The 57,671-nt window shown below is 46.2% G+C and carries 55 protein-coding genes and 1 tRNA gene (1 of these 56 running past the window's edge); 38 read left to right on the forward strand and 18 right to left on the reverse strand.

The features are described 5' to 3' along the window. The first annotated feature begins 5 nt into the window (after positions 1–5). Positions 6–92: an IS3 family transposase gene (locus KOD92_RS27815; RefSeq protein WP_406566161.1), complete on the forward strand. Its 87-nt coding sequence runs from the start codon at positions 6–8 to the stop codon at positions 90–92. A 68-nt stretch (positions 93–160) separates the two neighbouring features. On the opposite strand, the gene KOD92_RS26305 is transcribed toward KOD92_RS27815, so the two are convergent. From KOD92_RS26305 to KOD92_RS26320, 4 genes are all read right to left on the reverse strand, one after another. Further along, positions 161–1,393, reverse strand: a complete 1,233-nt coding sequence (locus KOD92_RS26305; RefSeq protein ID WP_215236597.1) for a DEAD/DEAH box helicase — start codon at positions 1,391–1,393, stop codon at positions 161–163. An 81-nt stretch (positions 1,394–1,474) separates the two neighbouring features. Next, positions 1,475–1,774 (reverse strand): chaperone modulator CbpM, encoded by a 300-nt coding sequence (locus tag KOD92_RS26310; protein ID WP_215236598.1) that lies wholly within the window; start codon positions 1,772–1,774, stop codon positions 1,475–1,477. 12 nt (positions 1,775–1,786) lie between these two features. Then, entirely contained in the window at positions 1,787–2,665 is an 879-nt protein-coding gene (locus KOD92_RS26315; protein WP_215236599.1) for a DnaJ C-terminal domain-containing protein, read from the reverse strand. A gap of 54 nt (positions 2,666–2,719) precedes the next feature. Continuing rightward, positions 2,720–2,941 carry a VF530 family protein gene (locus tag KOD92_RS26320; protein WP_215236667.1) on the reverse strand — a complete coding sequence of 74 codons (222 nt, stop codon included), beginning with the start codon at positions 2,939–2,941 and terminating at the stop codon, positions 2,720–2,722. A 93-nt stretch (positions 2,942–3,034) separates the two neighbouring features. On the opposite strand from KOD92_RS26320, the gene KOD92_RS26325 reads away from it, so the two are divergent. After that, a complete protein-coding gene (locus KOD92_RS26325; RefSeq protein WP_215236600.1) occupies positions 3,035–4,018 on the forward strand; it encodes a Gfo/Idh/MocA family protein in 984 nt (327 codons plus the stop codon). Positions 4,019–4,235: 217 nt separating this feature from the next. Here the strand turns inward: KOD92_RS26325 and KOD92_RS26330 are convergent, their stop codons facing one another. After that, on the reverse strand, positions 4,236–4,568 hold the full coding sequence (locus tag KOD92_RS26330; RefSeq protein ID WP_229254887.1) for a hypothetical protein: 333 nt from the start codon (positions 4,566–4,568) through the stop codon (positions 4,236–4,238). A 73-nt stretch (positions 4,569–4,641) separates the two neighbouring features. Between KOD92_RS26330 and KOD92_RS26335 the strand changes: the two genes are divergently transcribed. The 6 genes from KOD92_RS26335 to KOD92_RS26360 all read left to right on the forward strand — a co-directional run bounded on the left by KOD92_RS26335 (position 4,642) and on the right by KOD92_RS26360 (position 10,283). Further along, positions 4,642–5,487, forward strand: a complete 846-nt coding sequence (locus KOD92_RS26335) for a methylated-DNA--[protein]-cysteine S-methyltransferase (protein WP_215236601.1) — start codon at positions 4,642–4,644, stop codon at positions 5,485–5,487. A 158-nt stretch (positions 5,488–5,645) separates the two neighbouring features. Continuing rightward, on the forward strand, positions 5,646–6,251 hold the full coding sequence (locus tag KOD92_RS26340; RefSeq protein WP_215236602.1) for an outer membrane beta-barrel protein: 606 nt from the start codon (positions 5,646–5,648) through the stop codon (positions 6,249–6,251). A 93-nt stretch (positions 6,252–6,344) separates the two neighbouring features. Next, positions 6,345–7,232, forward strand: a complete 888-nt coding sequence (locus KOD92_RS26345) for a hypothetical protein (protein WP_215236603.1) — start codon at positions 6,345–6,347, stop codon at positions 7,230–7,232. A gap of 17 nt (positions 7,233–7,249) precedes the next feature. Then, entirely contained in the window at positions 7,250–8,206 is a 957-nt protein-coding gene (miaA, locus tag KOD92_RS26350) for a tRNA (adenosine(37)-N6)-dimethylallyltransferase MiaA (RefSeq protein WP_215236604.1), read from the forward strand. Positions 8,207–8,233: 27 nt separating this feature from the next. Beyond that, positions 8,234–8,713 carry a hypothetical protein gene (locus KOD92_RS26355; RefSeq protein ID WP_229254888.1) on the forward strand — a complete coding sequence of 160 codons (480 nt, stop codon included), beginning with the start codon at positions 8,234–8,236 and terminating at the stop codon, positions 8,711–8,713. A 289-nt stretch (positions 8,714–9,002) separates the two neighbouring features. Continuing rightward, positions 9,003–10,283: a citrate synthase gene (locus KOD92_RS26360; RefSeq protein ID WP_215236605.1), complete on the forward strand. Its 1,281-nt coding sequence runs from the start codon at positions 9,003–9,005 to the stop codon at positions 10,281–10,283. A gap of 62 nt (positions 10,284–10,345) precedes the next feature. Here KOD92_RS26360 and pdxH read toward each other — a convergent pair whose 3' ends face one another. After that, positions 10,346–10,987: a pyridoxamine 5'-phosphate oxidase gene (gene pdxH, locus KOD92_RS26365; RefSeq protein ID WP_215236606.1), complete on the reverse strand. Its 642-nt coding sequence runs from the start codon at positions 10,985–10,987 to the stop codon at positions 10,346–10,348. Positions 10,988–11,091: 104 nt separating this feature from the next. Here pdxH and KOD92_RS26370 point away from each other — a divergent pair, with 104 nt between their 5' ends. The 9 genes from KOD92_RS26370 (at position 11,092) to KOD92_RS26410 (ending at position 18,236) form a co-directional block, all read left to right on the forward strand. Next, complete coding sequence (locus KOD92_RS26370; RefSeq protein ID WP_215236607.1) at positions 11,092–12,996, forward strand: DUF349 domain-containing protein; 1,905 nt, start codon at positions 11,092–11,094, stop codon at positions 12,994–12,996. Between the two features lie 112 nt (positions 12,997–13,108). Beyond that, positions 13,109–13,181, forward strand: a tRNA-Thr gene (locus KOD92_RS26375). Between the two features lie 110 nt (positions 13,182–13,291). Continuing rightward, a complete protein-coding gene (locus KOD92_RS26380; protein WP_215236608.1) occupies positions 13,292–13,684 on the forward strand; it encodes a response regulator in 393 nt (130 codons plus the stop codon). 134 nt (positions 13,685–13,818) lie between these two features. After that, positions 13,819–15,489, forward strand: coding sequence for a circadian clock protein KaiC (kaiC, locus tag KOD92_RS26385; RefSeq protein ID WP_229254896.1), 1,671 nt, complete (start codon positions 13,819–13,821; stop codon positions 15,487–15,489). 24 nt (positions 15,490–15,513) lie between these two features. Continuing rightward, complete coding sequence (locus tag KOD92_RS26390) at positions 15,514–15,819, forward strand: circadian clock KaiB family protein (RefSeq protein WP_215236610.1); 306 nt, start codon at positions 15,514–15,516, stop codon at positions 15,817–15,819. Then, positions 15,816–16,136, forward strand: coding sequence for a circadian clock KaiB family protein (locus KOD92_RS26395; RefSeq protein ID WP_215236611.1), 321 nt, complete (start codon positions 15,816–15,818; stop codon positions 16,134–16,136). The genes KOD92_RS26390 and KOD92_RS26395 overlap by 4 nt, the downstream gene beginning before the upstream one ends. A gap of 1 nt (position 16,137) precedes the next feature. Further along, entirely contained in the window at positions 16,138–17,439 is a 1,302-nt protein-coding gene (locus KOD92_RS26400; protein ID WP_215236612.1) for a sensor histidine kinase, read from the forward strand. Between the two features lie 101 nt (positions 17,440–17,540). Beyond that, positions 17,541–18,026 (forward strand): hypothetical protein, encoded by a 486-nt coding sequence (locus tag KOD92_RS26405; RefSeq protein ID WP_215236613.1) that lies wholly within the window; start codon positions 17,541–17,543, stop codon positions 18,024–18,026. A 9-nt stretch (positions 18,027–18,035) separates the two neighbouring features. Next, positions 18,036–18,236: a helix-turn-helix transcriptional regulator gene (locus KOD92_RS26410; protein ID WP_215236614.1), complete on the forward strand. Its 201-nt coding sequence runs from the start codon at positions 18,036–18,038 to the stop codon at positions 18,234–18,236. A gap of 37 nt (positions 18,237–18,273) precedes the next feature. Here the strand turns inward: KOD92_RS26410 and KOD92_RS26415 are convergent, their stop codons facing one another. Together KOD92_RS26415 and KOD92_RS26420 are read right to left on the reverse strand one after the other, a co-directional pair. Beyond that, positions 18,274–20,808 (reverse strand): glycoside hydrolase family 95 protein, encoded by a 2,535-nt coding sequence (locus tag KOD92_RS26415; protein WP_215236615.1) that lies wholly within the window; start codon positions 20,806–20,808, stop codon positions 18,274–18,276. A gap of 37 nt (positions 20,809–20,845) precedes the next feature. Then, complete coding sequence (locus tag KOD92_RS26420; protein ID WP_215236616.1) at positions 20,846–23,125, reverse strand: ATP-binding cassette domain-containing protein; 2,280 nt, start codon at positions 23,123–23,125, stop codon at positions 20,846–20,848. A gap of 205 nt (positions 23,126–23,330) precedes the next feature. Between KOD92_RS26420 and KOD92_RS26425 the strand changes: the two genes are divergently transcribed. From KOD92_RS26425 to KOD92_RS26455, 7 genes are all read left to right on the forward strand, one after another. Then, positions 23,331–24,416, forward strand: coding sequence for a calcium:proton antiporter (locus KOD92_RS26425; protein ID WP_215236617.1), 1,086 nt, complete (start codon positions 23,331–23,333; stop codon positions 24,414–24,416). Between the two features lie 146 nt (positions 24,417–24,562). Continuing rightward, positions 24,563–25,540 (forward strand): hypothetical protein, encoded by a 978-nt coding sequence (locus KOD92_RS26430; protein WP_215236618.1) that lies wholly within the window; start codon positions 24,563–24,565, stop codon positions 25,538–25,540. A gap of 62 nt (positions 25,541–25,602) precedes the next feature. After that, on the forward strand, positions 25,603–25,944 hold the full coding sequence (locus KOD92_RS26435) for a hypothetical protein (RefSeq protein ID WP_215236619.1): 342 nt from the start codon (positions 25,603–25,605) through the stop codon (positions 25,942–25,944). A gap of 82 nt (positions 25,945–26,026) precedes the next feature. Beyond that, positions 26,027–26,419, forward strand: a complete 393-nt coding sequence (locus KOD92_RS26440) for a GreA/GreB family elongation factor (protein ID WP_215236620.1) — start codon at positions 26,027–26,029, stop codon at positions 26,417–26,419. A gap of 176 nt (positions 26,420–26,595) precedes the next feature. After that, positions 26,596–27,249, forward strand: coding sequence for a VTT domain-containing protein (locus KOD92_RS26445; protein WP_215236621.1), 654 nt, complete (start codon positions 26,596–26,598; stop codon positions 27,247–27,249). Positions 27,250–27,374: 125 nt separating this feature from the next. Beyond that, positions 27,375–27,932, forward strand: coding sequence for a hypothetical protein (locus KOD92_RS26450; protein ID WP_215236622.1), 558 nt, complete (start codon positions 27,375–27,377; stop codon positions 27,930–27,932). Positions 27,933–27,948: 16 nt separating this feature from the next. Further along, the gene (locus tag KOD92_RS26455) at positions 27,949–30,117 is read left to right on the forward strand and encodes a cation:proton antiporter (protein ID WP_215236623.1); all 2,169 of its coding nucleotides are present in this window, start codon (positions 27,949–27,951) and stop codon (positions 30,115–30,117) included. Between the two features lie 23 nt (positions 30,118–30,140). Here the strand turns inward: KOD92_RS26455 and KOD92_RS26460 are convergent, their stop codons facing one another. Then, positions 30,141–30,782: a hypothetical protein gene (locus KOD92_RS26460; protein ID WP_215236624.1), complete on the reverse strand. Its 642-nt coding sequence runs from the start codon at positions 30,780–30,782 to the stop codon at positions 30,141–30,143. A 181-nt stretch (positions 30,783–30,963) separates the two neighbouring features. On the opposite strand from KOD92_RS26460, the gene KOD92_RS26465 reads away from it, so the two are divergent. The 6 genes from KOD92_RS26465 (at position 30,964) to KOD92_RS26490 (ending at position 35,064) form a co-directional block, all read left to right on the forward strand. Continuing rightward, complete coding sequence (locus KOD92_RS26465; protein WP_215236625.1) at positions 30,964–32,223, forward strand: hypothetical protein; 1,260 nt, start codon at positions 30,964–30,966, stop codon at positions 32,221–32,223. A gap of 225 nt (positions 32,224–32,448) precedes the next feature. Continuing rightward, positions 32,449–32,772: an ArsR/SmtB family transcription factor gene (locus KOD92_RS26470; protein WP_215236626.1), complete on the forward strand. Its 324-nt coding sequence runs from the start codon at positions 32,449–32,451 to the stop codon at positions 32,770–32,772. A 7-nt stretch (positions 32,773–32,779) separates the two neighbouring features. Beyond that, complete coding sequence (locus tag KOD92_RS26475) at positions 32,780–33,262, forward strand: SRPBCC domain-containing protein (RefSeq protein ID WP_215236627.1); 483 nt, start codon at positions 32,780–32,782, stop codon at positions 33,260–33,262. A gap of 6 nt (positions 33,263–33,268) precedes the next feature. Further along, a complete protein-coding gene (locus KOD92_RS26480) occupies positions 33,269–33,658 on the forward strand; it encodes a DoxX family protein (protein WP_215236628.1) in 390 nt (129 codons plus the stop codon). A gap of 112 nt (positions 33,659–33,770) precedes the next feature. Next, positions 33,771–34,334 carry a DUF4256 domain-containing protein gene (locus KOD92_RS26485; protein WP_215236629.1) on the forward strand — a complete coding sequence of 188 codons (564 nt, stop codon included), beginning with the start codon at positions 33,771–33,773 and terminating at the stop codon, positions 34,332–34,334. Between the two features lie 64 nt (positions 34,335–34,398). Further along, complete coding sequence (locus KOD92_RS26490) at positions 34,399–35,064, forward strand: DNA alkylation repair protein (protein WP_215236630.1); 666 nt, start codon at positions 34,399–34,401, stop codon at positions 35,062–35,064. A 15-nt stretch (positions 35,065–35,079) separates the two neighbouring features. Here the strand turns inward: KOD92_RS26490 and KOD92_RS26495 are convergent, their stop codons facing one another. Then, positions 35,080–35,643, reverse strand: a complete 564-nt coding sequence (locus KOD92_RS26495; protein ID WP_215236631.1) for a maltose acetyltransferase domain-containing protein — start codon at positions 35,641–35,643, stop codon at positions 35,080–35,082. 157 nt (positions 35,644–35,800) lie between these two features. On the opposite strand from KOD92_RS26495, the gene KOD92_RS26500 reads away from it, so the two are divergent. Next, positions 35,801–36,769, forward strand: a complete 969-nt coding sequence (locus tag KOD92_RS26500) for a ThuA domain-containing protein (protein WP_406566182.1) — start codon at positions 35,801–35,803, stop codon at positions 36,767–36,769. Between the two features lie 63 nt (positions 36,770–36,832). Here KOD92_RS26500 and KOD92_RS26505 read toward each other — a convergent pair whose 3' ends face one another. After that, a complete protein-coding gene (locus KOD92_RS26505; protein ID WP_215236633.1) occupies positions 36,833–38,965 on the reverse strand; it encodes an ATP-binding response regulator in 2,133 nt (710 codons plus the stop codon). Between the two features lie 223 nt (positions 38,966–39,188). Between KOD92_RS26505 and KOD92_RS26510 the strand changes: the two genes are divergently transcribed. Beyond that, a complete protein-coding gene (locus KOD92_RS26510; protein ID WP_215236634.1) occupies positions 39,189–39,749 on the forward strand; it encodes a DUF4142 domain-containing protein in 561 nt (186 codons plus the stop codon). Positions 39,750–39,860: 111 nt separating this feature from the next. On the opposite strand, the gene KOD92_RS26515 is transcribed toward KOD92_RS26510, so the two are convergent. Next, a complete protein-coding gene (locus tag KOD92_RS26515) occupies positions 39,861–41,339 on the reverse strand; it encodes a PQQ-dependent sugar dehydrogenase (RefSeq protein WP_215236635.1) in 1,479 nt (492 codons plus the stop codon). 488 nt (positions 41,340–41,827) lie between these two features. Between KOD92_RS26515 and KOD92_RS26520 the strand changes: the two genes are divergently transcribed. Next, positions 41,828–43,126 carry an alginate export family protein gene (locus KOD92_RS26520; protein ID WP_229254898.1) on the forward strand — a complete coding sequence of 433 codons (1,299 nt, stop codon included), beginning with the start codon at positions 41,828–41,830 and terminating at the stop codon, positions 43,124–43,126. 22 nt (positions 43,127–43,148) lie between these two features. On the opposite strand, the gene KOD92_RS26525 is transcribed toward KOD92_RS26520, so the two are convergent. Next, positions 43,149–44,171: an LLM class flavin-dependent oxidoreductase gene (locus KOD92_RS26525; RefSeq protein ID WP_215236636.1), complete on the reverse strand. Its 1,023-nt coding sequence runs from the start codon at positions 44,169–44,171 to the stop codon at positions 43,149–43,151. Positions 44,172–44,278: 107 nt separating this feature from the next. Then, entirely contained in the window at positions 44,279–44,662 is a 384-nt protein-coding gene (locus KOD92_RS26530; RefSeq protein WP_215236637.1) for a winged helix-turn-helix transcriptional regulator, read from the reverse strand. 98 nt (positions 44,663–44,760) lie between these two features. On the opposite strand from KOD92_RS26530, the gene KOD92_RS26535 reads away from it, so the two are divergent. Continuing rightward, a complete protein-coding gene (locus KOD92_RS26535; protein ID WP_215236638.1) occupies positions 44,761–45,501 on the forward strand; it encodes a 3-oxoacyl-ACP reductase family protein in 741 nt (246 codons plus the stop codon). A gap of 13 nt (positions 45,502–45,514) precedes the next feature. On the opposite strand, the gene KOD92_RS26540 is transcribed toward KOD92_RS26535, so the two are convergent. Then, entirely contained in the window at positions 45,515–47,644 is a 2,130-nt protein-coding gene (locus KOD92_RS26540; protein WP_215236639.1) for a type IA DNA topoisomerase, read from the reverse strand. A gap of 161 nt (positions 47,645–47,805) precedes the next feature. Here KOD92_RS26540 and KOD92_RS26545 point away from each other — a divergent pair, with 161 nt between their 5' ends. From KOD92_RS26545 to KOD92_RS26560, 4 genes are all read left to right on the forward strand, one after another. Further along, positions 47,806–48,351 carry a glycosyl-4,4'-diaponeurosporenoate acyltransferase CrtO family protein gene (locus KOD92_RS26545; RefSeq protein WP_215236640.1) on the forward strand — a complete coding sequence of 182 codons (546 nt, stop codon included), beginning with the start codon at positions 47,806–47,808 and terminating at the stop codon, positions 48,349–48,351. 158 nt (positions 48,352–48,509) lie between these two features. Then, the gene (locus KOD92_RS26550) at positions 48,510–48,893 is read left to right on the forward strand and encodes a hypothetical protein (protein WP_215236641.1); all 384 of its coding nucleotides are present in this window, start codon (positions 48,510–48,512) and stop codon (positions 48,891–48,893) included. A 73-nt stretch (positions 48,894–48,966) separates the two neighbouring features. After that, complete coding sequence (locus tag KOD92_RS26555; RefSeq protein ID WP_215236642.1) at positions 48,967–49,848, forward strand: cytochrome-c peroxidase; 882 nt, start codon at positions 48,967–48,969, stop codon at positions 49,846–49,848. Positions 49,849–50,066: 218 nt separating this feature from the next. After that, positions 50,067–52,475 carry an ABC transporter permease gene (locus tag KOD92_RS26560; protein ID WP_215236643.1) on the forward strand — a complete coding sequence of 803 codons (2,409 nt, stop codon included), beginning with the start codon at positions 50,067–50,069 and terminating at the stop codon, positions 52,473–52,475. Positions 52,476–52,660: 185 nt separating this feature from the next. Here the strand turns inward: KOD92_RS26560 and KOD92_RS26565 are convergent, their stop codons facing one another. The 3 genes from KOD92_RS26565 to KOD92_RS26575 all read right to left on the reverse strand — a co-directional run. Further along, positions 52,661–53,269, reverse strand: coding sequence for a dihydrofolate reductase family protein (locus tag KOD92_RS26565; protein WP_215236644.1), 609 nt, complete (start codon positions 53,267–53,269; stop codon positions 52,661–52,663). Between the two features lie 295 nt (positions 53,270–53,564). Continuing rightward, positions 53,565–56,870 carry a response regulator gene (locus KOD92_RS26570; RefSeq protein WP_215236645.1) on the reverse strand — a complete coding sequence of 1,102 codons (3,306 nt, stop codon included), beginning with the start codon at positions 56,868–56,870 and terminating at the stop codon, positions 53,565–53,567. Positions 56,871–57,291: 421 nt separating this feature from the next. Further along, a protein-coding gene (locus KOD92_RS26575; protein WP_215236646.1) for a metallophosphoesterase family protein crosses the window boundary here: on the reverse strand, positions 57,292–57,671 show its 3' end. The gene runs 397 nt beyond the window's last position; the window shows 380 of its 777 coding nt (coding positions 398–777); its start codon lies off the right edge, out of view — the gene reads right to left on this strand; the stop codon is at positions 57,292–57,294.

A 57,671-nucleotide genomic window follows, 5' to 3' on the forward strand; every position in this document is an offset into this window, starting at 1 on the left:
AATATATTGAATACTACAACAATGAAAGGATCAGGCTGAACTTAAATGGAATGAGCCCGGCACAATACCGGGCTCATCACACTAATCGCTAAATTTTAAACCGTCCAACTTTTGGGGTTCAGTCCACGATGCAGCGGCTCTTTTTTGTATCTTCCAATTTCTATTTCTTCTTCCCTTTCCTTGAACTCTGATATTCTTCTACTTCTTTCATCAGAGCATTCAGATCGTCATTCTGGTCGGTCGTATATTCCAAAGTCGCGGAGTAATCAGTGTGACTGATTTTTAGTACGTCGATCGGTTTGTCGAGATATTCCTGTATCTGTTCCAAAACAGGTTTTTCTTCCGGGCTGCAAAATGAAACTGCAAGTCCCTTTTGCGTCCCGCGGCCCGTCCGCCCTACCCTGTGCACGTAATTTTCGGGCTGCTCTGGCATATCATAGTTTACCACATAATCCACATTCGGGATATCGATCCCGCGCGCACTTACGTCCGTAGCGATCAATACCTTTGTTTCTCCCGTTTTAAACTGGTTCAATGCTTTCACCCGCTCCGCCTGATCCTTATCTCCGTGAATGGTCAGACTTTTAATTTCCATTCTGTCCAGAGCTGCAAATACGCGCTCGGCGCGCACTTTTGTTCGTACAAAAACAAGGATCTTGCTATCAGGATTTGACTTGATCGTCCTTTCGAGAAAGAAACGTTTATCATCCATATCCACAAAAGCTACCGAGTGGTTGATATTGCGGGCGACAGGATTGTTGGGAGAAATCTGAATACGGATCGCGTTCCGGACCAGCGAGTACGCCAGTTTTTTAATCGTTTCATTAATAGTAGCCGAGAAAAAAAGCGTTTGCCTTTTCTTGGGCAGCAGCTTGATCAGATCCTGAATATCTTTGATAAAGCCCAGATCCAACATGTGATCGGCTTCGTCCAGGATCAAGATATCCACTTTATCCAACTTAATATGTCCTTGGCTCGCCAGGTCAAACATCCGCCCGGGTGTTGAAACCATGATATCAATGCCTTTTTCCAGCTGCGCGATCTGAGGCTCCTGCTCTACCCCGCCAAAAACACTAAAAACTTTAACTTTCGTGTGCTTTGCAAGCTTCGTAAAGACTTCCGTGATCTGAATAGCGAGTTCCCTCGTAGGAACCATTACCACACATTTGATACCGTCGGTACGACCCGAAGTCTTGTCGCGGGCCAGCAAATCGATCACCGGAATCGCGAAAGCGGCCGTTTTGCCAGTTCCCGTCTGCGCAATAGCGAGCACATCCTCCCCTTTCAGGATCGCAGGAATGGCTTTAAATTGAATGTCCGTAGGTCGCTTAAAACCGGCAGTTTCCAGGTTTCGCTTGATTTCGGACGAAATATGATAGTCTTCGAATTTCATAACAAGAGAATAACAATGGCAGAAAACAGCTGCCTCAAATATGCAGAAAGCATCAAAAGTAGGTTAAAACCGCCGATTAACTCACAGGTCCCGCTCGTAAAACCTCAGCCGGTTTTTGAGTGACAATATCTCGCGGCTCAGATTATCAACCCGGTTCAGCAAATTGTCGACGGCCTCAATACCCGCAATATTAATGTCCAGATCGCGGTGTAGGCGGATCAGGCGTTCGATTTTCCGAAGTTGCGGAATTTGTAAAAATCTATTCTCGTTCACCTCCACCAGCTCGATCAGATCGCTGTTTTGAAGTGATTCAACAAACGAATATTCCACCTCATAGTAAGTGCAGAATGTATCAACAGCTATCAATTGATCATTTTCCATAACAAAATGGATTTAGGATTTTGACAATTCGAGAAACAATTCTTTTTGACGCTCGGTCAGGTTCTTAGGAATTTTTACGTCAAATGTCACGTACAGATCTCCAAACTCCCCTTCCTTTTTATACACCGGAAAACCTTTCCCTTTCAACCGGACCACGCTTCCGTTTTGCGTTTCGGGTTTCACCGGCAGCTTCACTTTTCCGCTAAAAGTATCCAGGATCAACTCGCCTCCGAGCACCGCAGTATAAAGGTCCAGCTCAGCTTTAATATGCAGATCGTTTCCGGTCCGCCTGATCTTTTCATCGTTTCTGATCTGAAAAGTAATGTAAAGATCTCCGTCGGGACCGCCGTTGCTGCCCTTGCCGCCATGCCCCGGAATTTTAATGGTCTGTCCGTTTTCAATGCCGGCCGGGACTGTAATGCGAATGTTTCGGCCATTTACAGACAATGTCTGCTTGTGCGTTTCGTAGGCCTGCTGCAAATTGAGATTTACTTCGGCCTGATAATCCTGACCTCGAAAACGAGCCTGCCGCCCGCCGCCGAAGCCGCTGCCCGACCCGAACATGGATTCGAAAAAATCCGAAAACTGATCACCGCCACCCGAGTACCACTCTTGCTGATTACCCGCATTACTACGTGCGCGACGCGCTTTTTCAAACTCGTCACTATGTTGCCAGTCTTTTCCATACTGGTCGTATTTCTTGCGTTTTTCGGGATCACTTAATACTTCATTCGCTTCGTTCAGCTCCTTAAACTTCCTTTCAGCTTCCTTATCGTCGGGATTAAGGTCGGGGTGAAATTTGCGTGCAAGCTTCCGGTAAGCGTTTTTAATCGCTTTCTCGTCGGCACTTTTGTCGACGCCGAGGATTTGATAATAATCTAGAAATGGCATAATCAATACACTATATAATGTGGATTAATGAATAGCGTGCAGGTTGAAATCCCATCATTTTCGTTCCAGCATTTCGATATAAAGATCTTCCACTTTTTTCCTTGCCCAGGGTGTTTTACGTAAAAATTTCAGGCTCGACTTAACGCTCGGTTCGTGGTTAAAGCTATTGATATTAATATGATAACCCAGTTGTTCCCACCCGTAATATTCCACCAGCTCGTTTAAAATTGATTCAAGTGTTTTTCCATGAAGTGGATTATTGGGCTGATTTTGCATTTCAAGCTCGGTTTTCATATAAGTTTTAAAGTAGATTTAACCTCCTAAATAATTATTAAGCCAATAGTTTAGTTCAAATCTTTTTTTCTTCTGATGGATCAAATCAAATGGGGGATCATTGGCTGCGGCAATGTGACCGAAGTGAAAAGCGGACCCGCGTTCAATAAGGTAAAAAATTCAAAGCTGGTCGCGGTAATGCGCCGGAATGCCGAACTGGCCGAGGATTACGCAACCAGGCACAATGTACCGAAATGGTACGACGATGCCGACGAGCTGATCAATGATCCGGAAGTGAATGCGATTTACATTGCCACTCCACCCGACGCTCACGAGGAACTCGCTATCAAAGCAATGCAGGCGGGCAAACCAGTATATATTGAAAAGCCGATGGGCCGCACCTTCGCCGAATGCGAGCGGATCAACCAAGAAAGCAAACGTACAGGCATCCCCGTATTCGTAGCCTATTACCGTCGCGCGCTCGATTATTTTCTCAAAGTAAAAGAATTGATCGATAGCAAAGTGATCGGCGATATTCGTTTTGTGGATATTTACCTGCAATGGCAGCCTTATGAAGAGGAAATTGGCAGCAAGCCAAAACCCCGCTGGCGGGTAGATCCCGAAGTTTCCGGCGGCGGTCACTTTCATGACCTTGCGTCGCATCAGTTTGATTTACTGGAATATGTTTTCGGGCCGGTAAAATCAGCTTCCGGTATCGCGCGCAACCAGGCCGGACTTTATAGCGCCGACGATATTGTGGTCGCTACCTATGAATTTGAATCGGGCGTTTTGGGAAAAGGCAGCTGGTGTTACACCGTTAATAAGGAGCAAAGAGCAGATCACGCACAGATCGTGGGGTCAAAAGGCAGGATCAGCTTTTCTTTTTTTGAGAAATTTGATATTGTGATCGAAACTGAAAAAGGAACGCAAACGCTGAATATCCCCTACCCCAAGCACGTGCAGCAGCCACTTATTGACCTGATCGTTCAGGACTTACGGGGCGAAGAAAAATGTCCGAGCACCGGCGAGACAGGCGCACGGGCCAACCTGATCATGGACTGGATTACGCAAAAGCAATAATTTTCGTTTTTGCTGATACAAAATTTTATACTAATTCTGTTATTTGTAAAACTCTAACTCAAAATCGACAGTCATGGCAAAAGGTAAGAATCTTGACAAAGGCAGCACCAAAAAGGAGGCCGAAAAATCTTTGAAGGAGAAACGCGCGGATAAAAAGGCGAAAAAAGATAGTAAGAAGGAATACTAAGAAAAGAGCTCCCGAAAGGAGCTCTTCTTTTTAATATATCTCCCGGTTGGTCTTGTACTTACCGAGTCTTTTCTTAGATCTGATTATTTTTGAATGGATCTTATTCTTCTCGTCAGGTGTCATATTATCGTCGGCCATCGCTTTTTCAATGGCGAGTTTAATGATCTCCTGTTCGTTTTTAAGCTTGCGGTATTCATTTTCAGACAGTTTCTTGTTTTTATAATCCGCTTCAATCTGCCCGTCCAGCTTTTTCAGGTCCGCTTTAAAATTCTGGGCAAATGCGCCGGTTGAACAAAGAAATGCAACTGCTAATGTGGCTGCCAATTTTCTAATTGAGGATGTTTTGCGATCGTTTTGTTTCATGGACTATTGAGCAAGTTTCAGGTTGAAGACGATAAAAATACATACCAGATTTGTATAACAAAACATTCATCCAATGGACCAGCAAACTTATAATTACGAAAAAATTGCAAAGGCGATTGAATTTATCGTCGCCAATGCAAAAGAACAACCGTCGCTTTTTGATGTGGCAGAGGAGGTTAACATTAGTCAGTTCCACTTCCAGCGCGTGTTCTCGGAATGGGCCGGCGTGAGTCCCAAAAAATTCCTTCAATATATTACAGCCGGTTATCTGAAAGAAAAGATCCGGGAATCAGCAAACCTGACAGAACTCGCCGAGCTCGCCGGCTTATCCAGCCAGAGCCGCGTTTACGATCATTTTACTTCCATTGAGGCAGTTACCCCGCAGGAATTCAGGAGCTCGGGAAAGGGGCTGGCGATCCGCTACGGTTACCACGAAACACCGTTTGGAAATTGTTTCCTGGCTGTCACTGAGCGCGGTATATGCGCGATGGCATTTGTTGACGCAGATTCGAAAGAAGACCAGCTGATCCGCCTGGCTAAAAAATGGCATTACGCCGAAATTACTGCCGATCAGGAGGTTACAGCGCCTTACATTCGCAGGATATTCAGTGCTGATAAAAAATCACTGGAAAAACTGCCGCTGCTTGTGCAGGGTACCAATTTTCAATTAAAGGTCTGGGAAGCATTATTAAATATTCCCAACGGCGCCGTGACAACCTACCAGCAAATTGCGAATAGCATTGGCCACCCAGGGGCAGTTCGGGCAGTAGGTACCGCTGTCGGTGACAACCCTGTTGCCTACCTGATTCCCTGCCACCGCGTGATCCGAAAGGAAGGTATTTTGGGAGAATATCGCTGGGGTAGTCTGCGCAAAAAAGCTTTGATCGGCTGGGAGGCCGCCCACCACAATGAGGAATAATTTGCACAGCAACTGTCGTCAACAAATAGCATAATAACGCGCAAATGGTATCCTAACACCTTGTGTATTAGACCCTAATTTTTCTTTACAATTCAACTTTTTCATGATGGACTGATATTGGAGGGTATATAATCCATCAATCAACCAAATCATCAGACATGAAAAAGACCTTATTCCGCACACTGGCCATCGTTGCCTTCGTGTCCGCACTTAGCTCGGCCAGCTACGCACAGTTTTCCATCGGACTTCAGGGTGGAATTGCAAAATCAAATGTGGAAGATTCCAAAACGGTAGCAGGCGGTGGGGTTAACCTGCGCGTGTTCACTTCGCCGAGGTTCGCAGTCGGTGTGGCAGGTAAAATTTACGCAGACGGAAGCGATTACACCATCGCCGGACAGACGCTGAGCTCCACCGGAACATTGATGCCGGTAACTGGTACCCTTGACTATTTTTTCGCAGAAGGACTTATCCGTCCGTATGTAGGCGGTGACGCGGGTGTGTACTTCTCGAAATACAATGCAGAGTTTAACGGAAATACGATCGTAGAATCCTCGCGCCACAGCAATTTCGGTGCAGCGCCGCGTGCAGGTTTACTGTTTGCATTCGGTAATTTGGGTATCCAGGTGGAAGGTATTTACCACTTTGTATTTGGAAATAAAAACCATAACTCAACCACTGGCGGGCCGAACAATGTCGATTTCGAATCGACTTCGAATTTTGGCGGCGTGAATGTGGGTGTAATTTTCGGTTTGGGAGGTAAGTAATCCACTTCTTGAATCTGGTTAAAAACGCGTCGAAAGGCGCGTTTTTTTTGTTCTGTCCATATTCGGCTCTAACTTTCCCGAAAATAACGCCTCTTGAAAGCTTCAATCCCATTTAAAGATCAGATATCAGATTGGTTCTTATCAATGGGTTTTGAATGCAGGGAAGCGCAAAAGATTGCCGGCATTTTTACGGTATTTCATATTTTTAAAAATAACCAAAACAGACTTGCGCTGGTACTGATCGATCTGGATGTTTGGGCTAATGAAAATGCAGTGGATAAGTGGCCTGCGTGTATTCAACATGTTCAGCATGTTCGTGATAGCGGTTTGACGACTGTTGTTTTATGGGAGGATTTTTGGTTGAATAAAAAGGAGATTGTCCGGTCGCGGCTTTCGGCAATTCTTGGACTAGCACATAAAATACCCGCGCGCCTCACCAAAGTTCGCCGCATCGACAAAGAAACGACCGACCGTTTTTTGGCAGAAAACCATTTAAATGGTCCGGTATCTGCTAAATACAAATACGGGCTCTACCTCCCGGCCAGCTACTATCGCGTTCTGAATGAAATGCTTACACCGGAAATAGGCTCTACTGAAATGCTGGTAGCTGTTGCGACTTTCAGCTATCCACGTATTTTCAATAAAGAAACGAATCCACTCCGCTCGCACGAATTGATCCGGTTTGCCAGTTTGCGCGATTGCAATGTAGTCGGCGGGCTGGACAAACTTTTGCAGGCTTTTATCAGGGAAAAAGAGCCGGGAGATATTATGACTTATGCCGATGTAGAATGGTCTGCGGGAGCCAGTTATAACAAACTGGGATTTAAAAAAATCGCTCAGACGCAGCCCGAAGCTTTTTATATTGACACAAAAACAATGCAGCGGAAAACTGAGACCGGAACAGCTAGTGAAGTGCGCGAAAACGATATGGAGATCCGGAATATGGGCAGCATTAAGTTTGTAAAACAGATCCTCAACTAGATTTAAATGTCGGGAATATGCAAATAACAAAGCCACTGCAGGTTATTCTCGGCCCTACTGCCTCCGGAAAAACACATTTGGCAGTGCAGGTTGCGGCAGAGCTCGACGGAGAAATAATAAGCGCCGATTCGCGGCAGGTATACCGGGAAATGGATATCGGTACCGGCAAGGATCTTGGCGAATATCAGCTTGCCGGGAAACCTGTCCCCTATCACCTGATCGATATTGCAGATGCGGGCACTCAATATAATGTGAACGACTACCAGCACGATTTTGAGAAGGTATACGAAGGTATTGCTTCCAGAAACCGGGTACCGATTCTTTGCGGCGGCTCCGGGTTTTATATTTATGCATTACTGAAAGGCCACGCGTATTCGGCTATTCCGGTTAATGAAAGTTTGCGGGCAAAATTACAGGAGCTTTCGAATGAACAGCTACTTGCACGTTTCAAAACATATAGCACAGATTACCAGGAACTTGCAGATACTTCAACCAGGAAGCGCCTGATCCGTGCGATCGAGATTTCTGAATATCTGTCTGCCGACCCGGCGGCTGGTAACCAGTTCGCAAAGCCAGATCTCGCGCAGCAAAGTATCATTTTCGGACTGAACCCGGCCGTCGAAATCCGCCGCGAGCGTATCAGTACCAGACTAAACCAGCGACTTGAAAACGGTTTGGTTGAAGAAGTAGAGCAGCTTTTGAAAAAATTGACGCCAGATCAACTGATTTATTATGGTTTGGAATACAAATACATTACCCTGTACCTGACCGGCGAGCTGGACTTTGCGACTATGAAAAGTAAGCTCGAAACAGAAATCCATCGCTTCGCCAAGCGGCAAATGACGTTTTTCAGGAAAATGGAAAAGGACGGGCTGGCAATTCACTGGCTAAACGATGACTGGAACGAGCGACAGAAAATTGAATATATCGCGCAGCAATATCTTGGTTTTGAAGCACAGAGAAGTAAGAGTTAACACCTAAAAATGGCGTCATAAAAAGCAATGAACAGAAAAATAAGCAGCCTCCTGCTATTGTTGGTATTGACCATTACCGACGCGTACTTACTGGCGCACCCCAATCTGATCGGCAGGATTGGCATTTTTGTTTACAAACACACCTATATCCGCAATTTTCCGAGGGCGTTATTTACAGTAGCATTGACGGTCGGAATTGCATTGGCACTTAGCGAGCTGGCTTACCGTTTTATGAAGAAGAAACCAGCGCTGATCACTTTCCTGTTTTTGGATGCTGTCGCCCTGGCCTGGTTCATGTATGTGTATGTCACTTTTTCCTCCTTCTCGTACCGACTTACCGGTAAGGCATTTATCTACGGCGCGCATTTGATGCCGGTGATCCTGATCGGCATTTTTAGCAGGTATTTGTTCAAAAGGATCCTCGTCGCGGAGGTAAACAGCAAGGGAATCAGTGCTGTTGGAAGTTCGGAAAATAGTGGTGTGGAACCGCCCGATGGACCTATTTGAATGCAGATTAGTCGGCTCAATATAATATTGGTACTATTCCGCTCAATTATAAAATATTATTGTTTGGGACTTGATTTTTCACAAATTAAACATGGATAATAATAGAAAATACGCGGTTTTTTAGGATATTGCGGCTTGTCTTGGACGCGGAAATCGCCGATTCCCGGGCTATTTAACACAAAATTAATTTGTTGGATAAGTAAATCAGCGTCGGGCAAAATCTTTGGAATGCGTTGGCCTGATCCGGACCTGTCCCGTCATTAACCTTTTTAATTTTATTCTTAATTATATGTCCCAAATAGCTGAATTAACCCTTGATGGTCAAAAGTTTGAGTTCCCGGTAATTGAAGGAAGTGAGCAGGAAAAAGCGATTGATATTGCGAAGCTGCGGGACCAGACAGGGTATATTACTATTGACGCCGGCTATAAAAATACCGGTGCTACAAAAAGCGCTATCACATTTTTGGATGGTGAAGAAGGTATACTGAATTACAGAGGATATTCGATAGAGGATTTGGCCGAGAAGGCGTCGTTCCTGGAAGTAGCTTACCTGTTGATTTATGGAGAGCTGCCTACTGAAAAGCAATTTGCTGACTTCGAGCACGAAATCAGAACGCATACGCTGGTGAACGAGGATATGCGCAAGATTTTCGAAGGATTTCCGGTGAATGCGCACCCGATGGGCGTTTTGTCTTCGCTGGTAAGTGCCATGAGCTCTTTCTATCCTGACAGTGACCAATATAGCGAAGAAGTAACCCAGCTGCATATCATTCGGTTGCTTTCAAAACTGCCGACTATTGCGACCTGGTCTTACAAAAAATCGCAGGGACACCCGGTCAACTATCCGCAGAATGACCTGGATTATTGTTCCAATTTCCTGAATATGATGTTTTCGCTCCCGGTAGCGAAATATAATGTGGATCCGGTGGTTTCGGCTGCATTGAATAAGCTGCTGATCCTTCACGCTGACCACGAACAAAACTGTTCTACTTCTACGGTAAGGCTTGTTGGTTCATCCCACGCTAATATTTATTCGTCGATCTCGGCTGGTATCAGCGCTTTGTGGGGCCCGCTTCACGGCGGTGCAAACCAGGAAGTGATCGAAATGCTGGAAGCGATCAAAAATGACGGCGGCGATACTCAGAAGTATATTGATATGGCAAAAGACAAAACGAGCGGTTTCCGTTTGTTCGGTTTTGGTCACCGGGTTTACAAGAACTTTGACCCGCGTGCCCGCATCATCAAAAAAGCTGCCGACGACGTACTGAACAAGCTGGGTATCAATGATCCTGTATTGGAAATTGCCCAGAAATTGGAAAAAGCGGCTTTGGAGGACGATTATTTCGTACAAAGAAAGTTGTACCCGAATGTAGATTTTTACTCAGGAATCATTTACCGCGCATTGGGAATTCCTACCAATATGTTTACGGTTATGTTTGCTATCGGCCGGCTTCCGGGCTGGATTGCGCAATGGAAAGAAATGCGGGCTAATAAAGAACCAATCGGCCGCCCGCGTCAGATTTACGTAGGCGCTCCCAAAAGAGATTTTGTCGCGATGAGCGAGAGATAGTAATAAGAAGACTGGTTTTAAAACAACGCCCCCAAAAAGTTAGACACTTCTTGGGGGCATTTTTATGGTGATAACCGATCTACTTTCCAGCTATTCTCCCCGATTTTCTCAAAAACTAGCCGGTCGTGCAATCGGCTGGGTCTCCCCTGCCAGAACTCTATTCGTTCTGGGATTACGCGGTAACCTCCCCAATGCGGCGGGCGCGGTACTTCGTGGCCTTCAAATTTATCCTCAAATTCTCTCTTTTTTTCCTCTAAGAAAGTTCGGTCCGGAATCACTTCACTCTGTTCCGAAACCCACGCGCCAATCTGGCTTCCGCGAGGTCGCACAGCAAAGTACTCAGACGATTCTTCCGGGCTGGTTTTAACAACAATTCCTTCAATCCGCACCTGCCTTTCAAGCTCTTTCCAAAAGAAGGTAAGCGCCACCTGATTGTTCTCCTCCATGTCCCTGCCCTTTTTACTCTCGTAATTTGTAAAAAAGGAAAACCCGGTCTCGTTGAGGTCTTTCAGCAGCACGATCCGGGCCGACGGGCGACCGTTCGAAACCGTGCTGAGCAGCATCGCATTCGCTTCGGAAACACCCGCCAGAACAGCCTCATCAAACCATAACTTGAACTGTTTCAGCGGATTTGTATCCAGATCTACTTCATTGAGACCTTTCAAACTATAATCGTAGCGAATTCCGGCAATTTTATGATCCATTTGGTGCTAATATATCAATGTTAGGACGTCAAAAGTAGCCATTTCAAGGGAAAGATTGTTAGATTTGTAATCCGAGAAGACGTACGTACGAAACTAGAATCACGATGGCACAAGAACAACAAGAAGGGGTCAAAAGCGAGGAGCAGGAAGACCTGACACAAAAGTCGATTGACACCCTTGAAATTGATCTTAACAATGAGTTAACGGAAGAGCATGAGGAGGTGGCGCCAGACGTTGATTACACCCAATTGTCGAAAGAACAGCTGATTGGAATATTAGAAAATGAGCTGGCTGCGATTCGTGAGGAGGGTGCAAAACCTGCCTTGCTTAAAAAGGCAGAAACTGTTTCCAGGGAAATACGTCCGGTACTTGATCAGATCAAATTGAGGGAAAGAGAAACTGCATTGCAGGCATATATTGCCGACAATGGCGGTGAAGAGGGTTTTGAATATAAATATGATGCCGATACTCAGAAAATAGATTCGCTGAGCCGCGAGATCAAGGGTTTGAAAAACTCTTATTATCAATCTCAGGAAAAAGAAAAAGAGAAGAATTTCAATGTAAAAACTTCCTTAATCCAGCGCCTGCGGTCACTACTGGAAGAGGAAGGCGGCCGCGAAACTGATGCGACGGGATTGAAGTCCAGCTGGGAAGAATTTAAAAAGATCCAGGAAGAATGGAAATCAGCGGGTAACATTGCTTCGCCGCATAATGGTACGCTTTGGGCGACTTATAATGCATTGATCGACCGCTATTTCAGCAACAGGAATATCTATTTCGAATTAAAGGAACTGGACAGGCGCCGTAATGCAGAGTTGAAATCAGAGCTCTGTGAAAAGGTGGAAGAACTGGCCAAATCGCTCGAAAACCGGCCGATGACCAAGGAGATCCTGAACGAGGCTAACCACATTTTCGAAGATTATAAACACCTCGGCCCTGCTCCGAAAGAGGAACAGGAAAAACTTTGGCAACGCTTTAAAGAGGCTATGGATGTGCTATACAATGCACAAAGAGGCCAGTTCGCGGAGCAGAAAAAAACAATGCAGGAAAACTACGAACAGAAGCTCGGAATCTACGAAGCTATTGTTCCTTTTACTACCTACAACTCTGGCAGCATAAAAGAATGGAATGCGAAGACCAAAGAGATCATGGCATTCCAGGATCAATGGGTGGCGTTGAAAGGAATAATGCCGCGTGAGGAAGGAAAAGACCTGAGCAAGAAATTCTGGGCTGCGTTAAAGACTTTCTTCAATAACAAGGGTGAGTTTTTCCGTCAGCTGGAATCGAAAAGAGAGCAGAATCTTGATCTGAAAACGCAGTTGTGCGTGGAAGTGGAAGAATTACTGGCGGCAGGCGAAGATAATCCAGCTACTACACAGAAGGTCATTGAACTGCAAAAGAAATGGAAAGGTATTGGTCAGGTTCCTGAAAAATATAAAGACACTATTTACGACCGGTTCAAAAAAGCTTGTGACGCATATTTTGACAAGAAACGGGAAAAGAACAAAGAAGTTGAAGAAGAGTTTGAAGGTAATCTGGCGAAGAAGCTGGATTTGATCGAGCGGATCGAAGCGGCAGCGAAAAGCAAGGACGAGTCGTCACTGAATTTGCTGAATGCTTTCAAATCTGAATGGAGCTCGATTGGTTTTGTACCTAAGAAGGATATGCAAACTGTCCAGAAACGCTACATTGCGGCAATTAATACCTACGTTGGCGCGATCGGGCAGCTGTCAAACAAAGAAAAAGAGCAGGCCGTACTGGAAAGTGAAGTGGAACTGGTGAGGGACAGCGATAACACGCGCACGCTTTACAGAAAAGAAAGCGACATCCGACGCAAGATCACGCAGCTTGAAAATGACATCGCGCTTTGGCAGAACAACATCGAGTTTTTTGCGAAGTCTAAAACATCAGACAGACTGAAAGCAGAGTTCGACAGAAAGATCAATAGTGCGCTTGGCCAGCTGGAAGAGCTGAAACACCAACTCACTATTATTCAGGAAGCTATCTAAAAGCTTTAAAAAAATTCGAAAAAAGTTGTGCAAAATATTGCTTTGTATATTCCCTGAGCCTACTTTTGCACCATGATAACGGAATAAGAAACCGCAATCATAAATAATAAAAGCCTCCATAGCTCAGCTGGTAGAGCAACTGACTTGTAATCAGTAGGTCGTTGGTTCGATCCCGACTGGGGGCTCATCAGAAAGCACTTAACTTCATTGTTAAGTGCTTTTTTGTTGCGCTGCCGCGTTTTGATAATAGTACGGATTTTGTGATTTTTGTAAAATCACACTTTACCCCGCCTCGATGAGTGACAATATTGTGCTTCTGGCTGATGATGACAGTGACGATCGCTTTTTTATACAACAAGCATTTAAATCCTGCGGGGTTTCTGCAAAAGTGATCGAAGCTGAAAATGGAGCAGAACTGATAAACTTCCTGAAAAAGCCTGATTTGAATGTCTCGCTCATCATTCTGGATATGAATATGCCTAAGATGAATGGTCTTGAAGCGATGACACAGATCAAAGCAATGCCCCACGTTGCTGAAATACCGGTTGTGATGATATCAACCTCCCCCAGCCAGGATCTTTACGAGAAAGCGTATAAGGCTGGCGTTCAAAGTTTTATGCCCAAGCCAAATACGTTCGATGAATTTAATGATCTGGTAGGACTGCTCAAACAGCGTTTTCTGCAATAACCTCTTCCCCTGTAAACCGTATCCCGGCGCTTTGGCGGCATGATATTTTTATCTGGGCTTTTGAACGCAAAAGTCTTGATCGCATTCCATAATACTTTAAGATGAGTACAGAATCCTCGAACTCAGAATCAGCAATGAAAGTTCTTCAAAAAACACCAACAGGCATTCGTGGCCTGGACGAAATTACGGCGGGCGGATTACCAATGGGCAGACCTACGCTGATATGCGGGGCAGCCGGATCAGGGAAGACCTTATTTTCAATGGAATTCCTTGTTCACGGAGCTAAGAAATACAACGAACCGGGCGTGTTCGTAGCATTCGAGGAGAAATCCGAAGAACTTGCTATCAATGTCGCTTCGCTTGGCTACGATCTCAATCAACTTCAGGAAGACAAGCTGATAAAGCTCGACCACGTACATATTGTACGCAGCGAAATAGAGGAAACCGGCGAGTATAACCTCGACGGACTTTTTATCAGACTGGGCTACGCAATAGATAGTCTGGGTGCCAAACGCGTTGTTCTCGATACGATCGAGAGCCTTTTCTCAGGACTTACCAACCAGGCGATACTTCGTGCTGAGCTGCGCAGGTTGTTTGAGTGGCTGAAAGAGAAAAAAGTTACTGCTATTATCACTGGTGAAAGAGGGGCCGAAACGCTTACCCGTCAGGGATTGGAAGAATATGTTTCCGACTGCGTGATCCTGCTCGACCACCGGGTAGAAAATAAGATATCCACCCGGATCCTGCGCATTGTTAAGTACCGGGGCTCCGTGCATGGAACCAACGAATATCCTTTTCTGATCGATGAAGAAGGGATTTCCGTATTGCCGGTTACTTCGCTTCGGCTCGACCATCAAGTTTCCTCTTTACGTGTTTCATCCGGAATTCCGGCTCTGGATAAAATGCTGGGCGGCGAAGGCTTCTTCAAAGGCGGCAGTATCCTTGTTTCGGGTACCGCGGGAACCGGAAAAACGAGTATTGCGGGCAGTTTTATCAATGAAGCCTGTAAAAATGGAAAGCGCTGCATCTACTTCGCTTTTGAGGAGTCGCCGCAACAGATTGTCCGGAATATGCACTCGATCAATGTGAATCTGCAAGAGCACCTGGACACCGGACTTCTGCAATTCAGCGCATCGCGTCCTACCTTGAACGGTTTGGAAATGCATTTGCTATCAATAACCAAAATGGTAGACAAATTCAAGCCCGACATCATCGTGCTCGACCCGATTACCAACCTGATCACGGTAGGTACTGCAAGTGAAGTTAAAAGTTTGCTTACCAGGCTAATCGACTACTTACAGGCTGCGCAGATCACGGTGATGTTCACTGCTCTTGCCTATAACGACAACAAAACCGAACAGACCGACGAAGGTATATCTTCTCTGGTCGACGCGTGGCTGCTTGTGCGGGATATTGAACTAAACGGTGAGCGAAACCGCGGACTATATGTGATGAAATCCCGTGGAATGAAGCATTCGAACCAGGTACGCGAATTTGTGATATCGGACGAAGGACTGAAACTGGTAGAAGTATTCCTTGGTCCGGAGGGCGTATTGACGGGTTCAGCACGGGAGACCCAATTGCTTCTTGAAAAAACAAGCGTAGCCCTTCGTGATCACGCTGTGACTAGAAAGGATCGGGAAATAGAACGAAAACGACTGGTGCTGGAATCCAAGATTTCATCATTGAAAGAAGAATTCGAGTCGCTGCAAGACGAGCTTAACAAGAGTTATATCGAAGATGATCTTAAAAAGAACATCATGGAAGATAACCGCCGTCAAATGACTCAAAAGCGTGATGAATAATGAACCCTTCATAACTAATACAATATGGAAGAAATAGAACAGGAAGAATTATGGGAGCTGCGGCTATATGTTGCAGGAAAGACCGCACGGTCAGTGACCGCGCTTACTAATTTAAAAAGGTACTGCGAGGAACATCTGAAAGGCAAATATGTGATCGAGGTGATAGACTTGCTCGTTCACCCGCAACTGGCAGAAGGTGACCAGATACTTGCCATACCGACATTGGTCAAAAAAGTACCGGAACCAATCCGGAAGATTATAGGCGATCTTTCAAATGAAGAAAAAGTGCTGGTTGGACTTAATATCCGCCCAGCCGCTAAATTCGAATGAGCGAGGCATTGCAACACTATGGTGGCGAACACGAAGAAGAGGATGAACATTACGTCCTCCGGCTGTTTATTACCGGTGCCTCCATGAATTCAATTCGAGCCGTCATCAATCTGAAAGAAATTTGCGAGAAATATATTAAAGACAGATACACACTGGAAATTGTTGACGTGCACCAGGAGAAATGGCGCGCAGAAAAGGAACAACTGATCGCCCTGCCACTGCTGATCAAAATCAGCCCCGTGCCGGAGAGAAGACTGATAGGAGATATGTCGGATACTGAAAAGGTCCTTCGGGGACTTGGAATTCCACAAAATTGAAATGGGTACAGAAAAGAGTTACGAGGAACTGGTCAGAGAAAACCAAGAGCTTACAATGCGTCTCGAGGAAGCCACGGATACCATTACCGCCATTCGGACGGGACAGGTAGACGCGCTCGTGGTGAACGACGGTGAGCAGGGACTACAACTGTATACCCTCAAAACTGCCGATCAGACTTATAGGGTATTTATCGAGAAAATGAATGAAGGAGCTGTCACGCTCAATGAAGTTGGTGTTATCCTCTACTCCAATTCCATGTTCGCGACGATGGTCAACGAGCCGCTTTCGAAGGTAGTTGGTTCCTCTTTTGAGAATTTCTTGCCGGAAAGCGCCATGCAATTGTACCGGCAGCTATTTACAAATGGCTGGAAAGAGGACACCAAAATGGAGCTTCCAATCCGCAGGAATGACAAGCTGGTACCCTGCCAGGTTTCGGTTACTATGTTGCAGCTAGACGAGGGTCCCTCGTTGAGTATCATTGTCACGGATCTTACTTTTCAGAAAAATGTTCAGTACCTGCTGAAAGAGAACAACAGGCGGCTGGAAGAAATCAACGGTGAACTGGAAGCGAGCAATTACGACCTGCAACAATTCGCCTCAGTTGCATCCCACGATTTGCAGGAGCCTTTGCGCAAGATCCTGATATTCTCGACGATGCTCAAAAACAACCATCAGATTGAGCTGCCTGAAGAAAGTCAAAAGCATCTGGAAAAGATCATAACTGCTTCTCAGCGGATGCGCACGATGATTGCAGATATCCTCGATTATTCCAGGCTCTCTACGCATGCCGGTAATTTCGAGCTGATCAGTCTAAAAGATGTCGTCGAAGAGGTGCTGGAAGACTATGAAATACTTTTGAGTGAAAAGAAAGTACAGGTCAGAATCGACAATTTCCCGAAAATAGAGGCCAACCGACCGCAAATCAAGCAGGTATTCCAAAATCTGATCAGTAACTCTATTAAGTTTTCAAAAGAGGACGAGCCGCCGGTTATTGAAATCACCTGCGAAGCTGTAAATGAGCTGGAACGCGACAACGAACCCGACAAGGCAATATGTAAGATCGCGATTTCCGATAACGGGATCGGCTTCGACAAGCAGTATCAGGAAAGGATATTCTCCCTTTTCGAACGCTTGAATACCAAAGAAAAATATGAAGGATCGGGTATCGGGCTCGCGATTACAAAGAAGATATTGGACAAACATAACGGCTCTATTTCCGCAGAAAGTCGCGAGGGCCATGGTGCACGTTTCATCATCAGCTTACCTATCCATCAGGAAAAACGTGGTTCAATGGAAGCTTAATGAAATTGGTCACTAAATTTTTTTTGCCTAAATGTAATGCATAGTTGACATTAAGGAATGTTTGGATTACATTTGATTATTCCTAATTTAAACTATGTGCTATGAACAAATTATTCTTACTACCCACCGGCTTCAAGGCCAGTGGTTTGGCAATGATCTTTTTAGGTCTGCTTGGTTTGGCAGTTGCAAGCCAGGAAGGGTTGATTAATGTTTACAGGATTCTTGCTCCCGGCAATACCACCGCCGACGGCTCTTACCCCTACCCGGCCAACTTCTGGCAGATCAATGCAATCTTCGAATACACTTCTATCGCATTGGTAGCTGTTGGTTTATTATTCTTTTTCATGTCGCGCGAGCGGGACGAATTTTACTACAAGGTCCGGCTTGAATCTATTCAGTTTGCGATCCTGATGCAGCTTTGTGTCGGAGTTGTGATGTACTGCTTTTTCTATTTTTCCGGAAACTACCAAATGGAAAATACCTTTACCGCGATCCTATCTGTCAGTTTTGCAGGCTTTTGGATCGCCTATATTTCACGGTACTACTACATGATCCGATTAAGGTCCAACGAGGATTTAATTTTATAATATTGAATTTTGAAAAATACGCTTCGCGTCGAGAGGGCAATCCTGCGGATAACACAGGCTGAACTGGCGGAAAAAGTGGGAGTATCGCGTCAAGCGATCAATTCGATTGAGACAAGTAAATATGTCCCGTCTACGATCCTGGCTATCAAGCTCGCCCAGGTTTTCAATAAGCCTGTTGAAGAAATTTTCACATTGGAGCCACAGGATTGATTGTCTTTCCTGTGGCTCTAATAGGAGCTGGCTTTGTCTATTTCCCAGTCAAAACATATTCTTTACCTGCTTCCGTAGGGAAGTCGAATATCAATTTCTCTGCTTTTGCTTTTTCTGAGCCCGTATGTAGTGATGCATAAAAGTCATTTGCATTTTCACCAGTAGCAGCTTTCATTTTCTTTCCGCTCAGTTTCAATGCATTCGGCACGCCGATCCGACAATTTCCACCCAGTTTTGAGCGAACAACCAGCTTTGTTATTTTACCTTTTTCCCAGGTAATATCTGCTTCGAATCCACCACGCGCACGCAATCCTTTCACTTCGCCACTCGCCCAGTCGTCGGGAATTGCAGCGAGGATATTCAAAAATCCGTCGTGGCTTTGCAACAGCATTTCCGTTATGCCAGAAGTGCCACCAAAATTCCCATCGATCTGAAAAGGCGGGTGCGCATCCAGCAAATTCGGATAGGTACCGCCTCCCTTCGCATAGTTGGTTCCTTCAACACCCGTCAGTTTTAGCTGTTCGCGAATAAGCTTGTATGCGTGGTTGCCGTCCAGCAGCCTCGCCCAGGTATTGATTTTCCAACCTTTACTCCAACCGGTACCACCGTCGCCGCGCAACTCCATCGTTTTTCGGGCAGCCTGGGCATATTTTGGGGTATATATCGGCGAAATTTGACGGCCGGGAAACAGTCCGAACAAATGCGAAATGTGCCGATGCTCAGGTTCTGCCTCTTCCCAATCCTTGTACCATTCCTGCAAATTCCCCTTTTTACCAATCTGCAATGGAAAAAGCTTACTGCGTTTTTCAATCAGCAGTTTCCTGAATTCGGCATCGGTGCCGGTTCTTTCAGAAGCCTCGATCAGATTGGTGAACAGGTCCCAGATAATGGACATATCCATTGTAGTAGCGACTGAAACCGAACCTTTAAATCCTTTTTCATCAATAAAAATATTCTCTGGCGTCGTTGCAGGCGAAGTGACGAGCTTACCGTTTTTATCCTCAATAAGCCAGTCCAAACAAAAAAGCGCAGCCGATTTCATCAGTGGATAGGCGGTTTTGGCCAAAAATTCCTTGTCACCCGTAAACTGGTAATGCTCCCACAAATGCTGGCAAAGCCACGCGCCGCCCATCGGCCAGTTAGCCCACGACGGGCTGCCGCTCACCGGATTGGTAGTTGCCCAGATATCTGAATTATGATGCAACACCCAGCCTTTTGCACGATAAAAATTCTTCGCAGCCTCGGTGCCCGTTACTTCCAGCTGGCTGATGAAGTCAAGTAACGGCGCGTGCAGCTCGGATAAGTTGGCACTTTCGACCATCCAGTAGTTCATCTGGGTATTGATATTTGTCGTAAAATTGCTGCTCCACGGCGGGCGGACCTGGTGGTTCCATATTCCCTGCAAATTGGCCGGGATACCGCCCGGGCGCGAACTGGAAATCAGCAAATATCTCCCAAACTGAAAATAAAGCGCCTCCAATGCAGGATCTTTTGCACCTTCTGTATAATCTTTCAGGCGCTCATCCATCGGCTTGTCGGCTGCCGGGTTTCCATTCAGGTTCAAACTAACGCGGTTGAAAAGCTTCTGGTAATCAGTAATATGAGCTGATTTTAAAACGTCGTAATTTTTTGCGTTAGCAGACTGCAAATACTTTTCAACAAGCGCAACCTCATTTTTTCCTTCCTTATCCGGGCATTTATCAAATCCATTAAAACTCGTTGCCGCTGATAGTAGCAGCACTACCTCGCTCGCATTGCGAACGTGAACGCCCGCAGTATCGGTGGACACTTCCCCGTCGGATTCTTTCACTCTTACCCGCAACTCAAAACGCATTCCCTTGCATTTCGAAGGATCGTTGTAAGTCACAGGTATTTCCATCGTCTGCATATAGTTCGGGTCCGTGTGCGCGGGCGCCTGGCCTTTCATCGCGAGCTCGTCTTTGGCTATTACTACATTGTTGTAAACGAGCGGACTAATTGTAGATGCAGTAAAATTGAGCGCGCCTTTCTTACTGGTTTTGAGCTTCACAACCATGACCTGATCGGCTGCCGAAATGAATATCTCCCGACTGTAATCCACGCCGTCAACCGTGAAAGTCGTAGTTGAAAGTGCATTCGAAATATCAAGTTCTCGCCGGTAGGCTGTGGGCGTTCCGGTCAGTTCCTGCCTGATCATCAGGTCGCCCAGCGGCTCATAGGATTCTGTGAAAAGTCCCTGGATCTTCTTGGTAAGTTCCTCGGCAAGCTTGTAATCCTCATTTTCGAGCGCCTTCCTTACCTGCGGCAGGTATTGGTATGCGTGCGGATTAGGATTGTTGTTTACCGGCCCGCCCGACCACAATGTCTCCTCATTTAGCTGGATCAGCTCTTCGTTCACCCGGCCAAATACCATCGCGCCGATCCGCCCGTTTCCGATCGGTAGCGCTTCGTTCCAATTGCGCGCGGGCTGTTTGTACCAGAGCTTCAAATCTTGCTGCGCGCTGGCTTGACTTATATTGGCAAATGCAAAAAAGGCCACAATACCGACGATTAGAGGCACTTTGCATTTATTGAAAGGAAACAGTCTGATCATATTCTGGTTATTGTTAAAATGAAATAGTAAGCTTTTGTTAAAACTGCTGGTAGGTTTTTCCCGCATTGGCGCCTCTCAGATACTGACTTGTAATCGAACCTGTTGCATTCAGTAACTCCACTGGTGTGCCTTCAAATACCACTTTTCCACCTTTCGTCCCACCGTCTGGTCCCATATCTATGATCCAGTCCGCATTTTTGATCACGTCCAGATTATGTTCGATCACGATCATCGTATTACCCGAGTCTACCAGCCGGTTCATAATAGATAGCAGATGCGAGATATCCGACATGTGCAAACCGGTAGTCGGTTCGTCCAGCACGTACACGCCGCTTTTTTTATGCAGCTCACTGGCCAGCTTGATCCGCTGGCACTCGCCGCCCGATAAAGTACTTAGTGGTTGTCCCAAAGTAAGATAATCCAGCCCGACGTCGCTCATCGCCTGCAATTTATTTCGGATATCTTTTTGTTTGAAATAATCAAGTGACTGCAAAACAGTAAGTTCCAAAACATCTGAGATAGACTTCCCGTCGAGCTTATAAGCCAGTACTTCTTCCTTGAATCGCTTTCCTTCACAAACTTCACAAGGTGTTTTGATACCATCCAGAAATGCGAGATCGGTGTAAATGACGCCGAGTCCCTGGCAATTTTCACACGCGCCCTGTGAGTTGAAGCTGAAAAGCGACGCGCTAACCCCGTTTTCTTTGGCAAACGCTTTGCGCACATCATCCATTACCCCTGTATAAGTAGCCGGGTTAGAACGCGTGGAAGTACCCACAGCCGACTGGTCGATAACGACCGCTTTGGGATGTTGTTTAAGAAAAACGTGGTTGATCAGCGAGCTTTTTCCCGAGCCTGCCACGCCGGTTACGACTGTAAGAACGCCCTCCGGAATATCCACACTCACATTGTGCAGGTTATTCACATTCGCTTTAAGTACCGATAATTTACCAGAAGCTTTCCTGGAATTTTCCTTGATCGGCAGTGACTGTTTGATATGCCGGCCTGTGAGGGTATCCGCATGGATCAGTTCGTCGAAAGTACCTTCAAAAACGATATTGCCACCATTACTACCCGCATGCGGGCCCACGTCGACAATATGATCGGCGACTTTGATCACGTCAGGATCGTGCTCCACCACGATAACCGTATTGCCTTTATCCCTGAGCTTACCCAGCAGCTCGTTCAGCCTGTGCACGTCGCGCGGGTGCAGCCCCACACTGGGCTCGTCGAATATGTACATCACGTCTATCAGACTGCTGCTCAAATGCTTGACCATTTTCACCCGCTGCGATTCACCGCCCGACAAGGTGCTCGTTTCGCGGTCGAGGCTCAGGTAGTCGAGGCCAATATCCACCAGGTGCTGCAACCTTTCGGACAACGTAGCCGCCATCGAGGCCGCAACCGGTTCTTTAATATCATTAATGATCGCAAGCAATTCGGAAACTTCCAGTGCCGACATTTCAGCAATATTCTTCCCTTTGATCTTGCAGCTCAGCGCAGCCTGGCTTAGCCGCGCCCCCTTGCAAGCCGGGCAGGGTTTCAATGCAATGTAAGGTGCTACCGCTTTCTGGGTGCGCTCGCTGAGGGTTTTGATATCCCTTTTAATGTAAGACCTTTCAAATTTCTCAATAATACCCAGGTAACTCGCATTCATCGTGCCGCCGCCGACCTGCATCTTGAACTTCATATTTTTACCATAAAGCAGCAAATCCATCTCCTCTTCGGTAAAGTCCGACAGCTTTTTATCATTATCAAAAAAACCAGAACTCGCGTAGCTGCTTTTCTCCCAGGTAGCAAAAACCGGAACCTGTACAGCGCCTTCGTTCAGTGACTTATCCATATCAAGAAAAGTATCGGCCAAAACCCCCATTTTCCGCCCCAATCCATTGCATTCTATGCACATACCCTGCGGATCGTTGAAGGAAAATGCATTTGAACCGCCAATATGCGGCTCACCTATTCTTGAAAATAAAAGACGGAGCACGGGAGAAATGTCCGTGATCGTGCCCATGGTGGAATGCGAATTGCCTCCCAGCCTTCTTTGGTCGACTACGATCGCCATACTCAGATTTTCAATGGCGTCGGCATTTGGCTGGGCATATTTGGGGAGAAAATTCCGGATAAACATACTGAAATTCTCGTTGAGCTGCCGCTGGGCCTCGGTCGCGATGGTATCGAAAACGATGGAAGATTTGCCGGAACCCGATACCCCTGTGAAGATGGTGATCTTGCGCTTGGGAATCCTTAGTGATACGTTTTTGAGGTTATTCTCACGCGCGCCACGAATTTCGATGTACTCCTGAAATCTGTCCATTTAAATGACTGGTTGGTGGTCGATAAATACTTGCAGACTGAAAAGGAAAGCCGGTGCCAAACTTCCTGAAAAATTTTCAAAATGATAGTTATCGGCTCAAATAGTGGGAAAATAAAAATTAAAAAAACTGATAAAAGCTGGAATCCGTAGCCCGGAAATTGCTGTTGCCTTAAAAACGTTAGTAAAAAATTCGTTCAACACATCTATGAAATTAAGATTTTCCCAGCCAATCTGGTCACTACTGAGTCCGCTCATCGCGTGGGTTCTTTACTACCTGAATAAAGTTCTCCAAATCGGCGGCGCATACAATTTCCTCCTCGCCGCCGCACTGATCTCGGTTGTTCTGGCCGCTGTACATCACGCCGAAGTAATCGCCCACCGGGTGGGCGAGCCGGCCGGGACATTGGTACTCGCCGTCGCAATCACCATTATAGAAGTCGCATTGATCGTTTCCCTGATGCTCTCAGGCGGAGCGGAAACTGCTGCGCTGGCACGCGACACTGTTTTTGCGGCTATCATGATCATTCTAACGGGAATCATCGGTTTGTGCCTGCTCGTGGGCGGCGTCAAATATCAGGAACAGAAGTTCGGCAGGTTCGGCGTAAGTGCTGCATTGGTCACCCTTACTGCCATTTCAATCCTTACACTGGTATTGCCCAACTACACCACCAGCGTACCTGGACCGCTTTACAATACCAGTCAGCTCATATTTGTGGCAGTGATTTCACTCGTTCTTTACGGCACATTTGTGATGGTGCAAACAATCACGCACCGCGCCTATTTCCTTCCCGAGGACAGTATTCCTACGAACGAACTGGGCGTAGAGCCGCCTGCCAATAAGGATGCGATTTTGAGTACGCTACTATTGCTCGTTTGCCTGGTGGCGGTAGTGTTACTTGCAAAAATGCTGGCCCCTGCCATTGAGAAGGGAGTAATCGATCTTGGTGCGCCGGAGTCACTTGTAGGTGTGATCGTGGCAGCTGTGATCCTATTGCCGGAAGGAACCGCGGCGGTTCGCGCTGCGCGGAAGAATAAGTTGCAGATCAGTCTAAATCTTGCATTGGGCTCTGCATTGGCCAGCATCGGTCTCACGATTCCGGTAGTAGCCATGGTTTCGATTTTTACGGGACTAAATATCACCCTCGGCATCGACACGAAATCGACATTGCTCCTGATCTTATCGCTTTTCACGGTGGTATTATCTTTTGGAACCGGCCGGACGACCATTATGCAGGGCGTTGTTTTGCTCGTACTGTTCGCCGTGTATCTGTTTACCACGATTGTTCCATAGCAGCAAATTTTCGTTAAGCAGCTACTTTACAGCCATTTACAAATTAAAATAGATTCACAAATTGAGCTTTCTCGGGAAAAGCATTTTTAATTTTGAAATTCATTTTTATACCTGTAAATTTACAACTGTAAAAATAAAAGTAGAAAATGACTTACATCAGCGCACAGCCTCTCTTCTCAGATCAATGGGATGATATATGTTACCCGGTCAATCCGGTGTGGCTTTCAGACCTGTTGCCTGAATATGATATTATGGCTACTGATCGACAGCAGCTGGTTGTAGGTGAGCCGGTGGGTGGTCGGAAAACGATATTCGGCATTCAGAGCGCCGACTATACGATCGTTCCCAATATTCTGATCCGCGAAGTGGTCGACAAGCTTTTTGGTAACAGGTATAGTGTCGAAATCAAGCATACGAAAACGGGTGAGTTCAGTATCAATATCATTCTGCCCGGCGAACTTTCAATAGGAAAGGAAAAATTGCAAAGGAGTCTGATTTTGACAAACAGCTATAATGGTAAAACCCCGTTCAGCGTGCAGGGACAGACTTTTACGGCGATGTTCAATCAGGATCTGACACCGGCAAGCAGCTTATACAGAGACATTTGCAAAAATGGACTGATGGGCTGGGCCGATTCTTTTGGCGAGCTGCCCGCCTACCAGGACTGGCTTTTGAAACCCCACACAAAGGATAAGAAGAAGCCTGCGAATGCAAAGAATGCACAGCCGAAAGACGCGCAAAAGAATCAGGAAGTCCGGAAAATGCATCATGCCAAGCAAACGCCCGAGCTTTTTCAGAAGCAGTTGTACGATTTGCTGTCGAAACAGATCAGGCCGGAAACGACTTTAACAGCAACCATTTACGAACATTTTCAACAAAAAACCGTAGGCAGAACGGATGAGAATTTGTTCAAAAAATTGCCGATACCCGTGCAGCTGGCCAAGCAGGCGCATGAAAGGTTGAGGCTTGAAGAACGGATGTTGGGCACGGATACTTCCTACTGGCTCATCTATAATGCAGTGAATTACGCATTGTTCAACGCCCGCAGCAGCCTGACGCTGAATGACCGTTACAAGCTGGACGAGAAGGTTTTTCATCAGCTGGCTACCAGCTATTTTGCTTAAAATCAAAATATTAGTTAGTTAAAAGACACAGACTAGATTCATCAACATAAATCTGATTTCCGATGCATTCAACACCTATATCCAAGGGCTTGGCTACGATTGTTAAAGCATTGTCCAAAGTCGACGACGTGTTCAGGAACAAGCAAATTTCTAGCGCAGACGCGGATAATAGCATTGGTAAGCAGTCGGATCTCCCGGTATATGCGCATTTTATCCAGGAAAATATGACCATTCTCGGACAAACGCCGGGTCAGCAGTTGAGGCAGTCTGTCACGCTTAATGAACTGACCAAGAGGCGGTTCCTGAACATATTGAACCGCGTCGCAAAAGGACAGGAAGGTGTCTCACGTCAGGAAAGGCTCTTCGTACAGCAAGTCTGGTCGGCAATAGGCTCCATTCATTAATTCTAATAACTCTTCTCGTTTACCTACCCTGCCCGCCCGGACGCGAGCCGGGGAATTTTTTGTTTTTTAAACAGTCAAAATCATGAATAATAATCAGAAAAACCACGTCATACTTTGTGAAGAAGATTTCCGGATGCTGAAACAGTTCGCCGAAAATTTTTCGGGGACCAATGTCAATGAAATGTCTCTATCCTACGAGCTCAACCGGGCTATTGTAGTAGAAAACGATGAGCTGCCCGCCAAAAGCATCCGGCTGAATTCGCAGGTGACTGTGAAGGAACTGGTGACGAACAAGGTGATGGAATTCTCCATCGTCATGCCGGCTTACGCGGATATCCGGCAAAAGAAAATATCTGTGCTGACACCCATGGGTGCTGCGCTGATCGGGCTTTGCGAGGGAGAAACTGTGGAGTGGAAAATGCCCGCCGGGCTGAAAAGGTTTAAAGTACTGGATGTGATACAGAGTGCCGTGTGAGGCCGGGAGCCTCAGGGATTATTTAAACTAAACTACAAACCAATGGAAACCGTGGTAACAGAAAGTGACAAAGATAGACGCCGGAATAACTTGCTCTTCGTGATGCTTTGTGCCCTGGCGCTGATTTCAGTTTACATTGTATTCTGCGTATTGACAATTGCCTTATAATCAATCAAATGGAATTATTAAATCAAATAGCGGACATTTTCCTGCACCTGGACCAGCATCTCGGCCGGATCATTGAAGATTATGGCGCGTTAACGTACCTGGTCCTGTTTCTCATCATTTTTATTGAAACCGGTGTAGTGGTAATGCCCTTCCTGCCAGGTGATTCGCTGCTTTTCGCGGCTGGTATGATGGCCGCGAAGTATTCGGAGTCGCTCAATATCTGGCTGATCATCGGCTTGTTGTTGATTGCTGCAATACTGGGCGATACCTGTAATTACCTGTTGGGAAAACGTTTCGGCACGCAGGCGCTCCGGACGAAGCTGTTTGGCAGGCCGGTGATCAAGCCGGAGCACGTAGCTCATACGCATAGCTTTTATGAAAAATACGGTCCGTCGACGATCGTGATCGCAAGATTTGTGCCTATTGTACGCACCTTGGCCCCATTTGTTGCGGGAATAGCTGTGATGGATTATCGTGTTTTCTTCAAATACAATGTGATTGGCGGAATGCTTTGGGTGATCGGACTTACGGTAGCAGGTTACTTTTTAGGCAGTATTCCGCTTGTGCGGGACAATTTCGAGAAAGTGATCATGGGCATTATCCTTATGTCTGTATTGCCGATCATCTGGCAATTTTTCAGAAAAAATCTTAGCCCGGCATAAACAGATTTTTCTTATAAACCCTTACCCGACATCTGGTTCCGCTTTTGGACACCAGATGTTTTTTTGTTTAACCCGGACATTTCGGCTTTATTCGATTACCTTATGCATTTAAAATCCGGACGCAGATGAAAAGATGGACCCTATTTTTTCTGGTATTTACCGCTTTCACGCAAGGTTGCGGTTACAAGGAAAAGGAGCAAAAGCTGGCACAGCGGGAAGCGCAGATCGCCAGCACAGAACAAAAACTGATGGAATGGCAACAGCAGCTGACGCTGCTCGAAAAAGAACTGCTTGAAAAAAAGAAAAAGCAGCAGCAAGACTCTACCGTTACGACGGATTCCATCCAGGCACAGGCTATTACGGGCAAATGGGTCGTGAAAATGCGATGCACCGAAACCAGTTGCAGCGGCTCGGCAATAGGCGATTCCAAGACGGAAACCTGGGAAATTTCTTACCAAAACAATGCATTGGTCGTAAATGCTTTCACCGGCAGCGAACTCTCCCGCATCTACAACGGTTCTTTCTCCCAAATGAGGCTGGAAGCTTCAAATGGTCAGCCGGGCTCAGAATCGGTGATGCGCGTGCGGCTGGAATTAAAAGACAAAAAGCTGGAAGGGACCCGCGAAGTGGATCGCACCGATTGCAAGATCCGCTATTCCCTGACTGCTGAAAGGCAGAAATGAATCTAAACATGTGCGTATGATTTCTTTACTGCTACTCGATCTCTCACTACCCCTTAAAAATCCGGTCATCATCTTTTCGGTGGTGCTCTTTATAATCCTCTTTGCACCGATCCTGTTCAACAGGATCAAGGTTCCGCACATTATTGGGCTCATTATTTCCGGTGTGATCGTGGGGCCTTACGGACTGAATGTACTTAGCCGGGACAGCAGTATCGTGCTCTTTGGTACCGTTGGGCTACTCTATATCATGTTCCTCGCCGGACTGGAAATCGACCTGGCCGAATTCCGGAAAAACAAGAACAAAATCGCCGTTTTCGGACTATTAACGTTCGTACTACCGCTCGTTTCCGGCACGCTGGCGGGTTACTATATTCTGGGCTACGGGTTTCTATCGTCCCTTTTACTGGCCAGTATGTTTTCGACCCACACACTGGTCTCCTACCCTATTGCCAGCAAATACGGCGTAACCCGCAACCGGGCGATCAATATGACCGTCGGCGGTACGATGATCACCGATATTCTCGCACTTCTTATTCTCGCCGGTGTTGCCGGTATGTCAAAAGGGGATGTTTCACCCGCATTCTGGTTCAGGCTGGGATTTTCGTTCGTCGTTTTTCTTCTGGTTGTCCTGCTCCTGTTCCCAATTATCTGCCGCTGGTTCTTCAGGCGTTTTGACGATAGTATATCCCAATACATTTTCGTGCTGGCGATGGTTTTTCTCGCCTCTTTTCTTGCTGAGCTGGCGGGAGTTGAAGCGATCATCGGCGCGTTTTTCTCAGGTTTGGTGCTGAATAGATTTGTCCCGCATTCCTCCGCATTGAACAATCGGATTGACTTTGTCGGCAATGCACTTTTTATTCCTTTCTTCCTGATCAGCGTGGGTATGTTGGTCGATGTCAGTGTGTTGGTAAAAGGCTGGGGCGCATTGAAAGTGGCGGGTATTATCCTGTTGATCGCACTCGCGAGTAAGTACCTCGCTGCCTGGATCACGCAGAAGGTATTCAAACTCTCCTCGGATGAAGGGTTAATGATATTTGGTTTAAGTTCTTCTCACGCAGCCGCAACCCTGGCGATTATCCTGGTCGGTTACAATATCATTGTCGGAGAAACTGCTCTTGGCGAGCCGATCCGCCTGCTGAATGAAGACGTACTGAACGGAACGATCGTCCTGATCCTGGTCAGCTGCGGGGTAAGTTCGTTTGTGGTTGAAAAAGCTTCGAAAAAACTGGCGCTGGCCCAGGAGGAAGAAGCCTCAGCCGAGACTGACGCGCTAAGCGACGAGAAAATATTGGTATCCCTATCCTACCCCGATATGATCTCGGATATGATCGATTTTGGGATCATGCTGAAACCCAAACACAGCGCGGTGCCACTCTACGGGCTGCATATTGTGACGGACGAAGATCAGAAAAATGACTCTGCCTCACACGGTAAAAAGATCCTGAACAAAGCCGTCGCCCACGCCAGCTCATCCGAAAATCTACTGGTACCGTTAACACGCTACGATACGAATATCAGCAATGGAATTACGTACACGATTAAGGAACAGCATATTACCGATGTTGTGATCGGGCTGCATCAGGAAACCGACCACAAAACGTTTCTGGGTCCGAAGATCGAGAACATTGTTAAGCGGGTATTTGAAACCATTTATATTTACAAACCGGCGCAACCTTTCAATACGCTCAACCGGATCGTCGTGGCAATACCGCCTGCGGCCAGCAACGAGCCCGGCTTTTTACATTGGCTGGGCAAATTGGTAGCGTTGTCCCGGATGAGTTCCATGCCTATTCATTTCTACGCTTCCCCACAAACGATCAAATTTACCAGAAGTGCTATTGCGCGAAAAAGTGGCGCTATCGAGGCACATTTCACTGTTTTTACAGATTGGGACGATTTCCTGATCTTCTCGCGAGAACTCAGGATCGACGACCTTTTTGTAATTATTTCGGCAAGAAAAGGATCTCCGTCTTACCTTTCTCAACTCGAAAAGCTGCCCTATTATCTTTCTACAAGGTTTGACCAGCAAAGCCTGATCCTGATCTATCCGAAACAGCTTGAATCGGGTATTAATATGAATGACATTGAGCAGGCAGACAGCGCGCTGATCGATACTTTGTCAGAAAAATTAGGCTCCCTGGGCAAAGCGGCGAAATACCTGCGACGAATGCTGGCTGATAAATAAGCGTTCTCCGCCTGCCCCCCGGATCAATAGACGACGTAGTTTGCAAAAACCTGCTGACTAGGGTCTTTGTAATACATCCACATCGGTTTTAGTGTAAAAGTATAGGTAACCTCTCCCAACTTTGGATCATTTTCTTTCGAAATGAATTTCATGCTGGGAGGCACACCGCCGGAAGCTGGATTATAGGATTCTGTCAGGTTAAAATTCTCTGTGTCGAGATAGGCGCTTTGATTATCGCGCAGCATTGGAAAATAGCTGGAAACACCCGAGAATTTTAGGGATACCGTGCCTTTTTCATCATCCCATTTGTGGGTAATATTGGTAGGAAGTGAGATCCGGGAGTTTAATGTAAATGCGCGCGCGGTCGCAGGAATCGTGTCATTCTGAGTAGGCGTACCGGCATAAAAGTTGACATAATCTTCATAAAAAACGAAAAATACATTGTTTTGGTAAATCCTGGACAACGTGTCCAGCATCAGATCCTCCGTTCCGCTACTACTTTCCCTCGTTGCCGCCGACACATAAAAAGGGGTCCGGAGTAACATCAGATTATAAACTTCTTCTTTATTCAGCTTCGTATTTTGAGTGCCAACTTCCCGCTCGGCACAGCCAAATACGAGCATTGCAAAAAACATAATACATGCAAAGGAATGGTGCTTTTTCATGGGATCGAATGTTTGTAGTAAATAACCAGGGAACGTCTGACGAATAGACACTTACTTAAACCAATATGCTGCCTGCTCCTACTTTGCGCAATGCACTATTTTTAAATAGATAGCAAAAAAACGCTGATCAATAACAAGTTTGAAATAGGTCAGTCGCTATATTTAGCGCAATTTCAAAAGCATGGCAAACATTGATAATCCCTCGGGTAACTGGCTAAGGCGTTTCAAGAATGCAAAATTTTCGCCACTTGAATATCCCCTAGCATTTTTTGTCCTGGTATATCTGGTGCTCGAAATGTACTACCTATATGCCAGGCACGGAAGCCATTTTACGGATCTAACATTGTATTATGGTGCCGCTTCCAAAATACTCGACGGGCAGGTTCCTTATCGGGATTTTCAAATTGAATATCCACTCTTGGCGCTCATTCCCGTCGTCATACCCGAATTTTTAAACCGCATTTTTTCCGGCAGTTTGAATGGATATATATTATGGTTTGCAATACAAAACCTAGCACTCGGACTTTCAGCAGGATACCTGATTGCTGAAATAGAAAAAAAGAATCATCGGATCATTGCATATAAATATCTCGGATTATTGCTGCTGTCCCTACCTATCTTCCTGTTCCGTTTCGATCCGTTTCCTGCCTTTTTAACCGCACTAACATTGTATTACATAGCTAAAAAACCGTTTATCTCGGGCTCAGCTATGATGATTTCCATCGCTACAAAATTGTACGCATTGGTGATGCTTCCTGTCCTGGGCTTATATTATTTATTTAATCGACTTTACCGAAAGTTATTCGTTCATGCAGCCGGGTTCACTTTTATTCTACTGCTCATTATAATTACATTTTTCTGGATAGGAAATAATGCGATCGATGATTTTCTGAGCAACCATTTATTGCGAGGTATTCACCTGGAAAGTGTAGCGGGTGGTATTTTATTATTATTTCAAAAAGCCGGAATGCTGGATATTCAGATCATCCATAATTACGGCGCCTTCCATTTAGAAAGCGCCTGGTCGGGTTATGCTTTGCAAATTGTAAAGTTTCTCACGCCGGTCGCTTTCGTAGCAATGCTTTGCTTCATTATCCGGGTTTTTATGCGGGAAACGAAACGTAGCGGAAAAGTCGCAATGCAGACATTAAGTCAGGTACTTCTGTTACAGACGCTACTTTTCATCTTATTAAATAAAGTATTCTCTCCTCAATATCTTGTCTGGCTATTACCCCTGATTCCTTTCTGTAATAAAAAAAGTTACCTCCTTTTCGCATTTGCATTAATGCTAACAATAATCATTTTCCCCGGCCAATATTATGGGCTGATCGAAATGAAGTTGCTCATGATCGTCATATTGAATCTGCGGAATTTTTTGTTGGTATGGTTGCTGGTTGAGGTAGTGAGGGATGTTACCCCCAACCCCCTGGGAGGGGGCTAATCATGTTACTTGCAAGAGAATCGAAGAAGTCCCTTCAGGGATTTAGGGTAAATGAAAAATGCTACCCCAACCCCCTGGGAGGGGGCTAATCGTTGTTACTTGCAAGAGAAACGCAAAAGTCCCTTCAGGGATTTAGGGTAAATGCCCACTGCTCCTCAAAAAACAAGCAAAAAAATTTGCGAAGTCAAATAGCTACACATATATTCGTAGTCAAATAGCTACATAATGAATTTAAGACGAGATGTTTTTCAAGCGATTGCCGATCCTACGAGGCGGGCGATATTGATGCTGGTTGCTTCACAAGCATTAACAGCCGGTGCAATCGCTTCTAATTTTGATACTGCCCGACCCACGGTGTCCAAGCATTTACAGATACTGACCGAATGTGAATTGCTGCAACAGCACCAGAGCGGCCGGGAAGTGTATTACCACATCAATGCGAAAAAGATGAAAGAGGTAGCCGATTTTATAGAACCATTCCGCAATATGTGGGACGATCGATTCAATAAGTTGGAAGCAATTATGAAGAATTATAAATCTGAAAAATAGCTAATGAATGGAAAGAAAAACGAAAGTCCACGCAGAAGACGGTCGACAGGAAATTATTATTACACGGGAGTTTGACCTGCCTTTGGAGCTGCTATTTAAAGCGTACGAAGAGCCGGAAATTTTTGCGCAATGGATGGGAACAAAAGTGCTGAAACTGGAAAGTAGAAAACACGGCGTTTACCAGTTCGAAACATCTGATACGCAAGGAAATGTTGTGTTTCGAGCAAATGGCGTTTTTCCGGAATTTGTTCGGAATGAGAAAATCACACGCACATTCGAAATGGAAAATACTTCCGGTTCGGGGATGCAATTTGCCGTACAACTTGAATTTCTGGAATTTGAAAAACTAACCGATCAAACAAGTAAATTAACTATGCAAATCGTCTACAAATCGATAGAACTCCGGGACCAAATGTTGCAAATGCCTTTTGCACAAGGTCTGAATATGGCGCATAACAGATTACAGGAAGTTGTAAAAAATTTAAAATAGCCGGTTATGTCTAGAAGAAATAAGATCATCTATTGGGTCGCTACGGTTTGGCTCTGTTTGGGTATGGTATCGAGCGGAATTGTACAATTGATCCACCTGAAAGAAGAAGTGGATCTGATGACGCATTTGGGTTACCCGCTCTACTTCCTGACCATTCTCGGGGTTTGGAAAATGCTCGGAGTAATCGCCGTACTCGTGCCGAAATTTCCATTAGTGAAGGAATGGGCTTACGCAGGCTTTTTCATCGCTATGTCGGGAGCTATCTTTTCCCACATTGCCGCGGGCGACGGTGCCAAGGAGTTTTTCGGGCCGGTATTGTTGTTGGTATTGACCGTAATCTCCTGGTATTTCAGACCCGCTGACCGAAAATTGTTGCCGGTTAACAGGCAGTACTAGAAGGTAAAATCCAAACATAATTGACTTGTACTCTAAATTCGTGTGTATTCGTGCATTCGTGGCAAAAATTCACGCCACGAATACACGAATTTGCACTAATATTTATCCGATCATGAAAAATAAGAAACAGTTATCTTCTGAGCAGAGCGCCGAACTTATTGAAACTCTGAGAACCCGTTTTGAGAAAAATAAGAATCGCCACAAAGGTATCGACTGGGCGAAAGTGCAGGAAAAGCTGGAAGCTAAGCCGGATAAGCTTTGGGCACTCGATGAAATGGAAGTCACTGGCGGTGAGCCGGATGTGATCGGATACGATCAAAAAACGGATGAATTTCTATTCTGCGATTGCTCCGCAGAAACGCCGAAGGAACGCAGAAGCTGGTGCTACGATCGCGCTGCCTGGGAATCCAGAAAAGCGAATAAGCCAGAAAACACCGCCATGGACGCAGCTGCCGAAATGGGAATTGAAATGTTGACGGAAGAACAATACATTGACTTGCAACAACTGGGCGAGTTCGACCTGAAAACTTCGAGCTGGCTGCAAACACCGGCGAATATCAGGAAATTGGGTGGCGCAATTTTCGGTGACCGTCGGTTCGGCCGGGTTTTTATCTACCACAACGGCGCCGACTCCTACTACGCCGCACGAGGGTTTCGCGGCCTGTTAAAAGTATAAAAACGCCCGGCAACCAGCCTTCATAATTAACCGATAACCAGAACAAGTAAGACCGCAAAACCCGATGACCTTATCCGAAACCCTGACCCAACTTGAATCGCTCGGCAGTGAAAAGATGCGGGAGTTTAATACGAAACATGGTGCACGTTCGAATCAGTTCGGCCTCAAAATGGGTGATATCCGTACCGTTGCAAAAAAGATCAAAACGGATCACGCGCTCGCACTGGAACTTTGGAAAACAGAGAATATCGACGCACGCCTGCTGGCTACATTGATTATCAAACCGGCCAAACTATCGAAGGAAGAACTGACAGAAATGGTTGCGTCTGAACCCTACACGCAGGTAGCGGATTGGCTATATTCCTACGTGGTAAAGGATTATGCTGATAATGAATCACTTCGGGAAGGGTGGATGAATTCGAAGAATGTAATGCTGGCCCGCGCCGGATGGAGCCTGACAAGCGGCTGCGTTTCCCGGAACCCCGACAGGCTAAACCTTCCCGCGCTGCTCGACAGACTGGAAGCCGAAATGCCCAAAGCGGCCCGGGAAGTACAGTGGACTATGAACAATACACTCGCCAACATCGGCATCCATTTTCCCGAGCACCGCAGCCGCGCCATTGAAATCGGCGAGCGACTCGGCATTTTCAGGGATTATCCCGTTTCAAAAGGCTGCACCTCCCCTTTTGCGCCAATCTGGATCAGGGAAATTGTGAGCAGACAAGTCTGACACGCAGCAAGTTGCTTACTCAGGAATCAGTGAACGAATTACGCGGCAGGGGTTTCCGGCGGCAAATACATCGGACGGAATATCCTTTGTTACTACGCTCCCGGCACCGATAATGGTACGGTCGCCGATGGTCACGCCGGGATTAATTACTGCGCTTCCACCAACCCAAACATCCTCTCCGATGGTAATCGGTTTCGCAAATTCGACACCGGAAGCGCGGGTTACCGCGTCAATAGGATGCGTAGCAGTGTAGATCTGCACATTCGGCCCAAACAACGTCCGGCTGCCTATTTTGACATAAGTAACATCCAGTACAACACAATTGAAATTAAAGAAAACCCGGTCGCCTACGATCATATTGCTGCCATAATCGCAATAAAATGGGGGCTGCAACCAAAGGTCGGTACCTGCATTCGGAATCAGCTGTCTCAGAAGTTCGGCTCTTTTCTCCGGTTCATCTTCACGACCATTATTCAGTTCCAAAAGCAGCAGGCGCGTCCGCGTCCGTTCTTCGGTTAATTCTGGGTCGAGAGCGAGATACAGCTCTCCGTCAAGCATCTTTTCTTTTTCAGTTTTCATGCCTTAATAATAGTGATAATTCCCAAAGGATCGAAAAACTAACGAAAACGTCGCGAGAAGAACAGGTGATTTTTGAGGAGATTTTTATCTAAATGCCTTTCATTTGCATAAGACGTTTTTAATCACAGTTCCCAATTTTATGTATCGAAGGTATATGATGATAGCAAAAAAATTCTTCGTTTTCTTACTCATTCTGGCAGGTTTGGGAAATATCTCCGTCGCGCAGAAGTCGCCTTTGCGGGTCTTGATCGTTGACGGGCAAAACAACCACGAACAGTGGCCCAAGATCACGGCGATGATGAAATATGATCTCGAGCAAACCAAAAAATTCACGGTTGATATTCAGCGCACGCGCTACACCTGGCAGGGCGACAAATGGGCTGCACAATACCCGGTAAAAGGCGGTCCGGAAACCCAGCCTTTGAAAGAGCCAAAAATGGATTCTGCATTTCATCCCAAATTTGCGAACTACGATGTGGTGATCTGCAATTTCGGGTGGAATGCCGCACCCTGGTCGGCGGCGGCTCAGCAGGATTTTGAGAAATTTATGAAGAACGGCGGCGGCCTGGTTGTCATTCACGCAGCTAATAATTCCTTCCCGAAATGGCCAGCCTATAATCAGATGATCGGATTAGGCGGCTGGGGCGACCGGACTGAAAAAGATGGTCCGTATGTATATTATGATCAAAATAATAAGCTGATCCGCGATACCCAGCCGGGAAAAGCGGGCTCGCATGGTGCGCAGGCGGAGTTTGTGATTACTGTAAGAGACTCTAAACATCCGATCACAAAAGGGATGCCCGAAAAATGGCTGCACAGCAAAGACGAATTATACGACCGCCTGCGTGGCCCTGCCGAAAACATGCAGATACTGGCCACAGCTTTTTCACCCAAAACTAATAATGGTACCGACCGCAATGAGCCAATGCTGCTGACTGTCCAGTACGGAAAAGGCCGGATCTTCCACATGGCGCTTGGTCACGCTGATTACTCAGTGGAATGCGTCGGTTTTATCACCTGTCTGCAACGCGGCACTCAATGGGCGGCTACCGGCAAAGTGGATATTCCGATACCGAAAGATTTTCCAACAGAGGACAAAGTCAGTCAGCGAAAATTCGACCAATAGCAGGAATGCAAAAAGAGGATCTGAACAAATCAGATCCTCTTTTTTGTGGGCACAGTCGGCCACCTACCGGCGCGCGTCGGTTACGGTGAGGTAGCTGCTTAGTACGGCGATAAAATTGCTTTCTTCAAATGGTTTGGGTAAAATTTCGTCCATTCCTATTGCCCGGTAGCCGGCCAGTTTTTCTTCTTCCGTATAACCTGTAAAACCGATCACTGGCAATCCCGCCTTTGCGCTGCTTTGGTGCGAGCGAATGCGTTTGGTAAGCTCCACTCCGTCCATTACGGGCATATCAATATCTGTGATGACCAGATCGTATGTATTGATTTCGAATAGATCAAATGCCTGCCGGCCGTTCTCGGCAAGATCATAAGTAGCGCCCAGCTTGTCGATTATGCGGCTGATCAGGATCAGATTCATTTTCGTATCGTCGGCGATTAGCAGTTTTTTATCCCGGAGATCGGTTTGTAATTTCATCTTAGCCAGCGGTTTTGCCTCGATCAGGCTGCTTTGCTCAGCTGTTTTCAAAGGAATGCGAACCGTGAACTCCGATCCCGCTCCGAGCACACTGGTTACACTGATCTTCCCGCCGTACAGGTCGACAATCCTTTTGCAAATCGACAGTCCAAGTCCGGTACCGCCCTGCCGGGCCCTCGCGTCGCCGCTGCTTACCTGAATGAAATCGTCGAATATGGAACTGAGGTTTTCCTTCGCAATTCCAACACCCGAATCCTTTATGCTGATCACAAGTATGCCTTTTTCCTTAGTAGCATTCTCAAAGCGGGCCTTCACAGCGATACTGCCATGCTCCGGCGTAAACTTGATCGCGTTCGTAAGCAGGTTGATGACGACCTGCCTGATACGAAAATTGTCGCCGAGCAATGCGAGACTACTTTCCATCTCTAACTGCGTTTTCATGCCAATATGCTTCTCAGCTGCCAGCACAGACAACATCGACATGGATTGCTGCACCAGTTCTGCCGGCTTGAAAGGCTCTTCGAACAGGCTGATAGTTCCGCTTTCAAACTTCGAAAAATCGAGGATTTCATTCACCAGCGAGAGCATGATCTGGGATGCACTTTTGATAGAATTCACATTGACCCTCATATCCTCGTCCAACTTTTCAGGCTCGATCAGATTTGAAAAACCGATAATCGCATTCAAAGGTGTGCGCAGTTCGTGGGTGATCTGTGCGAGAAAATCTCCCTTACTTTTACTCGAATCCGCAGTCATTCTTGCGAATGAAAGAATGGTGGCGTCCTTCTTATAAAGTTTGACCAGATTGAAAATGATTACCACCGCCAGCAAAAACACCAGGGCTACCGCCGCCCACATCAGCAAGCTCATTTCTTCCGATTTCACCTGGGTTGCAGTTAGCAGCGAACTCCGCAAATCCTGCGTGTCTTGTTTTTCGCGATTTTTTATATCCCGTAATGCTGTTTGAAGATTTGCAAACAGCAGGCTGTTGATTGCCAGCAATTGTTGTTCCGCCTTTCCCAGCTCCCTCCGCGCCTTTTCGATCGATGCTTGATTTTTCAGAGGTGCAGGTACTATCACCACTTTCACAGAATCCTGCCTGATGATCGTATTTGTATGCGTTTTTAGAATGTCGTTTTCCGCGGGTTGTTCGTCCCGGATCGCGTCCATAAGGCGCTTCACAAGTCTTCTCTTGGTTTTTCTCGGAGTTATTTCGGTAGAGTCAATCGCTTCTGCCCGGGTGCTCGTCTGTACCTTTGCGGATGGCCGGAGTTTATTTGAATGCGTTATTTCTTCTGGGCTCAATGAAAATGTGAGCAGACTGTCGACAATCAAACGGAGGTTCACAAACTCCTGGTTTTTACGTTGTTTCTTCGATATCAGCCTGTAAAGCTTCTTTTCTCGATTTTCCCGCTCATTTTGATATTGGTGTAAAATGGCATTAACCGTTTGAAGCTGTCTGGTATAAGCTTTCAGGTAAGCCGAATCCTGTGTGACCACAAAGAATCGGCTGTTGTTCTCGGCGGAATAAAGTATGGAAATACAAGTGTCGATCTGGTGATAACTATCCTTTTCAAGCTGCAATACCTCGATGTTCCTTCTGATCGATTCTGACTTGGACTGGGTAAGAACTATAATGAAGGCAAATAGTGCGAGCAGGATTGTCAGCACCGCTGTCCATGCAAAAGTAGCCTTTGAATTGGTGGGTAAGTTATTCTTCATAGGCCAACTAATTATTTATTTCATGAGGGGAAGAGTAACCGTTGCCACAGGTGTCCTGGAAATAACACTGCAAATGTAACTGATTTGGATTAGTTGTAACCAGCGACACGTTACTTATCGGATACATTGAGACAATTGCTTCCCATTTTTTACAGACCGTTGCTGGCACAAATTTTTACAACGCGCAATTTTTTCAATATCAACAACCTATTTAAAAACGCTTATGAAAAAGTTAAGATTAATCCTTTTGCTGGTAGCCGGTTCTTTCCTGGCAGTATCTTGTAACGATGACGACGATAATAACGGCGGCACAACGCTACCTGAAACCGACAGGACGTTTGTGATGAATGCAGCAGATGGTGGCATGTTTGAAGTAAGATCCGGAGAATTGGCAGTCGCAAAAGGTGACAGCACGCGCACGGGAATGGTGATGGGATCAGATTCAATGAGTATTAAATCTTTTGGACAAATGATGATCACTGATCATACCAAAGCAAACAATGAACTAAAATCTCTGGCCGACAAGAAAGATGTGGACGTACCTACCGCACTGAGCGCCACAAAACAGAAAATGATCGACAGTCTGACTGCCGCCACTGGACCTGCATTCAATATGCTGTATGCCAAAATGATGGTAGCGTCTCACAAGGAAACGGTCGCTCTGTTTGAGAAACAAGCGGCTTCCGGCCAGGATGCAGAGCTGAAATCGTGGGCTACGCAAAAGCTTCCCGTATTGAAACACCACCTGGAAATGGCCGAAATGATGCATGAGGAAGTGAAGTAACCTGTTTTGGTTACTTTTCAGGCATTGAATCAGATTACTTACACAAACGGAAAAGCCTGTGAAAAGCAAGAATTTTGCTGGTCACAGGCTTCTTCTTTTAAGGTATTATGCCTAACGCTTGAATGTAAACTCAATGATTGCTCCCTCCTCAGTTGATTCTTCGGGATTTTCCCTGGAAGGGCCGGAGGTGACGGCGGATTTGTCGGTTATGGCGTAAATTTTAAGTCCGTCGGCGGATACTGCCACGTCGCGATAGCGCACTTTACTTGCGAAATAATCCTTTTCTTCCTCAATACCTGTGTAGGTCGCATTGAGTTTCAACCTGACTATTTTCCCTTGTTTAAGAGAAGAAACGAGCAATGAGTTTTTCCATCCGGGTATTACTTCCGAAGTGTAAGCAGCAATGCCAGAAGGCGCCAGCGACGGCCACTCAGGGCTCTTTTTGCCTGATCTGATCGTGTCTGCGAATGCAAGAAGCTGCCTGTTATCCGTAGCAAAAAAACTTTTGATAGGCGGCTCGAAGTTTTTGAGCTGCTTCGCATTCCGCTGTTCGTTTTCAATGAAAGGATAAGTCGTGTTCCACTTGCCAGGCAAACTGTCCTTGTCGGTAACACCCGCCGAAAGCCCATTATAATTTCCGTCTGGAAAACCTATTACCAACGGGTGACCGTAGTTCCGGCCGCGTTTGATGATATTGATCTCATCGTCGGAAAATGGTCCGTGCTCGGATGAAAAGATAACCGGCTTGCCATTCATGTTGATTTCAGCCAGCCCCTGCGCATTGCGGTGCCCGAGCGACCACACTGCATTTTGTTTCGTTTTGTTAAATGGGTTATCGTCGGGAATCCACGAATCCTTCCGATCGGTATCCTTGTCTGGTTCTGTATTGAAACGCAGCATCTTACCTTCATACACATTCAAATCCTGCGCGTAATTAGCACGGGCGGCGTTCTTAAACTGCCCCGCGCCCATATCTCCCACAGAGCAGAACAAATAGGCTTTCCCATTGATCGCGGAGATCAGCAGCCTGCCCCCATTATGGTCATTGCTGCCAGAGATCTGGTCACAAACGGTCTCCGGCTTTTCCAGCTTTTTAATTTCCGCATTGTAAGTGCAGCGAACAATTTTTGTTTTAAAATGAAAACCTTGATCGTGAGGATCCTGTCCATCGCCAGGTCTGTTTTTTCCTTCAAAATCGTAGACGAATGCCAGGTAAACGAACGGTTTTCCGTTCAGCAGATTGGGATGAAGCGCCATGCCCATCAGCCCGCCCTGAGGTGCGGGTTTGCCGCCGTCGATCGAGTCGCTCACTTTGTCGTAATTGGGGAAAGTCTTCTCCGAACTCAGATCGGCAAGCACCTCCTTATTCCCCGTCGCAGGGTCGACCCGAAGCACGCGATACTCCTTCGATTCCGTGACCCACAAATGCCGATCGGGCCCAAAAACGATCTCCCAGGGATCTGAAATACCTTTTGCAATAACTCTTTTCTCAAATTTCTCTTGTCCCGGCACCTGAGCGGGAACAACTTCTGCGGTCGCAAAAAAGCAAAATGCGAGCAGGTAAAATGGCAAGCCTTTATAAAGTGACATGGATCAATGCGGGAATATCAATAGCAGGTTGAGACTTCCGGGCACCTTATGAAAAGCATGCCAAATTAGGGGGGAGTGCATGTACCCCTAAATCCCCCGAGGGGGACTTTGCTTTGTAGCATGGCTTTTCTTAGCCCCCTTTTAGGGGGTTGGGGGGTACCCCTAAATCCCCCGAGGGGGACTTGGCTTTGCAGCACCGCTTTTTTTCTTAGCCCCCTTTTAGGGGGTTGGGGGGTGAATGCTATTTGGAAGGCAGTGGAAACTTTTTAAAAATTTCAGCCGCGCGTAAAGTTTTCCTGACAATGACATTTTCCTGAAGATTCCCGATAGATACTTTCAAGTTCTCTTTCTTGCTGAGAGTCACTTTCTCGGAATTTTTATTGTTGATAGTTGACATAATTAATGCAGTGTTATAGTGTGTTTAATGGAGTGAAGATTATCACGATTTTTGGTTAATACAAATTGCGAATCCTATTTTTGCATTCAGAATGCTCCTCACTATTTTCTGGCCGTTGCGTAACCTCTTATCATTTTTTTTGCTCATCAATTTTGGCGTCCAGTCATTTGCCCAGGAAGCCGACTCGGTGAAACGGGAGTTTTGGGTGGATCTTGAAGTTCGGCCGAGGGCTGAGTACCGGGATAATTTCATGTGGACACCGGCTGATTCTGCGATGCCCGCATTATATGTAACCCAGCGCAACCGGGCCACGATCAATTACATTAATAAGTGGTTCAGATTTCACGCATCTCCACAGGAAATCCACGTGTGGGGTGGGAAGAACGGGTTTTCCAAGGTTGGTAGCGTCAATGCTTGTGAATTTTATATTGAACCCAAACTCGACAAAAACTGGTCTTTTCGCTTGGGGAGACAGGCACTTTCACTGGATAACGGGCGGATTTTCTCGGCCGCTCCATGGAGCCAGCAAAGTAGGGCGCACGAAGGATTGCGGGTGTTTTATAATAATAAAATAAGCACCGATCTGACCATCGCATTCACCAGACCTTACGGGAGAGCCTTTGATCCTGCCTACTCCCCTGTGGCTTCGCATCAATACAAATTACTTTTACTGCATCATCTAAAACACAAATTCAAAGATTGGACGCTCACGACCATTAATGCAATGGATGTGTTCGAAAAGCCGAATCTGGCGGGACAATACTACCGGCGCGTTACGAATGGAGGTCGTCTTGAATATACCAGCGGCTTACTTTACAGTACAGTAAATGCATATTATCAGTACGGCCGCACTGCGACATTGAAGAAAATCCGCGCCTATTATATTCAGCCCGAAATCAGCACCACTTTTTCAAAAACAACCTTTCGACTCGGGGCAGAAATTCTTAGCGGCAACAGCACAAATATCCGCGACGACAAGACGCATTCATTTGTCCCGCTCTATGGTGTAGCCTGGAAATTTATGGGTAATATGAACCTGTTCACCCGGTTCCCTTCCGATGTGAGTGACAAAGGTTTGGTAAATCCTTATCTATTCATACTTCGGCCGGTTAACAAAAAACTTTCCCTGCGTGCCGACGTTCACCTGTTTTACTCGCAATTTTCACTCGCCAGGTCGGAGGACGAGCTAGCAGGGACTTTCCTCGGGTTTGAAAGTGATCTTTCCATCAATTATAAGCCTGTAAAGAATGTAGAAGTCATTTACGGCTTCTCATTCACGCTTGCCAACGAGCGGATGGAACTTCTCAAAAAGGTACCCGATTCTGGCAAAACACCAGTATGGAGCTTCTTAATGATCTCTTACGCGCCGCGAATAATAGATTTGAAATAAGCGAGGGTAAACGAACGATCAATCAAGAAGTTAGCACACTTTCATTCTGTACGCTTTTTAAGATCTCATAACTATGGATGCGAGCGTTTGGGTCGTAAATGTGGCTGGTAACCATCAACTCATCTAGCTGAGTATGTTTTTGAAAATAGGCCAGATTGCTGCCGACTTTTTTCCGGTCGCCGATGAATGTATATTTCATCATTTCTCTCACTGCGGCTTCTTCATATTCTCCCCAAAGCCCGTCCATACTATCAACGGGTGGTTGCAAAGGCCGGCGCTTGCCAGTGATAATGCCCGTCGCCAACTGGTAGAAAGAAGTCGCAAGCCGCTCGGCTTCCCCGGTGGTATCTGCGGCGATCACATTGACACAAGCCATTACGTAAGGTTGCGCGAGATATTTCGACGGTCTGAAATTCCGTCGGTAAAGTTCTATTGCTGTCACAAATTGCGTGGGTGCGAAGTGACTTGCAAATGCATAAGGTAGCCCTAAATGTGCCGCCAATCGCGCACTATCAGTACTGGAACCCAATATCCAAATCGGAATTTCAAGTCCTTCGCCGGGAATAGAGCGTACTTTAGAGTTACTATTCTCTGCTGAAAAATAGGTTTGCAATGCAACCACATCGTCTGGAAAATCCTGCGCAGATTCCATGTAATTACGTCTGAGTGCGCGGGCCGTCACCTGGTCAGTTCCTGGCGCCCGTCCCAGTCCCAGGTCGATGCGGTTGGGATACAGCGACGCGAGGGTACCGAATTGTTCTGCAACGACGAGCGGCGCGTGATTAGGCAACATAATGCCGCCGCTGCCCACCCGGATCGTTTTTGTACCGCCGGCAATGTAACCGATCAGCACCGACGTCGCCGAACTGGCAACGCTTGCCATATTGTGGTGCTCAGCGAGCCAATATCTTTTATAGCCCAATTCTTCAACACGTTGCGCGAGCCGGAGGCTATTTTTAAAAGTTGTCGCTGCATTATTTCCTTCTGTGATCGGTGCGAGATCAAGAATGGAAAACGGTATATCCTGAATAAGTTTGTCTGCCATGTCGATTTACTAACTGTAAGAATGCTGTTAGTAAAAAGCATTTTATTAGCTTCTGAGTTCCTTACTCATCAGGTGTTACTTCACTTCAAGCCGCAGATTTTAGCGAGCTAATGACGCGAAATCGCCGGCAAGTGAGGTTCCTGGCTTAAACTCCTGTGCATATTTCCCCAGTCCGACATCGCAGCAATCACCGATTGCATGGACAAGCCGAGCTCGGTCATTTCGTATTCCACCCGCGGCGGCACCTCTGGAAACACTTGTCGCCGGACAATACCGTCACTTTCCAGCTCGCGGAGCTGGGCTACCAGCATTCTTTCTGAAATTCCTTCGATTGATTTTTTCAACTCGCCGTAACGCAACGTGCCGTGCATGAGCCGGCAGAGGATCGCTGGCTTCCAGCGGCCGCCCAGCACGCCGAGTGTGTACGCCATACCGCAGCTGTCGCTGATCATTTTTTCGTTCAAAGCATTCGTGGATGTCTCTTTTCTCATTTCTTACTTTTTTGTTGGTACCTAACAATCTGCTGCTTGCTTACAAATATAAAGCAATCCCCGTAGGTTTGCATTGCATTTAAAAACAAAGTGTTTACATGAAAAAGTTAGAAAATAAAATAGCATTAGTAACCGGTGGAAGCCGTGGAATAGGCGCTGCGATTGTGCGCCGCCTTGCGGCCGAAGGTGCCAAAGTAGCATTCACTTATACTAGTTCCGCTGAAAAGTCAGAGGCGCTTGTCGCCGAAATAACAGGAGCAGGTGGCGAGGTAGTAGCCATTGCGGCCGACAATAAAAATTCCGAAGATGTAGCAGGTGCAGTGCACAAAACGGTCGATGCTTTTGGAGGACTGGATATTCTGGTAAACAATGCCGGCATTTACATCGGAAAAGATTTCGCCGAACATACTATTGATGAGTACGACCAGGTAATGGATGTGAATGTAAAGGCGGTTTTTGTAGCGGCGCTGGAAGCTGTGAAGCATCTCCAGGCGGGCGGGCGCATCATCACGATCGGCAGCAACATTGCGGATAATGCACTCAAACCACAGACTACATTGTATACGATGAGCAAATCGGCATTGCAGGGTTTCACCCGCGGGCTGGCGCGCGACCTGGGCCCAAAAGGAATTACGGTTACCCTCGTACAACCCGGCCCGATCGACACGGATATGAACCCGGCGAGTGGAGACCTGGCCGACTTTCTGCGAAGCCAAATGGCTATCCCCAGCTATGGCACGGGCGAAGATATTGCGGGCTTGGTAGCGTTTCTGGCGAGTGAGGAAGGCAAATACATTACCGGCTCGTGGGTTACCGTCGACGGCGGGTTAAATGCCTGATGCAGAGTCAGGTTTAGCCCACTTCGAAGTTGAAATCACCGTTCATAACCAGCTTTGCATCCGTGGTTTCAGGATTTCCGGGAATTTGCAGGCCTTTTATTTTAGCCGTTTTTCCTTTACTCAGCAAGTCGTAAAAATGCTTGTCGGTAAGTTTTTTACCTAAAAATTCATACGGGATCTTGAAACCGCAAACCTGGAAATTGGAGCAACCATAAGCTGTTTTTCCTTTTTTGAGTAAATGCTCCTTGCATTTGGGACAAGTCAGCGATTCGATGTTGATCTCTTCTTTGGGCTCCCTGGGTTTGGCCGGTTTTTTCTCTTTCACTTCTTTTTCAACCTCCACGGGCGGCGCTTCTTCGGCAATGCTGATCGCGCGCCCACGGTTGTTTTTTACTTCCTGTGTCAGGTCAACCACCATTTGGATCAGCTCCTGCTTGAAGGTTTCCATTGAATATTCGCCCTTTTCGATCAGTCGCAACTTTCTTTCCCAGTTCCCAGTAAGTTCCGCACTTTTCAGCAACTCATTTTGAATGGTATCGATCAGGTCAATACCTGTTTGCGTAGCGAAAATATTCTTTTTTTTCTTCTCGATATACCGCCTTTTAAAAAGCGTTTCAATGATGTTCGCGCGTGTTGAGGGTCGACCTATTCCATTGTCTTTCAGCAACTCACGCATTTCTTCGTCTTCCACTTGCTTCCCTGCGGTTTCCATCGCGCGCAGCAAAGTTGCTTCGGTGTAGGCTTTGGGCGGTGTTGTTTTTCCCTGATGCACGCGCGGCTCGTGCGGGCCCCGTTCCCCTACTTCAAAGTTCGGCATCAGCTTCTCCTCTTCTGCGGCATCTTTTTTGGCGCTGGCATCATTGGCATAAACCGCCCGCCAGCCCGGTTCAAGGATTTGTTTCCCCGTTGCCTTAAATTCAACCTGCCCGACTTTCCCCAAAACCGTAGTATTCGAAACCTTACATTCAGGATAAAACACAGCGATAAAACGGCGCACAATCAAATCATAAATGCGTTTTTCATCCTGACTAATATGGTTAGGCAGTACGCCGGTCGGGATAATGGCGTGGTGATCGGTTACTTTTTTATCGTCAAAAACCGCTTTGGATTTGGGGATCGGCTTTTCTAAAAGCGGCGCGGTATATTGGGCGTAATAGGTCAATTCTCTTAAAATCCCCTCCATTTTCGGATGCAGATCTTCCGAAAGATAAGTGGTATCCACCCGCGGGTAAGTCACAAACTTCTTTTCGTAGAGATTTTGAATGTGTTTTAATGTATCCTCCGCTGAGTAGCCGTATTTTTTGTTCGCCTCAACTTGCAATGAAGTGAGGTCAAATAGCTTGGGATTTCCTTCTTTTCCTTCTTTCTTTTCAAATGAGGTGATTTCAAAATCGTGCTGCACCAGATATGCGAGGCCTTTATTTGCTTTTTCTTCACTTCTGATCCGGTCAATGGTCGCCGTAAATTCTGTTTCGCGGTAAATGGTTTTCAACTCCCAATATTCTTCCGAAACGAATGCATTGATCTCCTTTTGCCGCTGGACGATCAGCGCGAGCGTCGGCGTTTGCACGCGACCGATGCTCAATACTACTTTTCCCTGCCCGAATTTTTTGGTAAAAAGCCGCGTCGCATTCATGCCCAGCAGCCAGTCGCCGATCGCGCGCGCACTGCCGGCTGCATATAAATTGTTGTAAAGCGCGCTGTCTTTGAGTTTTTCAAATCCCTCGCGAATAGCCTGCTCGGTCAGTGAGGAAATCCAGAGGCGCTTCACAGGTACGCTGCATTTGGCTTTCAGTAATACCCAGCGCTGGATCAGCTCGCCCTCCTGCCCCGCATCGCCGCAATTAATCACTTCTTCACATTTGCTTATCAAGCTTTCAATCACGGCAAACTGCTTCATCGCGCCCGCATTATCAATAAGCTTGATGCCAAAGCTCGACGGGATCATCGGCAAGTCTTCCAGCCGCCACGATTTCCACCGCTCGGTGTAGTCGTGGGGCTCTTTTAAAGTACAAAAATGCCCGAACGTCCAGGTTACCTGATATCCATTTCCCTCATAATAACCGTCCCTGCGTTGATTGGCCCCGATAATTCCTGCAATGTCTTTGGCTACGCTTGGCTTTTCGGCAATACACACTTTCATGCTGCAAACTTACTCGATTGACCGGCAAAGTCGATAAAAACCCATTAAAATTGGCCAGAGCCTTTTTGATTGAATCTTTAATCTGCTTGAAGTCGCTGCTCAGTCAAATCCGGCAGGTATATTTGGAAAAACTTGGCATACCTACCGAACTGAGATCGTCGATGAAAAAAGCTTTTACTTCAATTCTTATCATTATAGTAACGATTGCCCTCGTCTGGGCGCTGATCCATTTTATTGGAATGAAGGGTTTTCTATTCGCATGGACGCTCAACTTCCTGTTGATGGCGTGTACATTTACTTTTACCGAAACACTAAAAAGCCCGTTAGCTTCTCCCTATTTTACTGATCGAACATGGGAGCGAAAAGGGAAGATATACGAGTCTGTCGGTGTCAATCTTTACAGGAAATTACTGGTCTGGACTGGTTGGGAAAAATTGAACAAAAAAGCTAACCCAATCGAAAAAAACAACGCTGCCCTGACGCACCTGCATTACCAGACGAAAAAGTCCGAGTTAGGACATTTGATCATTCTGATTATCGTTCTGGGACTTAATATCTTCGTAGCATTCAAATACGGAGTTCGCGAATCTCTGTCGTTGCTGGTACTTAATATACTACTCAACCTCTACCCTATCTTACTCCAACGGTACAACCGGCCGCGGATAGAAAGAGCTATGGGACTGAGCAGGCGAAAATCAGGGTTTTGATTTCTGTCAAAACGAAACCTTAAATGGTCAATCTGTTACTGCAACCGCGTTTCCGCTGCGATTGACACGTTTTCAAATGTATCTGCAACAAATTCAAATTCCGGTTTTGGTCTGAAAGCCGAGCTTTGTGATAGTATTAATCACAAAATTCGATACTGATGAAAAACGCTTTCACATGGCTGGGTTGCCTCGCTGTTCTTTTAACAATAGTCTCTTTCATAAGCGCCCAGGATCCTATTGTGGGACGCTGGCAGCGGATACAAAAATCGCCCGATGGCGACATAAACCTGATATTCGTCTTTCGCGCCGACAGTACGTACGACGGCATTGTGAATGGAAAAGCATTCACCACCGGGCGCTATTTTATTAAAAATGACACAATTAGCGTTTCCGACAATGGTTGTAATCTGGCTTACTACGGGACTTACAAGCTCAACTATTACGCTCAGGACTCGCTGCTCTTTACCGCCATTTCCGACACCTGCAAAGAGCGCTATCAGGGCGCAAATGGTTTAGCTTGCAAGAAGTTGCCTAAAAAGTAACCTCCCTATTCCCGTGAAAGCAAAAATAGTCTTTCTCATCTGCGCTGTTCCGCTGCTTTTCATCCGCAGTGTCATGCATGAACCTGGGCCGGCCACTTCCCTGGAATTAGGAAAACGGCTGTTCCTTGATCCCATCTTATCGGGAAATCGAACGATTAGCTGCGGCTCTTGTCATAAAGAAAATTTGGCATTTGCAGATTCCGTGGCGGTGAGTCCTGGCGTGAATGGTCGGCTAGGAACAAGGAATACGCCTTCGGCCATGAACATGCGTTTTCAGGAGAGTTTTTTCTGGGATGGAAGGGCTACCACCTTGGAACAGCAGGTGCTGATTCCTATTGAGAATCCGGTCGAGATGGATTTGCCAGTGGATTCGGCGATTGCCCGCTTAAACACCGATGCATTTTACCGGCAATCGTTTTTGCGCATATTCAAAGAGCTGCCGTCCAAAAGCAATTTAGCCAAAGCACTTTCTGATTTTGAACGCTCGCTGGAAACGAGTGACAGTCCGTTTGACGACTGGCGCGTTAACGACAACGAGGAAGCAGTGAGCGCTTCGGCGAAAAGAGGATTCAAGTTATTCAATACCAAAGCCAAATGCATTCAATGTCACTTTGGACCCGATTTCAATAATGTCGAGTTCAGGAATATTGGTTTATTCGATGGCAAAATGCACGTTGACAGCGGCCGGTCGGCAATTTCTCATCAAGCGTCCGATCTGGGTAAATTCAAGATCGGGTCTTTAAGAAACATTGCGATTACTGCGCCTTACATGCACAATGGGATGTTTAAAACATTACAAGAAGTCATTGACTACTACGATAATCCCGAGGCTGTCATTCCCAACAGCATGAACCGGGATACAATATTGACCGGCACATTGCAGCTCACCGCCGCTGAAAAAACAGACATTGAGAATTTCCTGATTTCTTTAACAGACAGGCGGTTTTTGAAGTGAGGATAGTTTTACAAATCGTGATCTAATGCTCGAGAAACGCACATCTGGTGTTCAGAAATGGACGTTATACCTACTTGAATATGCGTTTTAATGGTCGTTTTAAAATGGCATTATATTTGTTTAGCGACTCCTGATGATAGGCCTTTTTCTATCTAATACTCAAAACGGCCAGCGCTTACCTGGCCCGGTATCCGTCAACACCTTTCGCCAGTCCTGAAATGATCAGAAATTACTTTACAATTGCATGGCGGAACTTTGCCAGGAATAAGAGCTACTCGGCCATAAATATAGGCGGACTGGCAGTGGGTATGACCGTTGCTATGTTGATCGGCTTGTGGATTTTCGACGAACTCTCTTTCAACAAGTATCACCACAACTATTCCCGCATTGCCCGGGTAGTGCAGCAGCAGACTTTGGATGGTAAAATTCACACAGGTAATAACGTCCCGGCGCCATTATATAAAGAGCTGCAAACCAGCCACGAAGCGGATTTTGATCGCATAGTGATTACTTCCTGGCTGCAAAGACATGTGCTGGCCCACAACGGATCAAGTTTCACCAAGCCAGGTAATTTCATGTCGGCTGGTGCCGCTGAAATGCTTTCATTGAAAATAATCAGCGGGAGTACTTCTGGCTTGAAAGATCCGGCCACAATTCTGCTCTCCGAATCGACAGCAAAAGCCATTTTTAAACATGTCAACCCGGTAGATAAGATGATGAAAATCAACAAAGAGCTGGATGTGAAGGTGGTAGGTGTTTACCAGGATATTCCGTACAGCTCCGAGTTCAACGAACTGGCTTTCATAGCCCCGTTTGAGCTGTATGTTTCTTCTACTGAATGGGTGAAAAATGCAGTGGCAAATGGTGAATGGGACAACAGTTCGTTTCAAATTCTGGTGCAGCTGTCTGAACACAGCGATATCGCGGCAATTTCCCAAAAAATTAGAAACATTAAACTGGAAAAAGCAGGTCGGGAAGACCAGAAATTTGAGTCTCATATCTTGTTACATCCAATGAGCCGCTGGCATTTACATTCCGAATGGATGGATGGAGAAAATATTGGCGGGCGTATACAATTTCTATGGCTATTTGGTATAATCGGGGCATTTGTGTTGCTTCTGGCATGCATTAACTTCATGAACCTAAGCACTGCACGTTCCGAGAAACGCATGAAAGAGGTAGGTATTCGGAAAGCCGTGGGATCAGTGCGGCTGCAATTGATCAGTCAGTTTTTTGCGGAATCATTCTTAGTCGTACTTATCGCATTCTGCATCTCGCTGGTCCTGGCTATGCTGGTTTTGCCGTCGTTCAATGAGCTTGCCGACAAGCAAATGCACATTCCGTGGCGTGACCCGATCTTCCTTCTCAGCGGGATTACCTTCGCGGTTATGACCGGGTTCATTGCCGGCAGCTATCCGGCATTTTATCTATCTTCTTTCCAGCCTGTCAAAGCCTTAAAGGGAAAATGGACCCCTATGGGAATCGGTGCAACATTACCTCGGAAAGTGCTCGTTGTTTTGCAGTTTACGGTCTCAATTACACTCATCATTGGTACCGTAGTTGTCTATAAACAAATAGTTTACGCAAAAAGCAGACCTATTGGCTACAACCGGGAGGGACTAGTAACGATGCTGGTAAATGGCCCGGAGATCCATAGGCATTTCGATGCGGTAACCGACGATCTTGAAAAGGTTGGTGCCGTGATCTCGATGGCAGAATCGGCTACACCGCCTACGGAAGTTTACTCAGCAAATGTGGGGTTCAACTGGAAAGGCAAAGATCCTGGCCTCAATTCAGAATTCGCGACCATTGGAATTTCGCATGATTTTGGCAGGACAGTAGGTTGGGATTTTGTCGCCGGACGTGACTTCAGCAAAACGCTATCCAGCGATTCTGCGGGATTTGTATTAAATGAAGCAGCTATAAAATTCATGGAGTTGGGTACACAAAACCTAAATGATGTGCTTGGAGAAACGGTTAGCTGGGACGGAAGGCCCTTTAAAATCATTGGCGTAATAAAGGATATGATCATGGAATCGCCCTACGAACCGGTAAAGAAGTCCGTTTACTTCATTCTTCCCAGAGACGGACGCTTCATTACCGCGAGATTACATCCATCTGCAAACGTAGGTTCGGCATTGAAAAACATCGAAGCCGTCTTCAAGAAATACAGTCCAAATTCGCCGTTCAATTACCAGTTTGTGGATCAGGAATATGCATTAAAGTTTGCTGCCGAAGAAAGGGTTAGCAAGCTGGCAGCAGTTTTTACCGGCCTGGCAATTTTCATCAGCTGCCTTGGGCTCTTTGGAATGGCCTCATTTATGGCTGAACAGCGGACAAAGGAATTGGGTATCCGCAAAGTATTGGGCGCCTCGGTAGCCAATCTTTGGCAGCTGCTCTCGGGCGACTTTGTAATGTTAGTAGCGGTTTCATGTATGCTGGCAGTACCTATTGCCTGGTATATGATGGACCGGTGGCTCGAAAAATATACCTACCATACCCAAATTTCATGGTGGATTTTCGCAGTTGCCAGTTTAGGTACACTCGCAATTACGATTTTGACAGTAAGCTACCAGGCGATTCGCGCCGCATTACTCGACCCGGTTAGGAGTCTGCGCAGCGACTGAAAGTATATTTCACGTTTTCAGAGCCCATTACGAGGAAGCGGCCGGCTAAAATTAATTTTTGCTCGTGCTACGATTTGTCAAGTGGCTAATGTCTAAGTAGTGAAATCAATCAAACCAAAGAGACCTATAATAGAATCCGGTATTATATGTTGGCAGCGCTTAGTGTGGCTGCCGCGGGCTTGATACTACAAAGCGAATGAACCGATTGGAATCTCTCCATTGGCTTCAAAGGAAGTAATGATTACACCGGTCGTGGAAATTGCATGGCTGACAAGTTTGAAGTTAGATGGAACTGTCCCATTCCCAAAAAGTCTTTTTCCTTTTCCGATAACAAGAGGATAGATCCAGATATTCATTTGATCAATTAGTCCGTGTTGTAACAAAGATTGTATCAGGTTTGAGCTGCCATGAACTTGCAGGTCAATTCCATTGGTTGATTTGAGGCTTTTTATCTGTTTAATTGTATCGTGATTGAGCAACACTGTATTTTCCCAGCTTGCATTTGTCAAAGTATCTGTTGCCACATATTTGTTGATCCGATTAAACATGTCAGCCGTGGGATCATCTTTCAGAAGTGGCCAATGAGCTGCGAAAATTTCGTAGGTAACACGGCCCAATAAAAGATCATACGGATTTTTCATAGCTTCTATCATTGCGTCGTTCATAATATGATCCCATTGTGTGACCGACCAGCCGCCATATTCAAATCCGCTATCAGTATCTTCATCCGGGCCACCTGGCGCCTGCATTACACCATCCAAAGTCATGAAGGTGTTTGTAATGATTTTTCTCATTTCGTGATCTGAATGTTATTGACGGAGCAATATTACGGCAGAAGCTTAAAGGAAGCTGGGTGCAATAACGACTAATAAAAGGGGGTAATACGACAATACCAACGCATCATGCAGATCTTGTCTTTTCCATCAACACTACTCGCTTTAAAAATTGCTTTCGTGTTCCACACGACGGTCGACGAAATATTTACCCTGACAGAAACAGACTGGATTTAGGGTTCGTTGAAATGAATCAATTTTATTCTTTGAGTCAGCACTTCCCTTGTGACGAAATGCACAACGGATTAAACCACTGTCAAACGGCAAGAAACCTTTCGAATACGGCCCAAATTGCGTCCTTAACGAAAGGCTTTGGAATAAAATCATCCATACCAGCGGCAAGACACTTCTCCTTTTCCCCCAATACGTTTCCAGCAGTCAGCGCAACAATAGGCACCTTGCTTGCACCCGGGAGCTCTCTAATCAATGAAGTGGCTTCATATCCGTTCATCAGCGGCATTTGAATATCCATGAAAATCAAGTCTGGCAATTGCTGTTGACAGAGTTCAAATGCCTCCTTCCCGTTGACGGCTTCCAATACAGTTGCATTAATAGCCAGTTTTTTGATTACCGCTTTGGCCAGCAACATGTTAATAAGATGGTCTTCCGCAACAAGGATAGTCAGCTCCTTTGTGGTCAGCTGCTGTTCCGTTTGCCCGGTGGCGTCGGGACTTTTGATTTCACTTTGTGAGAGATTGAAGAGGGAATGCGAGATATCTGCCAATTTTACGGGCTTCATAAGCCTCGAATTGATCTGCAGTGCCTGACAAGCGTTCGAAACCGTTGCATCATCTGCGGAGCCGCTCAATAAAATGATGGGCAGATTTGTGCTGGAATAGGCTTTCCGGATTTTACCTGCCGCTTCCAGGCCGTCCAGGTCGGGCATATGATAATCCATGAATACAGCATCATACTTGGCTCCGCCTGCAAGCCTTTCCAAAGCTTGCAAGCCACTTGCGGCCTGATCTGATTTGATCCCCAGTTGGTCAAGCATTCGTTCTAATAGCTGCCGGCTTTTTTTGTTGTCATCCACGATGAGCACTTTGTCCATGGCTGCCAGGACAGGGATGGACGCAGCCGCAGGTTGTTCTGATTTCATAGTCAGGTCAAAGTACAACGTGCTGCCCACACCATGAACACTTTCCAGTTGTAAGCTACTGCCCATTAGTGCGAGTAACTGGTTCGATATTGCCAGCCCGAGCCCGGTTCCTCCGTACTTTTTTGTTGTCGAGCCATCTTCCTGCAAAAACGCCTGAAAAATCTTCGCCTTCTTTTCTTCGCGGATACCAATCCCTGTATCACGCACGATAAACCTGCACGTGATCGCATCAGTATCGAGTGGTGCATAGTCTAAAATCTCTATTTTCAGTTCAATTTCCCCACTTTCAGTGAATTTGGCCGCATTACTAAGCAGATTAATAAGAACCTGTTTCAGCCTGATATCGTCCACCCACACAAATTGCGGAAGGCATGCCGGGATATCCAACAGCATTTCAAGTCCTTTGCTTTGCACCTGAAATGAAATCATGTCAACCGTTTGAGCGGCAATTTCATAGATATCATATTTATTGACGTCGAGTTCCAGCTTACCTGCTTCTATTTTCGAAAAGTCCAGGATATCATTGATAATGCTCAGTAACGTATTAGCAGACTGGTGCACAAATCCCAGATACTGCTTCTGGGTATCATTTAAATGTGTTTTAAGGACCAGGTCCGTAAATCCGATCACGCCATTCAGCGGAGTCCGTATTTCATGGCTCATGTTGGCCAGAAACTCAGACTTGGCAACATTGGCCTGCTCGGCCAGTTCCCTGGCTTGTTTTAGCTCTTGACGGTGAAGTTCTACTTCTGTTACATCATAAGTAAGTGTGATAATACCGCCGATGCTGGCGTCAAACTGGTACCACGGCCATACTTCCCAGGACAGGTACCTGTCGTGCTCCCACCCTTCCGGCCTGAATACCCGGTCCCCTTTTTGCATTCCCTTGCCTGTGAGTGCATGCTGATGAATGTCCTTCCACTGCTGGCTCATATTTGAGAACACTTCATACGGACTCATCCCAATAACATCGCTGCTGGACAAGCCATATTCTTGCTCCCATTTGCGGCTGACAGCCAGGTACCGGACATCATTATCCATCATCGCTACAATCGCTGGTATATGCTCAACGAAAGCCAGCAGCCGCCCCTGTTGTATGCTGAGCTGTTCTTTGGTATAAGCAATCTGAAGGTCTGCTTTTTTCTTTTCGTCAATATCCTGAACAATCCCATAAAGCTTTATGCACCGGCCCTTGACAAACTCTGCATTCATAACGACCCTTATCCATCGCTCCTCCATATTACCGACAACGATCTGTACTTCAATACTTTGGGCCGTACCGTGCTCAATTGCATCACTCATAGCTTTCTCCACCTTTCGCCTGCTGTCGCCCGCTTTATAAAGCTTCATCACATTGCCGATAGATAAGTTCAGGTCAGGATCCTGCTGGTAAATTTGCATGGCTAATTCAGACCAGTAAAATTCCTTTTCGGCCAGGTTAAATTCCCAGCCGCCTGCTCCCGCTATCAGACTGGTTTGCATGAGCATCTGTTGCGTTCTTTGCAATTCTTTGGCCTGGTTATGACTTTGGGTAATGTCAATGCAGTTACCGACAACGTAGCCGTAACCATTCTCATCCATAACCAATGCATTACGGTAACTCCATATTACATGATGTCCATCCTTGTGCATGGTGGTCATCAAACCACTGGATTTTCCTGTCTGCCTGATCTGTTGTAAATAAGCTTTTAAACCCTGCCGGTGTTTAACCGGCGTTACATCCAGCAAATTCATCCCTAAAAACTGCTCAACGTCATAGCCCAAAAGGCCTGCTCCATCTGAATTAACTGCCGTGAAATTGCCATTCAGATCGTGCGTACACATCAATCCCTGTGAGCTCTCAAAAAACGATTTAAGCTTTTCTTCACTACTATTTGAGATATCTGCGATGATATCACGGCTATGCTGGCTCTGGTGATTTTGAAAGCCGCAATTAATCTTTTTGTTAGCCACCATCAATGTCATTACCTGCGAGGCAATAAGCTGAAGGGAATTGTGCTGTAATGAGGAAAGACTTCGAACTTTATGGTCCAGCACACAAACGGCACCTAATGGTTGCCCCGCAGGATCTTTCAATGGGTAACCCGCATAAGACCTCAGGCCAGGATGCTCGGCCAGCAATTCATTCTTATCAAACCGCTCGTCAAGGCTAACATCTGGAATTTCAAAAATGGAACCATGCAGCATGGTAAACTGGCAAATCGAAGTGTTCCGTGCCATTTCACTTATCAGTGTGCCGCGGCTTGATAAAACCCATTGCTTATTCTGGTCAATAATTGTGATCAGACAGACTGCCGCATCACACACCAGACAGGCCAGATCTGCCAGGCTATCAAACTCTTTCCGACTAATCACATCTGAAAATGAAAAGCTAAGCAATGCCTCTAACCTATCACTCTCCTGAAAAGCGAATTGTTCGGGTAACTTTATATCTACGTCGGGATTGTATTCAACATGCTCCATCTACTAAAATTACAATTAGTTTCTATCTAACTCAAAACTAATTGTATACACCGATGCGCCTATATTGTAGGCGAATGGTTACAAAAATACTCTAACGGTCAGGAGCTTACTGCAACACCTTCCAGTTACGCCAGATCGTATCACGGTGCCTGGGCAATGCGGCAAATCCACTAATTGAATATCTTTGTTTGGGTAATTCGACTCTAAAAGATCCATTCTCATGCTCCGTGCTATCGACCATTTTTTTCTTGCCAAGCCAGAGCCGGCAAATAGTTGCCTGAATGCATTACGCGCATTTATCCTAAATTTCAGCCCGAATATAAATGAGACCTGGCGATTACACTGGCTGTCTAATCAAATGTGATAAACACATAACAAGCGCGCGGAAGGTTTGCATGGATATCGGATAGTAGCGCTACTTTCATTTTCCCAGACGTAAAGATTCTGCATATGCGTCCGGCAGGATGCTGTCTTCTACTGCTTTGGCAGCTTTTTCAACATCATATTCAAAGCGTATAAACTCTACCGTAATGCTTTCCTTATTTGATGTTGATGCATCTGCATTGATATTCAAAATCACATAGCCACCTCTTGGGTCACCATCTTTTGGCTTACCGACAGAACCAATATTGATCGCATGGCGGAAATAGTCAGTGCCATCTGTTTCCACCGAGTTCAGGATTCGGTGGTAAGGTTTGTGGGTATGGCCGAAAAGCATGACATCAGCCCCGGCCTGCTCCATGATCCTGAGCATGCTTTTTTCATCGCGGTCCTCAAACAAGTATTCATTGATCTTGCGCG

This window comes from Dyadobacter linearis (assembly GCF_907165045.1).
GTDB classification, from domain to species: Bacteria; Bacteroidota; Bacteroidia; order Cytophagales; family Spirosomataceae; genus Dyadobacter; species Dyadobacter linearis.

Coding starts and splice junctions, on each gene's coding strand:
- KOD92_RS26305 (WP_215236597.1), bottom strand. CDS start 1,393: ATGAAATTCGAAGACTATCATATTTCGTCCGAAATCAAGCGAAACCTG.
- KOD92_RS26540 (WP_215236639.1), bottom strand. CDS start 47,644: ATGAAAGTGTGTATTGCCGAAAAGCCAAGCGTAGCCAAAGACATTGCA.
- KOD92_RS26455 (WP_215236623.1), top strand. CDS start 27,949: ATGATTTCTTTACTGCTACTCGATCTCTCACTACCCCTTAAAAATCCG.
- KOD92_RS26420 (WP_215236616.1), bottom strand. CDS start 23,125: ATGGACAGATTTCAGGAGTACATCGAAATTCGTGGCGCGCGTGAGAAT.
- KOD92_RS26355 (WP_229254888.1), top strand. CDS start 8,234: ATGAACAGAAAAATAAGCAGCCTCCTGCTATTGTTGGTATTGACCATT.
- KOD92_RS26380 (WP_215236608.1), top strand. CDS start 13,292: ATGAGTGACAATATTGTGCTTCTGGCTGATGATGACAGTGACGATCGC.
- KOD92_RS26480 (WP_215236628.1), top strand. CDS start 33,269: ATGTCTAGAAGAAATAAGATCATCTATTGGGTCGCTACGGTTTGGCTC.
- KOD92_RS26415 (WP_215236615.1), bottom strand. CDS start 20,808: ATGATCAGACTGTTTCCTTTCAATAAATGCAAAGTGCCTCTAATCGTC.
- KOD92_RS26490 (WP_215236630.1), top strand. CDS start 34,399: ATGACCTTATCCGAAACCCTGACCCAACTTGAATCGCTCGGCAGTGAA.
- KOD92_RS26435 (WP_215236619.1), top strand. CDS start 25,603: ATGCATTCAACACCTATATCCAAGGGCTTGGCTACGATTGTTAAAGCA.
- KOD92_RS26550 (WP_215236641.1), top strand. CDS start 48,510: ATGAAAAACGCTTTCACATGGCTGGGTTGCCTCGCTGTTCTTTTAACA.
- KOD92_RS26570 (WP_215236645.1), bottom strand. CDS start 56,870: ATGGAGCATGTTGAATACAATCCCGACGTAGATATAAAGTTACCCGAA.
- KOD92_RS26565 (WP_215236644.1), bottom strand. CDS start 53,269: ATGAGAAAAATCATTACAAACACCTTCATGACTTTGGATGGTGTAATG.
- KOD92_RS26530 (WP_215236637.1), bottom strand. CDS start 44,662: ATGAGAAAAGAGACATCCACGAATGCTTTGAACGAAAAAATGATCAGC.
- KOD92_RS26395 (WP_215236611.1), top strand. CDS start 15,816: ATGAGCGAGGCATTGCAACACTATGGTGGCGAACACGAAGAAGAGGAT.
- miaA (WP_215236604.1), top strand. CDS start 7,250: ATGCAAATAACAAAGCCACTGCAGGTTATTCTCGGCCCTACTGCCTCC.
- KOD92_RS26390 (WP_215236610.1), top strand. CDS start 15,514: ATGGAAGAAATAGAACAGGAAGAATTATGGGAGCTGCGGCTATATGTT.
- KOD92_RS26440 (WP_215236620.1), top strand. CDS start 26,027: ATGAATAATAATCAGAAAAACCACGTCATACTTTGTGAAGAAGATTTC.
- KOD92_RS26460 (WP_215236624.1), bottom strand. CDS start 30,782: ATGAAAAAGCACCATTCCTTTGCATGTATTATGTTTTTTGCAATGCTC.
- KOD92_RS26475 (WP_215236627.1), top strand. CDS start 32,780: ATGGAAAGAAAAACGAAAGTCCACGCAGAAGACGGTCGACAGGAAATT.
- KOD92_RS26450 (WP_215236622.1), top strand. CDS start 27,375: ATGAAAAGATGGACCCTATTTTTTCTGGTATTTACCGCTTTCACGCAA.
- KOD92_RS26525 (WP_215236636.1), bottom strand. CDS start 44,171: ATGGCAGACAAACTTATTCAGGATATACCGTTTTCCATTCTTGATCTC.
- KOD92_RS26465 (WP_215236625.1), top strand. CDS start 30,964: ATGGCAAACATTGATAATCCCTCGGGTAACTGGCTAAGGCGTTTCAAG.
- KOD92_RS26320 (WP_215236667.1), bottom strand. CDS start 2,941: ATGCAAAATCAGCCCAATAATCCACTTCATGGAAAAACACTTGAATCA.
- KOD92_RS26310 (WP_215236598.1), bottom strand. CDS start 1,774: ATGGAAAATGATCAATTGATAGCTGTTGATACATTCTGCACTTACTAT.
- KOD92_RS26545 (WP_215236640.1), top strand. CDS start 47,806: ATGAAAAAAGCTTTTACTTCAATTCTTATCATTATAGTAACGATTGCC.
- KOD92_RS26405 (WP_215236613.1), top strand. CDS start 17,541: ATGAACAAATTATTCTTACTACCCACCGGCTTCAAGGCCAGTGGTTTG.
- KOD92_RS26330 (WP_229254887.1), bottom strand. CDS start 4,568: ATGAAACAAAACGATCGCAAAACATCCTCAATTAGAAAATTGGCAGCC.
- KOD92_RS26470 (WP_215236626.1), top strand. CDS start 32,449: ATGAATTTAAGACGAGATGTTTTTCAAGCGATTGCCGATCCTACGAGG.
- KOD92_RS26445 (WP_215236621.1), top strand. CDS start 26,596: ATGGAATTATTAAATCAAATAGCGGACATTTTCCTGCACCTGGACCAG.
- KOD92_RS26360 (WP_215236605.1), top strand. CDS start 9,003: ATGTCCCAAATAGCTGAATTAACCCTTGATGGTCAAAAGTTTGAGTTC.
- KOD92_RS26500 (WP_406566182.1), top strand. CDS start 35,801: ATGATAGCAAAAAAATTCTTCGTTTTCTTACTCATTCTGGCAGGTTTG.
- KOD92_RS26510 (WP_215236634.1), top strand. CDS start 39,189: ATGAAAAAGTTAAGATTAATCCTTTTGCTGGTAGCCGGTTCTTTCCTG.
- KOD92_RS26515 (WP_215236635.1), bottom strand. CDS start 41,339: ATGTCACTTTATAAAGGCTTGCCATTTTACCTGCTCGCATTTTGCTTT.
- KOD92_RS26535 (WP_215236638.1), top strand. CDS start 44,761: ATGAAAAAGTTAGAAAATAAAATAGCATTAGTAACCGGTGGAAGCCGT.
- KOD92_RS26400 (WP_215236612.1), top strand. CDS start 16,138: ATGGGTACAGAAAAGAGTTACGAGGAACTGGTCAGAGAAAACCAAGAG.
- KOD92_RS26325 (WP_215236600.1), top strand. CDS start 3,035: ATGGATCAAATCAAATGGGGGATCATTGGCTGCGGCAATGTGACCGAA.
- KOD92_RS26520 (WP_229254898.1), top strand. CDS start 41,828: ATGCTCCTCACTATTTTCTGGCCGTTGCGTAACCTCTTATCATTTTTT.
- KOD92_RS26370 (WP_215236607.1), top strand. CDS start 11,092: ATGGCACAAGAACAACAAGAAGGGGTCAAAAGCGAGGAGCAGGAAGAC.
- pdxH (WP_215236606.1), bottom strand. CDS start 10,987: ATGGATCATAAAATTGCCGGAATTCGCTACGATTATAGTTTGAAAGGT.
- kaiC (WP_229254896.1), top strand. CDS start 13,819: ATGAAAGTTCTTCAAAAAACACCAACAGGCATTCGTGGCCTGGACGAA.
- KOD92_RS26505 (WP_215236633.1), bottom strand. CDS start 38,965: ATGAAGAATAACTTACCCACCAATTCAAAGGCTACTTTTGCATGGACA.
- KOD92_RS26495 (WP_215236631.1), bottom strand. CDS start 35,643: ATGAAAACTGAAAAAGAAAAGATGCTTGACGGAGAGCTGTATCTCGCT.
- KOD92_RS26340 (WP_215236602.1), top strand. CDS start 5,646: ATGAAAAAGACCTTATTCCGCACACTGGCCATCGTTGCCTTCGTGTCC.
- KOD92_RS26560 (WP_215236643.1), top strand. CDS start 50,067: ATGATCAGAAATTACTTTACAATTGCATGGCGGAACTTTGCCAGGAAT.
- KOD92_RS26315 (WP_215236599.1), bottom strand. CDS start 2,665: ATGCCATTTCTAGATTATTATCAAATCCTCGGCGTCGACAAAAGTGCC.
- KOD92_RS26485 (WP_215236629.1), top strand. CDS start 33,771: ATGAAAAATAAGAAACAGTTATCTTCTGAGCAGAGCGCCGAACTTATT.
- KOD92_RS26430 (WP_215236618.1), top strand. CDS start 24,563: ATGACTTACATCAGCGCACAGCCTCTCTTCTCAGATCAATGGGATGAT.
- KOD92_RS26425 (WP_215236617.1), top strand. CDS start 23,331: ATGAAATTAAGATTTTCCCAGCCAATCTGGTCACTACTGAGTCCGCTC.
- KOD92_RS26335 (WP_215236601.1), top strand. CDS start 4,642: ATGGACCAGCAAACTTATAATTACGAAAAAATTGCAAAGGCGATTGAA.
- KOD92_RS26555 (WP_215236642.1), top strand. CDS start 48,967: ATGCATGAACCTGGGCCGGCCACTTCCCTGGAATTAGGAAAACGGCTG.